Origin of the sequence: Chengkuizengella sp. SCS-71B (assembly GCF_040100845.1) — a bacterium.
Lineage (GTDB): Bacteria > Bacillota > Bacilli > Paenibacillales > KCTC-33759 > Chengkuizengella.
In genome coordinates, this window is record NZ_JAZHSH010000001.1 from 3,188,260 (window position 1) to 3,245,930 (window position 57,671).

At 33.3% G+C, this 57,671-nt stretch carries 16 protein-coding genes and 1 other annotated feature (2 of these 17 only partly in view); all 16 genes read right to left on the bottom strand.

Annotated features, from left to right (window positions below; all coding sequences use genetic code 11):
- Positions 1 to 21,750, bottom strand: the 5' portion of a protein-coding gene (locus tag VQL36_RS15705) for a non-ribosomal peptide synthase/polyketide synthase (RefSeq protein WP_349250227.1). The gene continues 717 nt to the left of window position 1, outside the view; 21,750 of the gene's 22,467 nt are visible here — the first part of the coding sequence; it begins with the start codon at positions 21,748 to 21,750; the stop codon falls past the left edge of the window.
- 20 nt (positions 21,751 to 21,770) lie between these two features.
- On the bottom strand, positions 21,771 to 26,600 hold the full coding sequence (locus VQL36_RS15710) for an amino acid adenylation domain-containing protein (protein WP_349250228.1): 4,830 nt from the start codon (positions 26,598 to 26,600) through the stop codon (positions 21,771 to 21,773).
- A gap of 23 nt (positions 26,601 to 26,623) precedes the next feature.
- Positions 26,624 to 31,771 carry an HAD-IIIC family phosphatase gene (locus VQL36_RS15715; protein WP_349250229.1) on the bottom strand — a complete coding sequence of 1,716 codons (5,148 nt, stop codon included), beginning with the start codon at positions 31,769 to 31,771 and terminating at the stop codon, positions 26,624 to 26,626.
- Positions 31,772 to 31,817: 46 nt separating this feature from the next.
- A complete protein-coding gene (locus tag VQL36_RS15720) occupies positions 31,818 to 32,666 on the bottom strand; it encodes a CPBP family intramembrane glutamic endopeptidase (RefSeq protein ID WP_349250230.1) in 849 nt (282 codons plus the stop codon).
- 40 nt (positions 32,667 to 32,706) lie between these two features.
- Complete coding sequence (gene fabD / locus VQL36_RS15725; protein WP_349250231.1) at positions 32,707 to 33,936, bottom strand: ACP S-malonyltransferase; 1,230 nt, start codon at positions 33,934 to 33,936, stop codon at positions 32,707 to 32,709.
- A complete protein-coding gene (locus VQL36_RS15730; protein WP_349250232.1) occupies positions 33,936 to 42,794 on the bottom strand; it encodes an amino acid adenylation domain-containing protein in 8,859 nt (2,952 codons plus the stop codon). Before VQL36_RS15730 ends, fabD begins: the two co-directional genes overlap by 1 nt.
- Before the next feature lie 460 nt (positions 42,795 to 43,254).
- Positions 43,255 to 44,169 carry a methylisocitrate lyase gene (gene prpB, locus VQL36_RS15735; RefSeq protein ID WP_349250233.1) on the bottom strand — a complete coding sequence of 305 codons (915 nt, stop codon included), beginning with the start codon at positions 44,167 to 44,169 and terminating at the stop codon, positions 43,255 to 43,257.
- Between the two features lie 154 nt (positions 44,170 to 44,323).
- Entirely contained in the window at positions 44,324 to 45,454 is a 1,131-nt protein-coding gene (locus tag VQL36_RS15740; protein ID WP_349247502.1) for an RNA-guided endonuclease TnpB family protein, read from the bottom strand.
- The gene (locus VQL36_RS15745) at positions 45,432 to 46,052 is read right to left on the bottom strand and encodes an IS607 family transposase (protein ID WP_349248843.1); all 621 of its coding nucleotides are present in this window, start codon (positions 46,050 to 46,052) and stop codon (positions 45,432 to 45,434) included. The genes VQL36_RS15740 and VQL36_RS15745 overlap by 23 nt, the downstream gene beginning before the upstream one ends.
- 253 nt (positions 46,053 to 46,305) lie before the next feature.
- Entirely contained in the window at positions 46,306 to 47,757 is a 1,452-nt protein-coding gene (locus VQL36_RS15750; protein ID WP_349250234.1) for a S41 family peptidase, read from the bottom strand.
- Between the two features lie 31 nt (positions 47,758 to 47,788).
- Positions 47,789 to 48,979 (bottom strand): copper amine oxidase N-terminal domain-containing protein, encoded by a 1,191-nt coding sequence (locus VQL36_RS15755; RefSeq protein WP_349250235.1) that lies wholly within the window; start codon positions 48,977 to 48,979, stop codon positions 47,789 to 47,791.
- A 202-nt stretch (positions 48,980 to 49,181) separates the two neighbouring features.
- Complete coding sequence (murC, locus tag VQL36_RS15760; protein WP_349250236.1) at positions 49,182 to 50,573, bottom strand: UDP-N-acetylmuramate--L-alanine ligase; 1,392 nt, start codon at positions 50,571 to 50,573, stop codon at positions 49,182 to 49,184.
- A gap of 7 nt (positions 50,574 to 50,580) precedes the next feature.
- Positions 50,581 to 51,924, bottom strand: a complete 1,344-nt coding sequence (locus tag VQL36_RS15765) for a folylpolyglutamate synthase/dihydrofolate synthase family protein (protein WP_349250237.1) — start codon at positions 51,922 to 51,924, stop codon at positions 50,581 to 50,583.
- 30 nt (positions 51,925 to 51,954) lie between these two features.
- The gene (locus VQL36_RS15770; RefSeq protein WP_349250238.1) at positions 51,955 to 54,615 is read right to left on the bottom strand and encodes a valine--tRNA ligase; all 2,661 of its coding nucleotides are present in this window, start codon (positions 54,613 to 54,615) and stop codon (positions 51,955 to 51,957) included.
- 56 nt (positions 54,616 to 54,671) lie between these two features.
- Positions 54,672 to 54,910 (bottom strand) — a binding site (T-box leader).
- Positions 54,911 to 55,156: 246 nt separating this feature from the next.
- Positions 55,157 to 56,812: a LysM peptidoglycan-binding domain-containing protein gene (locus VQL36_RS15775; RefSeq protein WP_349250239.1), complete on the bottom strand. Its 1,656-nt coding sequence runs from the start codon at positions 56,810 to 56,812 to the stop codon at positions 55,157 to 55,159.
- A gap of 170 nt (positions 56,813 to 56,982) precedes the next feature.
- On the bottom strand, positions 56,983 to 57,671 hold the end of the coding sequence (locus VQL36_RS15780) for a HAMP domain-containing sensor histidine kinase (protein WP_349250240.1). Its footprint extends 694 nt past the window's final position; the window shows 689 of its 1,383 coding nt (coding positions 695-1,383); its start codon lies beyond the right edge, outside the window — the gene reads right to left on this strand; its stop codon occupies positions 56,983 to 56,985.

The following is a 57,671-nucleotide window of genomic DNA, read 5'->3' on the forward strand; positions in this document are numbered from 1 at the left end:
TAGGTCTGTATAAATGGCTCTCTCCCCTACCCAGAATGATGGAGATAAAGCTCCCACCGTTGAAAATACATCAGGATATTCATAGGCCAACCACAACGCATGAACGGCACCTAGGGACGAACCGATAATCGCTCTGTGTTCTTTGGATGGAATGGTTCGATAATGCTTATCTATATAAGGGATGATGGTATTAACTAAAAATTCAGCATAAGTTTTCGCTTGTAAACCATCTGTATTTAAAGAACTTTCTTTGTATGGAATATATTCTTCAGCTCTATGCTCCTTGTCACTATAAATTCCAATTACGATCATCTCTTCTACTAATCCTTTATTTGTTAATTCTTTTAAGGTTTGATCTACTTTCCAACCAATAGATTCGGCAGTGTCGGCAAAAACACTTTGTCCATCATGCATATAAACGACAGGATATATTGTGTCAGTTGTATGGTACGATTCAGGTAAATAAATCTGCATTTTTCTTCCTTCTACTTCAATCGTGAATATTTCAGATTTTAATGGTTGAGAGGTAATCTGCTTGTTATCCACTAAGTTTTCCATTCGTTTTGCAAGTTGCTCAATGGTTGGATTTGTAAATAAATCTCTTAAGGTCAAATGCACTTCAAATTCTTTTTGTAAAATAGCCACGATGGACATGGCTTTTAAAGAATGACCACCCAATTCAAAGAAGTTATGCTGAATGCCGATCCCATTTATACCAAGCACATTATTCCACACAGCTTTAATCTGACTTTCTAATTCATTTCTTGGTGAAACATATTCTACACCTTTCAACATATTTTTGTCTGGCTGTGGTAAAGATTTGCGATCAATTTTTCCATTTGGTGTAAGCGGCATACTCTCTAGTTGTACAAAATGAGATGGAATCATATAATCTGGTAAAGATTGAAGTAAATATTTTCTTAATTTAGCACCAGTTACTTCTGTTCTACACACTATATAGGCACATAATGTATCGTCTCCTGTCCCACCTTTTAAAAGGGTAACTACAGTTTCCACCATTTCTGGATACTTGAGAATTTGCCTCTCAATCTCTTCCAATTCAATGCGGAATCCTCTAACTTTCACTTGATGGTCCATGCGTCCAATATATTCAATGGTTCCATCAGGTTTCCATTTAGCCACATCCCCGGTTAAGTACATTCGACTGTCTGGTTCAAACGGGTTTGAAACGAATTTCTCAGCCGTCAATGCTGGATGATTCAAATACCCTCTGGCTACACCCTCTCCACTGATGCAAAGTTGACCACTCACTCCCATTGGAACGATATTTTGATGTGAATCCATAATATACAATTTCGAATTTGCTATCGGCTTTCCAATAGATATGTTCGTTTCATTTCCTTTAACTAAATACGTTGTCGCATCTACAGTACATTCTGTTGGACCATAAACATTGGTGACCTTCGCATTAGTAAATGTATTTAAAATTTCATTTACCGACTTCAGATTTAGAATATCTCCCCCTATGATGAAATGTTTAAGTTTCCTATTTTCTCTATTTTGCAAAAAGTGACTTATCATATTGAGATGAATAGGTGTACCATCCGAAATATCGATTTGATTCGCGTCATAAAATTCTAGTAATTTCTCTCCACTCACTCTTACATCTTCTGGAACTACATATAATGTATGACCACTTGTTAAAGCTGCAAAAATTTGTTTGACTGATGCATCAAAATAAAATGGTGCAACCAACGCCACATTCAGCTCGTCGCTATACATGGAATAAATCCTTTGATCCAAAGCTATTACTAGATTGTTCACACTATGATGCTCAATCATCACCCCTTTCGGATTGCCTGTTGTCCCTGAAGTGTATAATACATAAGCTAAATCGTTTGAATGATTGATGCTTTTTACATGAGTTGAAGTTCCTTCAAAGATTTCCTTGTTCAATATATCTATGATCTCTCCATTAAACGATAAATCAACACAACATTCTTCTGTCGTTATTAATGCATGACTTTCACTATCCTTCAGCATAAACTCAATTCTCTGTTTTGGATAATCTGGATTAATCGGTACATAAGCACCTCCCGCTTTTAAGATGCCATAGATTCCGATCACCATCTCTAAAGAGCAATGCACCATTAAACCTACCAAGTCATTTGCCTGAATGCCTTTGTTTCTAAGGACTAACGCAAGCTGATTTGCTTTTTCATTCAGTTCTCTGTACGTCAATGACTGACCTTCAAATACTACAGCAACATGATTCGGTGTTTCTTTGACTTGTTCTTCAAACAGCTCATGAATGGTTTTATGTTTTGGATATGCAATATTAGTATTATTGAATTGTACTAATATCTGGTCTTTTTCTTGCTCACTCAGCAACTCTACATCTTTTAGTAATAGTTCAGGTTGGGTAACTACCTGTTCTACTAATATTTTTAAGTGATTAATCATCCTTTCTATCGTTGCTTGTTTAAATAGTTTCGTACAATATTTCACGTTCAATAAAAGTTCGTTATCATCTTCCATGACAGTTAATGTAAGGTCGAATTTGGAAATTTTATTATCCATAGAATACGGTTGGAAACTTAAATCGTTCAGCTTCATTTCCTGCAGTTCCATGTTTAACATATTAAACATGACGTTAAACAATGGATTTCGACTCATATCCCTTGGTAAGTGTAAGTTTTCAATCAAATCTTCTAAAGGATAACTTTCATTTTCTATAGCACGTACCGTGTTTTCTTTTACTTCTGCCAGGAAGGTTTCAAATGACTTACTCCCCACAGGTTTATTTCGTATGGCTAATGTATTGACAAACATGCCTATCGTTGATTCTAGATCTGCATGAGTTCTCCCAGCTACAGGCGCACCCACAATGATATCCTCTTGTCCAGTATATTTTGACAATAAAGTACTATACGTCGCCAGCATAATCATATATACGGTCGTATTCGTATCTTTAGCTAGTCGTTGAACTTTTGACGTGGTCGTTTTATCCAATCTAAAATCTAACTCATCTCCCTCAAAACTTTGCAACATTGGCCTTTCAAAATCGGTGGGTAGATTCAAAACCGGAATCTCATCCTCATACTGATCTAACCAATACTGCTTCTGCTGCTCCATCTCTTCCTTAGCAAACTGCTCACTTTGCCAAACTGCAAAATCTTTATATTGAATATGAAGTTCTGGAAGATTCTCATCTTCATAAAGTGCTATAAAGTCTTGAATCAAAATGTTCATTGAGGTTCCATCTGAAATAATATGATGCATATCTATGCAGAAAAGATATTCTTCTCTACCCATTTCTATAAGACTTACTCTAAACAATGGGGCTTGACTTAAATCAAAAGGTTGAATAAATTGTGAAATTAAAGGTTCTGCTTGCCCTCTTTCCACTTTTTGATAGTCTATCTTTACATCAAGATGTGGATGGATCAGCTGAACCGGCTCTCCTTCTTTCCATTCAAATGAAGTACGCAAACTTTCATGACGAAAAATCAATCCTTTAATTGCTTTTTCAAATTGAGTCTTGTTTAAATCTCCTCTTATCATCATTGCCAAAGGCATGTTATAACTGATATCAGCTCCTTCTAGCTGTTGCAACACATACATTCGTTTTTGTGCTGATGAAACAGGGTATACGTCTCGTGATTCAACCTGTGCAATGGATCCCAAGTCATATGAATCTAATTGTTGCAATCGCTCTGCGAACTGTAAAATGGTCGGATTTTGAAATAGATCCCTCAAACTTACAGATAATTCCATATTTTTATGAATCAATGCAATTAATTGCACGGCTTTTAATGAATGTCCTCCCAATTCAAAGAAGTTGTGTTGAATGCCGATCCGCTCTACCCCAAGAACCGTTTGCCATAATGAAAGGAGTTCATGTTCTAATTCATTCCTTGGTGTTACTACCTCTATCCCTGTGTGAATGTTTCCATCTGGCTCTGGCAAAGCTTTTCGATCCACTTTTCCATTTGTCATTAAAGGCATGTTCTCTAATGGAATGAAATAAGATGGAATCATATAATGTGGCAAGGATTGGGATACGTATTCTCTTATTCCCCCCACTTCCAATGTCTCACTACATACAATATATGCACACAAAGATTTGTCACCTGTTTGATCTTCTATTACAGTCACGATGGTATCTTCGATTTCTTCATGTTTTAAAATCTGACTTTCTATCTCCCCTAATTCAATTCGGAAACCTCTAATTTTAACTTGATGATCCACCCGACCTATATATTCGATCGTTCCATCAGGTAACCATCTAGCTAAATCTCCTGTTCGGTATAACCGTTCCCCATCTTGATAAGGATTGGAAACAAACTTTTCTTCGGTTAGTTGAGAACGATTTAAATATCCACGTGCTAATCCTGCTCCAGAAATACACAACTCACCTGCAACACCGATAGGTTGAAGTTGTTTATCCTCATCCAATATGAGGATGGATGTGTTTCCAATAGGATGACCAATCGTAATCATTTGGTCTTTATTCACTTTTCTTTTGAGTGTAGCCACCACACTGCTTTCCGTAGGTCCATATGCATTCACAATTTCTATATTTTCATTTAATTGATTACTCTTTCTTAACACAACCTCTGTCACTTTTTCTCCACCTAAAATAACCGTCTTTATGGATTGTGTTTCTTCCGCATTCATCACTTCAATCAACGTTGAGTACAAAATTGGAACACTAAACAAACGTGTTACTTTATGTCTATTTATCTTTTCTTTCATCGCAATAGGGTGCTTAGCCTCTTCACCATTTAACAATATGAGCTTAGATCCAGCGAGAATCGGAGCAAAACAGCTAATAACAAATCCGTCAAACGAAAATGAAAACTGCTGTAAATAAACATCAGACTCATTTAATTCAAATTCATCCTTCCACCATAATAACCTGTTTACAATTTGGTGATGCTCTATCATGACCCCTTTCGGGTTTCCTGTTGTACCTGATGTGTAGATCACATATGCCAAATCATCTGCAGCATGACTAACGTGGGAAGAATTCATTTCTCCTTCATACAATGAAGCATCCTTCAAATCTATGAGTTCACCTTTAAAGTCGATCCCGTTTATATATCGCTGCTCGGTTAGCAACCATTTCGTCCCACTATCTTCTAACATATATACAATTCTTTCTTCTGGATAAGTTGGATCTATAGGTACATATGCTGCTCCTGCCTTTAATGTACCTATGATTCCAATGATCATTTCCAAAGAATTGTCGATCATAATCGCCACTAACTCGTTAGTATGAATCCCTTTGTTTCTCAATAAACCTGCTAATTTATTCGCCTTATCATTCAGTTGTTGATACGTCATCTGCTGATCTTCAAACACCACTGCAACATGATTTGGTGTTTTTTGAACTTGCTCTTCAAACAGCTCATGAATCGTTTGATCTTTTGGATATTTCACTGCAGTATCATTAAAGGATACCAATAGCTGATGTTTCTCTTCTTTGGTTAATATGTCAATGTCCTGCAGCAATCGTTCAGGATCGGTAACCACCTGTTCAACTACTCTTTTTAAGTGGTAAACCATCCGCTTGATTGTTTCTTGCTTAAACAGTTTCGTACAATATTCCATGTTGATGAAAAGTCCATCAGCTTCTTCTATTACCGTTAACGTCACATCAAATTTTGAAATTTTGTTTTCCATCGGATATGGATGAAAGCTTATCTGATCTAGTTCCATTTCCTGCTGCTTCATATTCAACATATTAAACATGACGTTAAACAATGGATTTCGACTCGTATCCCTTGGTAAGTTTAAATTTTCAATCAACTCTTCTAAGGGATAGCTTTCATTCTCTAAGGCATGTAATGTATTTTCTTTCACTTCCGATAAGAATGTATGAAAAGGCTGATTTCGATTTGGTTTGTTCCTGATAGCTACTGAGTTGACAAACATTCCTACGATCGGTTCTAAATCTGCGTGATTTCTCCCCGCTACAGGTGAACCTACAATGATATCTTCTTGTCCTGTATATTTGGACAATAAAACCGTATACGCCGCTAGCATAATCATATAAACAGTTGTATTCTTTTCTCTGGCTAATCGGTGAACTTTCGATGTGATCGTTTGATCCAGTTTCATGTCAATATTCTCACCCTCAAAGCTTTGCAGCATCGGTCTTTCAAAATCGGTTGGCAGATTTAATATCGGAACCTCGCCTTCAAACTGTTTTAACCAATACTGCTTTTGCTGTTCCATCTCCTCTTCAGCAAACTGCTCACTTTGCCAAACTGCAACATCTTTATATTGAATATATAAATCTTCTAAATTTATCCCATCATAAAGCTGTGAAAAATCATGCATTAATATGTTCATAGACATCCCATCTGAAATGATATGATGCATATCAAAGACTAGTAAATGTTCTGTTTGATCTATTTGAATTAACTTTACACGAATCAACGGTGCTTGATTTAAATCAAAAGGTTGTATAAATGCGGCTACCAATGCATTTAATTCGTCATTATCTTCAGCTTTCTCATATTGAATCTCAAAGTCTACTTGTTCATGAATTCGTTGAGACAATTCACTTTCTACCATCTCAAAAGAGGTCCTTAAGCTCTCATGTCTGTTTAACAACTTCTTCATCGCACTTTCAAATTGGGTATAATCAAGTTTCCCTTTTATCATCGTTGCAGATGGCATGTTATAACTCGTAGTGCTATTTTCCAATTGTTGCAACACATACATTCTTTTCTGTGCTGACGATGCCGGATAGATTTCCTTTTGTTCAACTTGTGGAATAAAGTTAAATTTAAGATTATCCATCTCTTGTATTCTTTTCGAAAGCTGTTGAACGGTAGGAAATGAAAAAATATCTCTTAACGTTAAATGAATATTCAACTCTTTTTGAACCTTTGAGACAATTTGAACTGCTTTGATTGAATGACCACCTAATTCAAAAAAGTTATGTGTAATGCTGATAGAATCCATTTCCAATACATGTTCCCACAAAGACACAAGTTGACGTTCTAGTTCATTTCTTGGAGCTACATAATCCACACCTTTCCTTTCAATTGCTGTAGGTGCAGGAAGCGCTTTGCGATCCATCTTTCCATTTGGCGTTAATGGCATTTCCTCTAACTGAATAAAGTGGGATGGAACCATATAGTCCGGTAAAAATTTCATTGCATAATCTCTTAATTCAGAAATATTAAAATCTTGATGACTAACTAAATAAGCAACTAACGTTTTGTCATCGGACTCATTTGTATGAACTATGACTACTGCTTCTTGTATTTCAGGATGATTTAATAGCTGATTTTCTATCTCACCTAATTCAATTCTGTAACCTCTTATTTTTACTTGATCGTCTATGCGACCTAAATATTCAATATTTCCGTCAGGCAACCATTTTGCTAAATCTCCCGTACGATACATCCTTTCTCCATGATGATAAGGATGTTTTATAAATCTCTCTTCTGTTAGCTCCGGTTGATTTAAATATCCTCTTGTAACCCCAGCACCAAAAATACAAATCTCACCTGGTACACCAATAGGCTGCAACTGACCATTTTGATCTAAAATAAGAACACCATTGTTTGAATTAGGCTTTCCAATAGATATAAATCCCTCCTCATCAAACGTACACTTGTAATACGTTACACAAACCGTTCCTTCTGTTGGACCATACGTATTGTATACATCAGATTTTTTAAGGTTCGTTATATGATGAGCAACTAGTACGTCTCCACCTGAAATAAATAATCTAACTTGATGGTTTGATAAGGACAAATTAAGTTCGTTTAATAATAACGGCGAACATGAAACAATACTCGTTTGATGAGTCTCAATAAGGTTAGTTAAAATATGAACGTCCATTACATCTTCTTTTTTAACGATCGTTATTTTCCCACCTCTAACTAAGACAGGAAAGATTTCTTCAATCGATGTATCAAATGAAATTGATGCTTGCTGAAGCACATGGTCTTTTTCAGAAACATTAAATTCATTAATAAAAGTGTAGATATAGTTAAGCAAATTTTGATGTTCTACTAAAACCCCTTTAGGCTTCCCTGTTGTACCTGATGTGTAGATAACATAAGCCAAGTCATGAAGTCCATGCAGAGATTTCAAATTATTTTTATTACCTTGATATAATGAAATATCTTCAAGATTTATCACATCGCCATTGATTTGGCATACGTTTATATAATGACTTTGTGTTAACAACCACCTTGTCTTACTATCCATTAATATATGTTCAATTCGCTGCTTTGGATAGGTAGGATCTATTGGAACATACGCTCCTCCTGCTTTTAGAATTCCAATAAGCCCAACAATCATGTCTAGAGAACGATCTACCATGATAGAAACTAATTCATTTGGCTTCACGCCTCTATCTCTCAAAGTATTCGCTAATTGATTCGCCTTTTCATTCAGTTCTTGATACGTCATCTGCTGATCTTCAAACACCACTGCAACATGATTTGGTGTTTTTTGAACTTGCTCTTCAAACAGCTCATGAATCGTTTGATCTTTTGGATATTTCACTGCAGTATCATTAAAGGATACCAATAGCTGATGTTTCTCTTCCTTGGTTAATATGTCAATGTCCTGCAGCAATCGTTCAGGATCGGTAACAACCTGTTCAACTACTCTTTTTAAGTGGTAAACCATCCGCTTGATTGTTTCTTGCTTAAACAGTTTCGTACAATATTCCATGTTGATGAAAAGTCCATCAGCTTCTTCTATTACCGTTAACGTCACATCAAATTTTGAATTTTTATTTTCAAACGGATAAGGATGAAAGCTTATCTGATCTAGTTCCATTTCCTGCTGCTCCATATTCAACATACTAAACATGACGTTAAACAATGGATTTCGACTTGTATCCCTTGGTAAGTTTAAATTTTCAATCAACTCTTCTAAAGGATAGCTTTCATTCTCTAAGGCATGTAATGTATTTTCTTTCACTTCCGATAAGAATGTATGAAAAGACTGATTTCGATTTGGTTTGTTCCTGATAGCTACTGTATTGACAAACATTCCTACGATCGGTTCTAAATCTGCGTGATTTCTCCCCGCTACAGGTGAACCTACAATGATATCTTCTTGTCCTGTATATTTGGACAATAAAACCGTATACGCCGCTAGCATAATCATATAAACGGTTGTATTCGTTTCTCTGGCTAGTTGGTAAACTTTCGATGTGAACGTTTGATCCAGTTTCATATCAATATGCTCACCCTCAAAGCTTTGCAGTATCGGTCTTTCAAAATCGGTTGGCAGATTTAATATCGGAACCTCGCCTTCAAACTGTTTTAACCAATATTGTTTTTGCTGTTCCATCTCCTCTTCAGCAAACTGCTCACTTTGCCAAACCGCAATATCTTTATATTGAATATATAAATCTTCTAAATTTATCCCATCATAAAGCTGTGAAAAATCATGCATTAATATGTTCATAGACATTCCATCTGAAATGATATGATGCATATCAAAGACTAGTAAATGTTCTGTTTGATCTATTTGAATTAACTTTACACGAATCAACGGTGCTTGATTTAAATCAAAAGGTTGTATAAATGCGGCTACCAATGCATTTAATTCGTCATTATCTTCAGCTTTCTCATATTGAATCTCAAAGTCTACTTGTTCATGAATTCGTTGAGACAATTCACTTTCTACCATCTCAAAAGAAGTCCTTAAGCTCTCATGTCTGTTTAACAACTTCTTCATCGCACTTTCAAATTGGGTATAATCAAGTTTCCCTTTTATCATCGTTGCAGATGGCATGTTATAACTCGTAGTGTTATTTTCCAATTGTTGCAACACATACATTCTTTTCTGTGCTGACGATGCCGGATAGATTTCCTTTTGTTCAACTTGTGGAATAAAGTTAAATTTAAGATTATCCATCTCTTGTATTCTTTTCGAAAGCTGTTGAACGGTAGGAAATGAAAAAATATCTCTTAACGTTAAATGAATATTCAACTCTTTTTGAACCTTTGAGACAATTTGAACTGCTTTGATTGAATGACCACCTAATTCAAAAAAGTTATGCGTAATGCTGATAGAATCCATTTCCAATACATGTTCCCACAAAGACACAAGTTGACGTTCTAGTTCATTTCTTGGAGCTACATAATCCACACCTTTCCTTTCAATTGCTGTAGGTGCAGGAAGCGCTTTGCGATCCATCTTTCCATTTGGCGTTAATGGCATTTCCTCTAACTGAATAAAGTGGGGTGGAACCATATAGTCCGGTAAAAATTTCATTGCATAATCTCTTAATTCAGAAATATTAAAATCTTGATGACTAACTAAATAAGCAACTAACGTTTTGTCATCGGACTCATTTGTATGAACTATGACTACTGCTTCTTGTATTTCAGAATGATTTAATAGCTGATTTTCTATCTCACCTAATTCAATTCTGTAACCTCTTATTTTTACTTGATCGTCTATGCGACCTAAATATTCAATATTTCCGTCAGGCAACCATCTGACCAGATCGCCTGTTTTATACATTTTTTGACCTGGTAAAAATGGATTTATAACAAACTTTTCCTTCGTGATGTCAGGTTTATTTAAATAACCTTTTGCCAAACCATCTCCACTGATACATAATTCCCCTAGAACACCTATAGGCTGCAGTTGATTCATTTGATTCAATACATAAAACTGAACGTTTTTAAGTGGTTTTCCTATTGGAACTATATCCTCTGGTTCAGTCATATGACAGTCATAATACGATACAGCAACCGAAGCTTCAGTAGGACCATATGAATTATGCAAACGGATATGAGAATCATGCTCAAACAGACGATGGAATTGCTTCACTAGACTTGAGGTCAACTTTTCCCCTCCGGAAAAAAGTCTTTTCATGGTACGAACTTCAGTCTGTAAATTTTTATTTTCTAGATGGTCAAAAAACAACTGCAACATTGATGGGACAAAGTGTACTGTAGTTATTTTATAACGAGCAATAGCCCTAACAATTAAATTTGGATCTTTTTCATATTCAGGTGAGAGCAAGCAAACTTTTGCTCCAAATAGTAATCCCCAGAACATTTCTAATACTGAGACATCAAATCCAAAAGGAGCTTTTTGTAAAATAACATCTTCTTCATTTAATGAATAATGCATTTGCAATCCATATAGAAAATTGTTAACAGAATGATGTTTTATCATTACACCTTTTGGTCTGCCAGTTGAACCAGAAGTATAAATAACATAAGCTAAATCACTTGCTATACTCATAGAAATTAAATTAGAAGAATCACCAATATAAAAACTGCCTTCTTTTAAATTTATAATCTCACCTGCAAATTGTAGTCGATCCATTAACGAAGTCTCTGACAATAGCACTCGAATTTGACTATCCTCAAATAAATAATTTATTCTTTCTTCTGGATAAGTAGGATCAATCGGAACATATGCAGCTCCTGCTTTTAAAATACCAAATACTCCAATCATCATTTCTAAAGATCGATTAACCATAATACCAACTAAATCAGTCCTACTAACTCCTTTACTTCTTAGAACGTGGGCAAGCTGATTCGCCTTCTCGTTAAGCTCTCTAAAAGTCATTTGCTGATCTTCAAACATAACTGCAATTTGATCAGGCTTTTTCTCAACCTGCTCTTCAAACAGTTGGTGAATGGTTTTGTTATTTGGATATGTTCCTTTTGTTTCATTAAATTCTACTAACATCTGATGTTTCTCTTGTTGAGATACAATGTTAATCTCTCCGAGCGTGATTTCCGGTGTTGTTAAAATCTGTTCTACTAATAAAGTAAAGTGATCCATCATCCGTTCAATAGTCTCTCGTTTGAATAATTTTGTGCAATATTCCAAATTTAATATAAGCTGACCTGCATCTTCAACAATATCCAATGTCAAGTCAAATTTTGATATAGAATTCTTCAGCTTATAAGGTTGGAGGCTTAAACCGTCGAGATCCATCTCTGTTTGTTCCATATTCAACATGTTCATCATCACACTAAACAATGGATTTCGACTCATATCTCGCTGAATTTGCAAATATTCAATCAGTTCCTCTAACGGATAACTTTCATTTTCCAATGCTTTTAATGAGTTTTCCTTCACTTCAACTAGAAAGTTTTTAAATGTCTTATTAACCTCAGGTTTATTTCTCATCGGTAACGTATTTACAAACATTCCCACAATGGATTCAATATCTTTATGATTTCTTCCCGCTACAGGGGAACCCACAATAATATCTTCTTGCCCTGAATATTTGGATAACAATGTGGTAAATGCAGCTAATAAAACCATATAAACGGTAGAATTCGTCGATTGAGCGAGTTGATTTATTTTCCACGTAAACGTTTGATCCCAGCAGAGTTCAATTGCACTCCCTTCAAAGCTTTGAATAGAAGGTCTAGTATAATCTGTAGGCAGATCCAATACTGGAATCTCACCTTTAAATTGATTTAACCAATATTGTTTTTGCTCTTCCAATTGTTCGTTGTTAAACTGTTCTTTTTGCCAAATTGCAAAATCTTTGTATTGTACCTGTAAAGGACTCAGCTCTTCACCTTCATAAAGCTTTGCAAAATCTTGTAATAAAATATTTATGGAAATTGCATCTGAAATAATATGATGTATATCTATGAAAAAGAGATGTTCATCTTTATCTACTTGGATCAAACATACTCTAAACAAAGGTGCTTTCCTTAAGTCAAATGGTTGAATTAAAGATGAAATTTTTGCTTCTAATTGATGTTTTTCTACTTTTGTAAAGTTGACTTGAAAATCAATAGTTGAGCTATCTAAATGAATACACTGCACAGGTTCTCCGTCTACCAAATCAAATGAAGTACGCAAGCATTCATGCCGGTCAACTAAACCAATCATCGCACTTTCAAATTTAGCTCTATTTAATTGTCCCTTCATAGACATAACCAAAGGCATGTTATAGCTAATATCTGCACCTTCTAGTTGCTGTAACACATACAGACGTTTTTGTGCAGAGGATACTGGATATACTTCTCTTTCTTCAATATGAGGAATGGACCATTGGCTAGCATCTAACTTCTGAATCAATTTCACTAATTGTTCAATCGTAGGGTGCGTGAATATATCTGTTAACGTCAATGAAACCTGATGTTCTTTTTGAAGTTTAGAAATCAACTGCACTGCTTTTAGGGATTGCCCTCCTCGTTCAAAGAAATTGTCTCGAATACCTATATTTTTTACTCCTAATATTTCTTCCCATATTGTTGCAAAATTAATTTCCAATTCACTAGTAGGAGCAACATATTGTCCATTTGAGTTTTGATTTTCATTTGGCTCAGGTAATGATTTTCGATCAATCTTTCCATTTGATGTAAGTGGAATCATCTCAAGTTGTATAAAATGGGATGGAACCATGTACGCTGGCAAAGTAGTTAGAGCGTGCTCTCTTAATTCGGATGGATTAAAACGTTTAAGACCAACCACATAGGAACAAAGGAACTTTTCTCCCGTTGAATCTTCTTTAACTACTACAACAGATTGTTCAATTTCTGGATGTTTCAACAGTTGGCTCTCAATTTCTCCCAACTCTACACGATATCCTCTTACCTTCACCTGAAAATCAATCCGTCCTACATAGGTTATGTTTCCATCTGGCAACCATCTTGCTAGATCCCCTGTTCGATACATCCGTTCTCCTGGTACATAAGGATTAAGTCCAAATTTATCTGCAGTTAATTGTGGTTTATTGACATAACCCCGAGCTAACCCTGCTCCAGATATACATAATTCCCCTGGTACTCCAACAGGAACCAACTTGTCATTTTCATCCAATATATGAATATAAAGATTATCTAGAGGTTTTCCAATCGGCACATTTTGTCCAGTTGGTTCATGCATTTCATATTTGTAGAAATTAGAACATATCGTTGCTTCTGATGGACCATACCCATTAATAATCTGCATAGATGGATGAAGCTGCATGTATTTTTCCAACACTTCATCTTTAATCGGTTCTACACCTACTAGCATTTTATTCATACTAATTGGTTTAGACGCTTCTAATAAATAGCTTAATTCTAATAAAATAGTCGGTGGAATATAAGCAAAAGTAATCTTCTCTTCTATAATCGTCTCTTGCAATAAATGAATGTTTAGTGTTTTATGAAAATCAAATAATACTAAACTAGCACCAAATGATAGTGGCAAGAAAATTTCACCTACACTGACATCAAATGATATATTCGTTAAACTTAGACATTGATCTTCTGTACTTATTTGCTTGTTAAATTGATAATAAATCGAGTGTATAAAATTATTTAAGGCATTGTGTTCCACCATGACACCTTTTGGTTTTCCTGTAGATCCAGAAGTATAAATAACATAAGCTAGATCCGTAGACTTAATTTCTATTTCTAAATTACTACTCTCTCCTTCATAATGCTTTGGCTGTTGTATATTAAGGATTTCTCCATCAATAGCTATAAGATCTAAATAATGAGACTGTGTTAATACACATTGAATAGCGCTGTCATCCAGCATATATTGAATTCTTTCTACAGGGTGTGCGGGATCAATAGGAACATAAGCAGCTCCTGCTTTTAAAATGGACATGATACCTATAACTAGTTCCAAAGAGCGATCAGTCATGATACCTACTAAGTCACCCGATTGAACCCCTTTTTCTCTTAATATACGAGCTAATTGATTTGATTTTTCATTCAATTCTCTATAAGTTAACAACTCATCTTCAAATACTACTGCAATTTGATCTGGTGTTTTTTGAGCCTGCTTCTCAAATAACTCATGCATTGTTATATCCTTTGGATATTCCTTAGTCGTATCGTTAAACTCTACCAATAACTGCTGTCTTTCTTGTTCGGTTAAGATTTCTATATCTCCAAGTTTGATATCGGGTTGGGTTACTACCTGTTCAATTAATACTGTAAAGTGAGATATCATTCGTTCAATCGTATCTTTCTTAAACAATTTCGTGCAGTATTCCATATTTAATAAGAGCTCGCCTGCATCTCCAATTACGTTTAATGTCAGGTCAAATTTTGAAATCGTATGCTCCAAAGAATAAGGATGTAAAACTAAACCATCCAGTTCCATTTCATTTTGTTCCATATTCATCATGTTTAACATCACACTAAACAAAGGATTTCGACCTGTATCCCGCTGAATATCTAATTGATCAATCAGCTCTTCTAATGGATAACTCTCATTTTTCATCGCCTGTAGTGAATTTTCCTTCACTTCCGCTAGGAATTCCTTAAAAGGTTTGTTCGCTTTTGGTTTATTTCTCATCGCTAACGTATTCACAAACATACCCACAATAGGTTCAATATCCGAGTGATTTCTTCCAGCTACAGGTGAACCCACAATAATGTCTTCTTGACCAGAATATTTGGATAACAAGGTGTTGAACACCGCTAATAACACCATATAAATAGTAGAATTGGTGACTTGAGCAAGTTGATTGATTTTCGTTGTAAACTTCTGATCTAAGCGAAATTCAAGAGAATTCCCCTCAAAGCTCTGTATAGACGGTCTAGTATAATCTGTAGGCAGTTCCAATACTGGAATTTCACCCACAAATTGTTCTAACCAATATTGCTTTTGTTCTTCTATCTGCTCTGAAACAAACTGCTCGCTTTGCCATACTGCAAAATCTTTATACTGGACATGAAGTGAAGGCAGTTCAATTCCTGCATATAGTTGTGCAAAGTCTTCAACTAAAATATTCATTGAATTTCCATCTGAAATTATGTGATGCATATCGATGAAAAAGAGATATTCATCTTCATCTGTTTGGATCAGATTCACTCTAAACAATGGGGCTGTTTTTAAATCAAATGGTTGAATCAATGATGAGATAATTCCTTCTATTTCATGTTTCTCCACCTTTGTATAACTAATTTCAAAGTTTATATCTGCATGTATTCGTTGAACAGTTTTTTCGTCTATCATTTCAAAAGATGTACGTAAGCTTTCATGACGACTCACTAAACTCTTCATCGCCTCTTCAAATCTTTTGAGGTCTAACTCCCCTTTTATGGTCAGAACTAAAGGCATGTTATAACTTATATCTGCACCTTTAAGCTGCTGAAGTAAATACATCCTTTGTTGTGCTGAAGATAGAGGGTAAACTTCTCTTTCATCAACAGAAGGGATAGTCAAAAAGCTTGAATCTATTCTCTGAATTAGTTTTATTTGCTCCTCAATTGTTGGGTTTGAAAATATATCATTCAATGTTAATAATATTTGCAATTCTTTCTGCAATTTAGAATAAAGTTGAACTGCTTTTAAAGAATGTCCACCACGTTCAAAAAAATTGTCTTCAATTCCAATGTTTTCAACCCCTAATACGTCTTCCCATATGGTTACAAATTGACGTTCTAAATCATTCCTTGGTTCAACATATTCTACACCGATGTGATGGCCTCCATCTGGTTTAGGTAAAGCTTTTCGATCTACTTTTCCACTTAGAGATAAAGGTATTTCCTCTAATTGAACAAAGTAAGTAGGAATCATATAATCTACCAAATAGTTGGATAAAAATTGTTTGATCTCTGTGATGCTTAATTCACTTTTCCCAACTACATAAGCACATAATGATTTATCCCCGACCATGTCTTCTATCTCAATCACTAACGATTCTTGAATCTCTGGATGTTGAAGTAATTGATGTTCTATCTCACCTAACTCAATACGAAACCCTCTAATTTTAACTTGATAATCCAATCTCCCAATATATTCAATTCTTCCATCAGGCAACCAACGAGCTAAATCACCTGTTTTGTAGATCTTTCCTTCCTCTAAATATTCAACTTTTGCAAATTTTTCTTGATTTAATTCAGGGCGATTTAAGTAGCCTCTAGCTAAACCATCACCTGATATGCATAATTCTCCAACCACTCCGATTGGACATAACTTTAAATTCTTATCTAAAATAAAACACTTCACATTATTTAGTGGTCTACCTATCGAGATTTTACCATCTGATTGACTAGGAATATCATATTGAGTTGCATAAATTGTCGCTTCTGTCGGTCCATAAATATTTTTTAATTCTACTTGATCGGTAAGTTGGTAAAAATCATGTACCATTTTATTTGAGACAGCTTCTCCTGCTAAAAATACATATTTCAAAACATTAAATTTATTAATGTTCTCTTTGTTTAATATACTTAACACACTATTGAACATTGAAGGCACAAAATTAATATGGGTTACGTTATATTCTTCAATACTTTTTAATATTTCATATGGATTCTTCTCATCACCTTTTTGTAAAATGGCTAGCTTACCACCAGCCATATAATATCCAAACAACTCTGTGACTGATACATCAAAAGTGAATGCAGTTTTTAATAGATAAGTATCTGTATCTAATAAAGAATATGAATCCTGCATTGATAAAAGTGTATTAACAACACTTTTATGTTCAACTAAAACACCTTTTGGATTACCTGTTGAACCTGAAGTATAAATAACGTAAGCTAATTGATGATTTTTTATATCAATATCTAAATTAGATGTTTCTAGGCTGTATATGCTTTCATCTGCTAGATTTAACAATGCTACATCTTTAAATGAATGGGACATCCATTCTTCTTGCGTTAATATCGTATTTATACCACTATCTTGAATTATAAATTTCATTCTATCTATAGGATATGTGGGATCAATTGGTACGTAAGATCCACCGGCTTTTAAAACCCCATAAATTGCTATGATCATTTCTAAAGATCTATCTACCATAATTCCGACAATCGTTTCAGATTGTATACCTTTTTCCTTTAAAGCTCTTGCAAGTTGATTTGTCCTTTCATTTAGCTCTTTATAGGTTAACTGCCCACCTTCATACATCACAGCAATATTACTCGGTGTTTTAACGACTTGCTCTTCAAATAGTTTATGAATTGTTACATCCTTTGGATATTCCTTAGTCCTATCATTAAACTCTACCAATAACTGCTGTCTTTCTTGTTCGGTTAAGATTTCTATATCTCCAAGTTTGATATCGGGTTGGGTTACTACCTGTTCAATTAATACTGTAAAGTGAGATATCATTCGTTCAATCGTATCTTTCTTAAACAATTTCGTACAGTATTCCATATTTAATAAGAGATCATCTGCATCTTCAATCACGTGTAATGTCAGGTCAAATTTTGAAATCGTATGTTCCAAGGAATAAGGATGTAAAACTAAATCGTCGAGTTCCATTTCATTTTGTTCCATGTTCAGCATGTTTAACATTACATTAAACAAAGGATTTCGACCTGTAACCCGCTCAATTTCTAATTGATCAATCAGCTCCTCTAATGGATAACTCTCATTTTTCATCGCTTGTAGTGTATTTTCCTTCACTTCCGATAGGAATTCCTTAAAAGGTTTGTTCGCTTCTGGTTTATTTCTCATCGCTAACGTATTCACAAACATACCCACAATAGGTTCAAGATCTGAGTGATTTCTTCCAGCTACAGGTGAACCCACGATAATGTCTTCTTGACCAGTATATTTGGATAACAAGGTGGTGAACGCTGTTAATAACACCATATAAATAGTGGAATTCGTCGTTTGTGCAAGTTGATTGATTTTACTTGAAAAAGTTTGATCGAAGCGAAATTCAATTGCGCTTCCTTCAAAGCTCTGAATAGAGGGTCTAGTATAATCAGTAGGCAGTTCCAATACTGGAATCTCACCTGCAAATTGTTCTAGCCAATATTGTTTTTGTTCTTCCATCTGCTCTGAAACAAACTGCTTGCTTTGCCATACTGCAAAATCTTTATACTGGAAATGAAGTGACGGCAACTCTACCCCAGCATATAGTTGTGCAAAGTCTTCAACTAAAATATTCATTGAAATTCCATCTGAAATAATATGATGCATATCAATGAAAAAGAGATATTCATCTTCATCTGTTTGGATCAGGTTCACTCTAAACAAAGGGGCTGTTTTTAAGTCAAATGGCTGAATCAATGATGGGATGATTCCTTCTACTTCATGTTTCTCCACTTTTTTATAATCAATTTCAATATTTATATCTGCATGTATTTGTTGAATAACATCTCCATCGATGATTTCAAACGATGTACGCAAGCTTTCATGACGACTCACTAAACTCTTTATTACGTCATCAAATCTATTAAGGTTTAAGTCACCTTTTATGGTCAGTACTAAAGGCATGTTATAACTGATGTCTGCGCCTTTTAACTGTTGCATTACATACATTCTTTTTTGCGCTGAAGATACAGGGTAGACTTCACCTTCTTCTACTATTGGCATCGATATGAATGTATTACTTTTCAACTTTTGTACTTGTTGTACTAATTGTTCAATTGTTGGATGTGTAAAAATATCATTTATCGTTAGTGAAACTTGTAATTCTTTTTGTAGTTTTGACATAAACTGCACTGCTTTTAAAGAATGTCCACCACGTTCAAAGAAATTGTCTTGAATCCCAATGTTTTCAACACCCAATACTTCTTCCCATATAGTTACAAATTGACGTTCTATTTCATTCGTTGGTGCAATATATTGTCCACTGGCTTGTTGATTCTCATCAGGTTCAGGTAAAGCTTTTCGATCTATTTTTCCACTTGGAGCAAGAGGAAAACTTTCTAATTGTATAAAATGTGACGGGATCATATAGGATGGTAGAGACTTAGTAATAAATTCCCTCAATTCTGTAACTTTAAAATCTCTCAATCCTTCCACATATGCACATAATGTTTTTTCTCCAGCAATTTCTTTCACAAGAACAAGAGTTTGATGTATTTCTGGGTGCTTTGAAAGCTCATTTTCAATCTCACCTAACTCGATCCGAAATCCTCTTACCTTTACTTGAAAATCCATTCGTCCGATATATTCTATATTTCCATCAGGCAACCATCTTGCTAAATCACCTGTTTTATAAATTTTCTTTCCTGCTTCAAATGGATGTTGTATAAACCGTTCCTCTGTTAATGAATTACGATTCAAATACCCTTTAGCTAACCCGTCTCCACCTGTGTATAGCTCACCAACAACACCAATTGGCTGCAATTGACCTGCTTGATTCAAAATGTAAGTTGTTGTATTGCTAGTTGGTCGTCCAATAGGAATGCTGCTTCGTTCACTCACCTCATCAATTTCATGAGTGGTCGTAAACGTTGTGTTTTCGGTTGGTCCATACCCATTTATTATCTTCAGATCTGGATATTTATTGAGTACGTTTCCAACATGTTTCACTGACAATACATCTCCGCCTGTAATCAGTGTCTGCAAATTTTCAAACATCTCAATGTTTTGTTGAGATAGTTGATTAAACAATGGAGATGTTAACCACAATGTAGTAATAGTGTGTTGTGAGATTGCTTCTTTTAATAACTGTGGATTCGTAATCACTTCATCTTTGATCATTATTAATTCTAATCCGTTTAACAAAGCTCCCCATATTTCAAAAGTAGAAGCATCAAAAACAATAGCACCCGTTTGTAAAATGCGCTTTTCTGTTTCAAAATCTAAATAATTTACATTTTGCACTAAACTAACTACATTTTGATGAGTGATCATTACGCCTTTTGGTTTACCAGTAGATCCAGATGTATACATCACGTAAGCTAGATTTGAAGAGAGAGGAATACTCTTGATTTGCTCACTGCTTTCATCATTTAACTTAGGGTCTTCCAGATTGATAATTTCACCATCAAAAGATACATGATCCACATACGACTGCATCGTTAACAACCATCTTGTCCTAGCATCTTCAATCATAAATTTCTTTCTATCTTCTGGATAAGTTGGATCGATTGGCAAATAAGCCCCTCCAGCTTTAAGAATACCAAGCATGCCAACAACCATTTCAATGGAACGATCTACCATTATGCCTACAATATCTTCAGATTGAACCCCTTTCCTTTTCAAAACATTAGCTATTTGATTAGCTCGATCATTAAGCTCTTTATAAGTTAACTTCTTTTCTTCAAATATTATTGCATATTGATCTGGTATTTTTTGAACTAGTTCTTCAAACCGTTCATAAATCATCTTTTCTTTAGGGTAATCTGTTGCCGTATTGTTAAATTCGACTAACAACCGCTTCTTCTCTTGATCAGTTACAACATAAATATCACTCAATAATAGATTTGGATTTTCGATGACTTGAGTTAATACTTCTCTAATATGTCCTATGAACCTTTGCATGGTACCTTTCGAAATTTGATTGCAATTATACTGAACATGCAAACTTAAATCCGTATCACTTTTCTGTATTATCATTTGTGTGTTACTATCTTTTAGATTACTATCAGGTAAGTAATGTATATTTTCATGAAATAAAGTAATTTCAAATGTTTTATCATTTACTAATTTTAAATCTAAATCTTTCACAATCTCACTCAAAGGATAATTCGCATTTTGATAAGCTTCAATAATAGATTTTTGTATGTCTATTACTACATTTTTAAAACTTTTACTAGAATCAAGCTCACTACAAATGGCTGCTAAATGATCCCTATGTCTATCATCATTATTTTTAGTTTTGTCTAAGCCAGTTCCTACTGTAATAAAATCTAATTCGGAATATTTATGAATGCATGTTTTAACCACTGCCATCAAAAATATAAAGGTAAGTTGATCTGAATTTTTACAAACCTTCATAAATTGATTAAATATTTCTCCATCCAATTTCAATTGGACATGATCATATTCTTCATGTGATTGTATATTTGAATCAGAGTAATAAGGCAGATAACGTTCAGGCTTCCACTCAGATAATTTTGTTTTCCAATAATCACGTTCTTTTTTTAACTTTTCACCAAAAATTAACATGGCTCTACCCCTCATCATAATTAAAATTCAAACTGTTCATTATATTCATTCGCATTAATGTTGTGGTCGCTTGAAGATAAGTTTGTGCCAAGATCATCTATTTTTATATTTAAATCTTGAGTAACTAAATTTAATAAATCAATATAGAACTCTACAATTTGTTCCATCTTCTCTTGTGAATAAAGCTGAGTAGCATATTCTACATTTAAGTGTAGATCTCCATCCATTTCTGTTACTTCAAACATGAAATCAAACTTTGAAAATTGACTTTTTAATTCGTAAAGCTCAATTTGCATACGATCTAGGGTTAATTGTTGCTGTTCAAAATTTTGTAATACAAACATGGTGTCAAACAAAGGGTTACGATGAACTTCACGTTTTATATTCATTTTTTCCACTATTTCTTCAAAAGGATAGTTTTGATTGGAAAATGCTTGCAATGTACTTTCTTTCACTTCAAATAGGAACTGTTTAAATGATTTACCCCCTGTTGGATAATTACGCATAACTAAAGTATTTACAAACATACCCACAACTTCATCAAGATTCACGAATGATCTTCCAGACACTGGAGTACCTACAGTAATATCTTCATTACCCGTAATTTTATGTAACATCACATTGTATACGGCAAACAACAACATATACATCGTTGTTTCTGACTGTTGCTGTACTTTTTTTAACTTTTCAGTCAATTCATTGTTTAAAGTAAACTTTATTTGATTTCCTCTAAGACTATCCATCTCAGATCTTTTATAATCTGTAGGTAAATTTAATGGTTGTAGAGGTTCTGAAAGTTTACTCAACCAATACCCCTCTTGATTGTTCATCTCCTCCGTATTCATTTGCTCTTTTTGCCAAACCGCAAAATCCTTATACTGAATATGAAGATCTGGAAGATTCTTTCCTTCATAAAGTTGGATAAAGTCTTGCACCAAAATATTCGTTGAAATTCCATCTGATATAATATGGTGCATATCTATTAATAGTAAATGTTCTTCATTATCTACTTGAATTAAGTGCACCCTGAATAGAGGGGCTTGATTAAGAGTAAAGGACTGAATTGATTTTCTTATAAGTGTATCTGCTTCATGTTTATTTGTTTTCACGTATTGAACTTTGAAGTCTAACTCAACATGGATACGTTGAACTGGTTCTCCCTCCATCAATTCAAATGAAGTTCGAAGGCTTTCATGCCGTGCAACAAGCTCTTTTACAACATACTCAAAGTGTGTTTTATTCAATTCCCCTTTTAAACTCAATACAAATGGAATATTGTAACTGATACTATTTGCTTCAAATTGCTGTAATAAAAACATCTGCTTTTGTGAAGAAGATACAGGATAAAATTCTTTAGAATTAACCGGAATTATGGGAACAAATCCATTTTTATCTACCGATTGAACTCTCCTAGCTAATTGCTCAATCGTGGGATGCATAAAAATATCTTTCAAAGTTATCATTACTTCCATTTCCTTATGAAGTTTTGATACTATTTGCACTGCTTTTAAGGAATGACCTCCTAATTCAAAGAAATGATCTTTGATTCCAATCTTCTCTATCCCTAATACCTCTTGCCATGTTTTTAAAATTTGGTTTTCTATCTCATTTGTTGGGGGAATATATTCTACTTCACTAGAAAATTCAACAGCTAGATTCAATAATTGTGCTCGATTTACTTTTCCGTTTGTCGTTAGCGGCATTTCATCTAACTCTATAAAATATTGTGGAACCATATAATTAGGCATTTTTCTATGAAGCATTTTTTTCATCTCATCTACTGAAATGGTCGGTTTTTTTATAATATAAGCACATAAGAAATCAATGCCTGTTTCATCTTTTTTATTCAGCACTGCAACTTCTTCTACACCTTCTAACTCTCCAATCATTGATTCTATTTCACCGAGTTCAATTCGGTATCCTCTTATTTTTACTTGGTGGTCTTTCCTACCCACAAATTCAATATTGCCATCTGGCAACCACTTTGCGAAATCACCTGTTTTGTACATTCTGTTTGTCTTATTAAACGGATTAATCGCAAATCGATCTTTCGTAAGGTCTGATCGGTTTAAATAACCTCTGGCTACACCTTCACCACTAATATACAATTCCCCAATTACACCAATTGGTAATAAATTCATATTTTTATCCAATATGTAAGCTTGATAGTTTCTAAGTGGTTTTCCAATAGGTACAATAGGATAGTTATCATCATTTTTGCATTGATAGGTTAGGGCATTAATTGTCGTTTCCGTTGGACCATACATATTATAAATTTTATCCGCTCTAGCCATCTTTCTTATTTTTTTATAAAGTGATGAGTGAAAGGATTCACCCCCTAAAACAAAACGTCGATTTGATGGCTGCTGCTGTACTAAACCTTTAATAACAGCTTCCATTTGCGCAGGTACCATATCTATGAAATCAATGTTATTTTGTTGTATATATTGATTGAGCCATTCGTAATTGCCTTCCATCACTTCCGTCATGAGGTGTAAAGTTGCTCCACTGCATAAGGCTGTAAAAATTTGTTGAATGGATACATCAAATACGGCTTTACTATATAACATGTGGTTTTTCAACTTATTGTATCCGGCATCTTCTGTAAGTGCTAAAATTTGATTTAACAAACTGCTATGCTCAATCATAACCCCTTTAGGCTGACCCGTACTTCCAGATGTATATATAATGTAAGCCAAATGATCAGGTGTTATTTCATTTCTTGTAGAAATGGTTGCTTCTTCATTTAATCCATCCTCTATGTTAGAGAAATCTATGATTGTACCCGTAAACTGTAAGTTCTTGGCTTTCACAAATTCAATATTCGTGATTAAAAACTTACTGCAACTATCTTCAAAAACATATTCGATTCTTTCTTTAGGGTAACTACAATCAATAGGTAGATAAGCTCCACCTGCTTTTTGTATAGCTAGAATAGCAGCGATCATTTCTATCGATCTTTCTGCCAATAAACAAACAATAGTTTCTTTTCCTACACCAGCATTCATTAAATAGTTGGTAAACGTATTCACTTTATGACTTAATTCTTCGTATGTTACGTTTTTATCATCGTAGATTATAGCCTTATGAGTTGGATTTATACTGACTTGTTCTTCAAACAGATTGATCACTGTTTTATGATTTGGATAGTCCACAGCTGTATCATTAAACTCTACTAAAATCTGTTGTTTTTCTGGTTTAGATAGCATGTCAATATCCTGAAGTTTTATATCTGGTTGATCAATAATTTGTTGAACTATAAGTTTCAAGTGTAAAATCATTCGTTCTATCGTTTCTGTCTTAAATAATTTTGTGCAATACTCTATACTTAACAGGATTTCTTCGTTCTCTTCAAAGACATTGAATGTCAAATCAAATTGGGAAACTTTTTTTTCAAAATGATATGGGACAAAACTCAAACCTTCTAGCTCAATTCCCTTTAATTCCATATTTAACATATTAAACATTACATTAAATAATGGGTTTCTACTTGTATCTCTTTGTAAATCCAATTGTTGGACTAACTCTTCTAATGGATAATTCTCATTTTCTATCGCTTTTGTAGTCGTTTCTTTCACTTCTGATAAAAATGTTCTAAATGTTTTATTATTTTCCGGGAAATTTCTTATAGCTAACGTGTTTACAAACATGCCCACAATAGGCTCTAAATCTGGATGATTCCTACCTGCAACAGGTGAACCTACAACAATATCTTCCTGTCCTGAATATTTTGACAACAAGCAAGTATACGCTGCCATTAATACCATATATAACGTTGTTTTAGTTTCCCTAGCTAATTCTTTTAATTGTCCAGCTAACTTTTTATCCCATTTAAAATCAATCTGTTTCCCTTCGAAGCTCTGTATATTTGGTCGTACAAAATCTGTAGGTAGATTTAAAATTGGTACTTCATCTGAAAACTGATTTAACCAATACTTCTTTTTTTGTTTCATGACCTCAGTTTCGTTTTGCTCTTTTCGCCAAACTGCTACATCTTTATACTGAATTCGAAGATCAGAAAGGGGTGTCCCTTCATAAAAATGCATAAAATCTTGAACCAAAATATTCATAGAGAAACCATCTGATATAATATGGTGCATATCCAACAAGAAAAGATATTTTTCCTTATTTAATTGGAATAAGCTGACGCGGAATAACGGCGCTAAGCTTAAGTCAAACGGTTGAATAAAATCTGAAATGACATTATCTATTTCTTGATTTTCAGCATTTTGATAAATAATTTCAAAATCAACTTCTGTATGAATGTATTGAATAGGTTCCCCTTCAACAAGTTCAAACGAAGTTCTTAAACTCTCGTGCCTTTTAATCAGTTTTTTAATAGCTTCTTCAAATTTTAAAACATTCAAATCCCCTTTTATTACAAAAGCCAGTGGGATATTGTAGCTTAAATTATGTTTACCTTCAAACTGTTGCAATACATAAATTCGTTTTTGTGCAGATGATACGGGATAACCATCACTTTGTTTTGTTACAGGAATTGAAATATGTTGTAAAGAATCGGCTTGTTGAATGACATCTGCTAGATGATATATCGTTGGATTATTAATAATATTTGAAAATGATATGTCAACATTAAACTCTTTTAAAATTCTAGACTCTAGTTTTATGGCTAAAAGTGAATTGCCTCCAAGTTCAAAAAAATCGTCATGAGTTCCAATCGCTTGATTTGGAAGAAATTGCTCCCACATCTCTATTAATTTACGTTCTATTTCATTTTGTGGAGCTCCATTTTTTTGATTACTACTATCACTTTTTTTTTGTTTTTCCTTAGCCATCTGCTCCACAATGTTTTTTGCACTAAAAAAGCCTTTTGTTCTCATGGATGACATTTCTATATCTACCTCCCATTTAATTATTGTAGTACCAACTTAATATATTCAATTGAATCTGGCAGGTTAGAAACTTTCAAACTAAATTGATGCGATTGACCTTTTTCATTCATAATTTGCCAATCTGATTGTTGAAGATATTCTAATATTGGTTTATTTTTCAATGTTGGTTTATAAGCAGCTTCTAATGTTTTGATATTATTTTCATAACAAAATGGTTTTAAAGCAGACATCACGGCATGTTCAATTCCTCTTCCAAGTACTCGACAACTTAGGAGAAATGTTTCAATAAGCAAAGTAGATCCCTTAATATGAGTCACTAAAAATCCTACGGTGCCATAGTCCCCGAATCGATCACTTACTTCAACTACCCAACAATTCACTCCATCGGTTTTTGCCATTTCTGTAATCTCTTCCTCCGACCTGCGAATCGTAGTTAAATTAAATTGATTCGTTCTTTTGGTTAATTGAGAAGCTCTTTCCAAATCCGTTTTCTGTATTTCCCGTAGATTCATCTTCAACTGTAAACTATCAAGAAAATCTTCTTCTGATAAAATCGTTTGCTGCAGGTTTTTTCTTTCCTTTTCGTTCAAATACATTTCTGTTCTCTTTTTGTCCTCTTGGGTAATTTGAAAAGTATCAAATGTCCAAGTATGGTAAAGAAGGAATGGGATCTCTTTTGTAATTTCTGGTAATTGCAAGCTGTAAACCTCAGGACATCTAGTGCTTACTTCTTCTATTTCAAATGGACTATCGTCTACAAAAATAAAACTATCCAATCCTAAATTTAAATCCTTTGCTATTTGTTTAATATTCTCTGATTTTGAATTCCAATTTATCTTCCAATGCACAAAGTGTTCCTTTTTCAAAATCATTGCAGGATTTTTATCAAAAACTTCCCACACATCTTCTTCGTTATTTTTACTACTTATGGCAAGAAGAAATCCTTCTTCCTTTTTTGACAACATAAATTTTTGAAGTTCTTGGAATGGTTCGTTTATTCGAATGCCATGTACGCCATCCTCACCACAAACTCCATGCCATAATGTGTTATCACAGTCTAGGACAATCACTTTATATTTATTGCTTTTTGCTAGCATTTTTCTAGTGATTTGAGTTCCGACTGCTGCAAAATATTCTTCTGTAAAAGGAAGATGTCCTTTTTTATCCGTAACAGGATCAAAAATTTGATCCACTCCGTAATGTACATCCATATTCTTAAAGTCTATTAAATGAACCTGGGACATTTTGTTTAGCTCAGTCTCCCATTTTTCATTTAGTTTTTGAATGTGATTGGTCAACTTATGACTTAGATTTAAATGAGTTGAAACTGGAAAAATGCCAACTAAATAAGGAACCTCTTTTAATTTGTTTCTCAAAGTTGAACTAAATTGTTCATACAATTGATCTAGTTTATGACATCGTTTTTCATCATCATCATGATCATCTCTAAGCCAGTCCTCAAATCGAACTAATAAAACATTGAATCCTCGGTTTTTTGAAATTAAGCTATCTTCATTTAACATTTGTTGAAACGCCTGATTATACGGTGCAAAATTAACTTCTATTTTTTGATCTTTTTGTTTTGCCCAATAAGTAATATAGTCTTCAATCGGTTCAGACGTAAATGTTGCAGTCACAGCAACTTCTAATGTCTTTATCTTTTCTTCAACAATTGTTCTCTTGTACTCAATCTGAGTTTCTTCTTCATCTGTAAATAAATGAATATCTGAAATTTTTTGATTTGGATTTGCTAAATATATATCAATAAGTTGTAAGAAATGTTTAATAAAAAGATCTATGGTCTCTCTTTTGAATAAATTTGAATTATATTCTAAATACCCATCATAGTGATCCTTTCCTTTAAAAATATCCAACTTCAAATCCAAAGTTGAAGTCTGCAAATCTAAATCATATCTCGTAGCCTTCATCTCTTTTGTTTCAAACAAAATGTTAGGATCAATATGGTTGTGAAAAACGAGCATTGTATCATATAAAACATTTCTAGATCGCTCTGTTTGTTTTTTTAATTTGGATACTAATTCTTCAAAAGGATAATTTTGATGTTTATAGTCTTCTAACATATTCTCCTTCTGTATATTTATAAATTGTAAGATGGATGAATTCTTTTGAACTTCCGTATGAATTGGAATAAAATTAATAAAATTTCCTATTACGGATTCTAAATCAGGATGATTTCGCCCTAAAACTAAAGAACCAATGATCATCTCTTCTTGAGTTGTATATTTGTTTAACAAAATTGAATACAAGGTGAATAACAATATATTTAAAGTAACGTGATGGTCTTTTGTAAATTGAGTAAGATTTAATATTCTATCCTTAGATATTTCAAAGTGAACCGATTCTCCATCAAAAGTACGTTGATCTGGGCGATCAAAATCTAATGGCATTTGAAGTGTAGGCAACTCACCTGAAAGCTTATTCATCCAATAATTTTCCATGATTTGAAATTGTTCTGAATTCAACCATTCATTTTGCCAAACTGCATAATCTCTATATTGCAATTTCAAATTGTGTAATGATGCTCCTTCATAAAGCAAGATAAAATCCTTAACTAAAATATTCATGGAAGCACCATCAGAAATGATATGGTGCATATCAAGAATAAATAAATGTTCTTCATCATTGATATGAAATACTCCTGCTCTAAATAACGGAGCACTGCTTATATCAAAAGGCTGAACAAATGCTTTTATTGTGGAAGGTATATCTTCTTTATTTATTTTGTTAAATAAGATTTTAAAATTCACATCATCATGAATTTTTTGAATTAATTGTTCATCTTTCTTTCCAAACGAAGTTCGAAGACTTTCATGACGTTGTATTAGAAGCTGAAAACAATCCTCAAATCGTTGTTCATCTAGCTTTCCTTTGATAAACATCGCTAAAGGCATATTGTAGCTCAATGAAGCTCCTTCAATCTGATGTAAAATATACATACGTTGTTGAGCAGAAGATAACGGGTAACTTTCCCTTAATTCAGTCTGAGTTATTTCTGTCATATCATTGTTTGCATCCGATTGACTTTGAGATAAATGATGAATAAATTCAGCTAACTGCTCTATTGTTTCATTTTGAAGCAGGTCAGTTACGTTTATAGCCATTTGACTTCTTTCACTAATTTGATTTACTATTTTTAAAGCTAAAATTGAATCCCCACCCAATTCATAAAAAGGGGCTTGGATTTGGAGCTCTTTAAAACCTAAAATTTCTCCCCAGATTTGTGCTACCATCTGTTCAATTTCAGAGTAATTACCTGATTTTCTTCCTAATAATTTAACTTCATTTGAAAGAGTCTGATTTGCTAAAGAAAGATCTAACCAACACCTCGTGTTGTCAAAACAATAAGTTGGTAAACTAATTTTTTTATGATGATCACCGTATAAGTGATTCCAATTTATATCTGATCCTTGTGTATAATCTAGACATATCTTGGTTAATTCTTTTTCAGAAGGTTTAGTAGAATACATATGTTCATGATTCTCTAAGTCACATTCATTTGAAATAAATTCACTATAATAAATTTGATTCATTTCAAATTTATCTTCATTTAATTGTTCCAATATATTTAATTTTATTTTTAGATCTTCAACATCTTTAACTAACATCGCGATTCTATAATCATAATGACCACGACCCGTATTCACCGTATAACACAAATCATTTACGTTCACATGTTTTTGTTTGTTAAAAAATTTCTTATATTGATCAATTAACCTCTCTAAAGAAGTTTTACTTTTGGCTGAAATCGTAAATATATTTAAATCACTAAAATCTGTTTGCTCATCCATTACATTGTCTTTTGAATGAAGTTGTGCCTCCTCTAAAATAACGTGGCAGTTCGTTCCACTCATCCCAAAAGAACTGACACCAGCTCTTCGGGGGTATTCCATTTTATCCCATTTCCTTGGAGCTTTATTTATAAATACAGGTGAGGATATAAAATCTATTTGTGAGTTGGATTCTTGAAAATGCAACAAAGGTGGAATTAGAGCATGTTGAAGAGTAAGCACAGTTTTAAGTAAGCCCGCGATCCCAGCCGCATTATCTAAATGACCAATATTCGTTTTCACTGCACCAATCGCACAAAACTGTTTTTTATTTGTATACCTTTGATATGCTTTTGTGATCCCTTCTATTTCGATAGGGTCTCCTAATTTAGTTCCAGTACCATGAGCTTCAATGTACCCGATCGTTTCAGGATGAATATCAGCATCCTGCAATGCTTTTACAATCACTTCTTCTTGAGCAGATACATTGGGTGCAGTAATTCCAATAGAACTACCATCTTGATTGATAGAACTGCCTTTAATTACTGCATAAATATGATCTCTATCGTGTTGTGCCCTACTTAATGGTTTTAACAATATTGCAATTGAACCTTCACCTGAACCTGTACCATCAGATTGTTGATCAAATGTTCTAGCTCTCCCATCAGAAGACTCTATTCCAATTTTAATATTTTTATCAAATGGAAGAATATTTACATTTACACTACCAACTAGAGCTTGATCACAATCCCCGTTTTGAATTGCTTTACAAGCAATATGAACAGCAACTAATGAAGATGAACATGCAGTATCTATACATAGTGCCGGTCCCTTAAAATCTAATAAATATGAAATTCTACTTGCTATAATGGAGGTTAAATTGCCTGGTATCGCCATCGAAAGTGAGTCAGGTTCTGATTTTGCAATTAATTTTTTGTAGTCTGTGAAAGCATCTGCATTGTAACCTACATATACACCAGTTTTACTTCCTTTTAACTTATCTCCACCATACCCAGCATCTTCAATCGTTTTCCACGCTGTTTGCAAAAACAACCTTTGATTTGGATTCATCAGACTCGCTTCTTTTGGAGAAATCCCAAAAAACTTATAATCAAACTTATCTATTTCATCTAAATATGCACCTGGATAAAATTCAATATCATTACTATCAATAAGAGGAAGTACATCCTCCAACCTATTTGTAGGAAAGTTTCTTACACAATCCACTCCACTTATTAAATGTTCCCAAAACTTATCTTGATCTGGTGAAAGTGGAAGATTTGCTGAAACCCCAATAATCGCAATATCTTTTAAAGACACTTCTTCAATACCTTTATCATGCTGCACTTCACTAGATTCTAGTAAATTTAAATCTAGCATGTAAGTTCCCTCCTGATTAAAAAAGATTATGGTTGATGTTCAATCTTTATGATTGTATGGACTGTGTTATATCTGCATGATTTTCTCTAGCTAGAGCCGATTGTCTTTGTTTATACAGAATAACCATTGTAGCAATGAATGCAACTGAACTAACTAAAAGTAAAATGTTTGAAAGCAACCCATACCCATAACTCATTTCTCTTAATATGAAATAAGTCATAAACAAACTAAATTCAACAGAAATTGTTGCCCATATTGATTCATACCAGATATAAACCAAGTTAAAGATAATAGCGCCTAACATTCCATAGATCGTCAACATGATATCCCATTGAAAAAATAAATAACCATAAATTAACCCCGTAATTAAAAATGCCAAAGGCAACCAAAGGGCATTGCGTAATTGATTAAAAATCATTCCTCTAAAAAATATTTCTTTGTAAACAGAGTGTAATGCTATAAATAAAACAACAAACACAAAATTACCTGTAAGTAAAAAACTAAACAATCCTTCAAACTGTGTATATGAATCTCTGATAACAGGTATTTGGATAATAGACATTATCCATGCCCCCATGCAAACACCTAATAATAAACTTAATGCAACTGTTCTCTTTTGAATTTTGACAAATTGGCTTAATTTAAATAAGCTTTTTTTATGTATAAGATAAAGAACTAAAAAATAAACAGGCAATGCTATAAGATCATGAAGGGTTAAAAAAGAAGGACCCAGATTGTCTACAAAAAATGGATGTACATTTTGAAAATCAACAATATCTAAAAATAAAACTTCAGTGCTAAAAATAACGATAAAATATGTTGCTAGATATACAGATACCAAGACAATCATTTTTAAAATTTTTTTTACATCTATTCCGTTTTTTCCTTTAATCATATTTTAATCATCCTTTCAAATGTGCGTCTTTAGTAGCTTTCTATACTATGATTTCTTCTCTCTTTAATTTATTTATAATATGATCTTGTTCTTCTTTACTCACTCTTTTTGTTTCTAATATTTGTTTCAATAAATTAAATGCTCGTGTCAATTGCTCTTCATCCAAACCACCCTTCTGATCTTTCCACTGTTGTTGCAGCTTTTGGAGTTTTCTATACGGCTGAATCACACCTTTCTCATAATCGTTTGAATCCCAATTATGATTTGGTGTAGTGATAGCAGCAGTCAAACACTGAGTAATAAGATTCATATCCGTCTGCTGTTGATTTGTTGATGAATATATCATCTTTAATTCCTCTCTATCATTTGCCACATCGAAGGAAAAAGATTTCATCATAGGCTCAATCCGTTTAATAAGATTTTTCAAAACAGATCTTGGACCTAATTCTATCGTTGTTGTGACCCCTTCGTCATACATATATTTCATAGATTCAAACCATCTCACTGGTTTAATCATCTGAGACACCAAGCTTAACTTTACTTCATCTAAGTCCTCAACATGAGGTAGTCCAGTTACATTAGATACAACAGGTATTTTAAATTTTTGAAAAGAATATTTATTTAAATGATCTTGGAATTGTTCTGAAGCTTTGGTCATTAACTGATGATGAAAAGGGCCACTTACTTTTAAAGAGGTGACATTCCCTCCTTCTTGAGCACATTTCTCTGCTACACGTTTTACTTCATAGGAATGTCCTGTTAAAACTAATTCTTTTTCTGCATTGTAACAAGCAATAGATACTGTACCATTACCATCTGTCATTTGCTCAATACATTGCTCTACTGTTTGTGCCGATAGTTTTGATACTGCTGTCATCGCACCTATACTTTGTTCCGTTTCTTGCTGCATTAATTCTCCTCTCGTCTTGACCAGCTTTAACGCGTCTGAAAACGTAAGTATTCCAGAGCAAGTCAAAGCTGAAAATTCTCCTAAGCTATGACCTGCTAACATGTATGGAGTGAGACCCAACTCAAATTCAATCACTTTAAAATAAGCAATACTTGCAGTTAACAAAGCAAGTTGTGCATTTTTTGTTTTTGTTAATTCTTCTAAAGGACCTTCATAACATAAAGATTGAAGATCCATCTTTAAAACATCATTCGCTTCTTCAAAAACCTCCTTTGCTATCGAATAATGATTCACTATTTCCTTTGACATTCCAACATATTGAGAACCTTGACCAGGAAAAAGAAAAGCGATTCTTTCCATTACTCTTCCTCCTCTTTTGTTGCAGATACTTGATATTCTGAAGCATATTGATCCACTATTATAGTTGACAACTGTTTAAAACCTTGAAGAAATTCCTTCATCTTATTGTTTGAAATCTTTCTACCATTAAATTCAGAAATAAGCATAAGTTCTGAACCTATTTCTAAAAATCCTAATGAAATATGAAACAGATTTACAATTTCCGTATCTAATGAAGTCTTTCTGTTATGAATAAACAAAGGTAATATATTATATTTTTGATGATTTATTTGTGCTTGTTTTAAATCATTCAATGTGTAGGACTGATTTGAATTTGTTTCCTGTATCTTTGCTTTTAGATAAGGTGGAATTTCTATGAAGTGTGTAAATTGTTCTAAATTTAGTTCTAATGCCATATACATATCATCGCTAATTAAAACCTGAATTGGAATTTGTTTGTTTTTAGTAATTTGAGCAAATAAATATCCATATAAGGCGAGTAAAATATAACTTAATTCCACATTTAGTTGCTGACTCATATCTTTAAAAATTTGAAGTTGCTCTTCCTCTAACTTAAATGAGTAGGATCGAACGGCCTGTTGTGATGTGCTTTCAAAATAAGTTTCTGGTAAACGTACAAATTGAATCGGCAACTCATTTTTGTTTATACTTTTACTTTGAATAAATTCCGACAATTTATAAATAGTAGGATGCGAGAATAAATCTGTCACTTTTATAAGCTGCGGCCAATGTTCTTCCAATTTAGAATGCACTCTTATCAGAAGTAATGAATTCCCTCCTACTTCAAAGAAATTATCGTAAAGCCCAATCATGTCATGACCAATCGTTTCACTCCAAATATGAAGTAATTTTTTCTGTATTTCATTTGTTGGCGGAACTGTATTTAAATTTTCCCTATCTGTGATGATTGGCTCAGGAAGTGCTTTTCGATCCACTTTACCATTAGAAGTTAAAGGTATTTTATCTAACTTCATGAAATAAGCTGGAATCATATAATCTGGTAATGTTTTTAACAAAAGTTCTCTTATGTCACTCACTGAAAACTTTTGTTCAGAAACGTAATAAGCACACAAATATAGATCTCCCGCTGTACTTTTTCTATCTACTACTACCGCCTGTTGAATATCAACAATGTCTAATAACTGGGTTTCAATTTCGCCAAGTTCAATGCGGTATCCCCTTATTTTCACCTGTTGATCCATTCTGCCTAAATATTCAATTTGTCCGTCCTCATTCCATTTTGCTAAGTCACCTGTTTTATACATCCACTGACCCACTGCAAATGGGTCTGGAACAAATTTATCCGCTGTTAACTCTTCTTGATTTAAATAACCTGTTGCCAAACCTTCACCACTTATACATAACTCTCCGCTTACACCAATCGGTTGCAATTGTAGTGATTCATTCACAACATATAACTTCGTATTATCAATTGGTTTTCCAATTGGTACACTCTGTTCTCCATGAAAAGGAGTACATTCATAGTAAGAAACATCCACTGTAGCTTCTGTAGGACCGTATAAATTAATTAAATTTGTATTGTTTGTTTTGAACAAAGTATCGTTAAACTGTTCAACCTGTTTCAACTGTAAAGCTTCGCCACTTGTAAATACTTGTTTTAAACTTTTTAATTTAGATTCAATAGATTTACCTGATACATACTCAAAAAATACTTGTAACATCGATGGAACAAAGTGCATGGTTGTAATTTTATGCTTTTCAATGGCATCAATCATCATTTGTGGATTCTTCTCTCCTTCAGGTTCAAGCAGGTGAACCTGAGCTCCTGTCCAACTCCACCAAAACAACTCCCATACAGATACATCAAATGTATAAGGTGTTTTTTGCATAATGACATCAGATACGTGTAAAGGATAATTATTCTGCATCCAAGTAATTCGATTTACAACGGAGTGATGTTTGATCATTACACCTTTTGGCTTCCCTGTTGAACCCGATGTATAAATAATATAAGCCAAATCTTCAGAACTGCTAATATCTTCTATACTATTCGTTTCAGTGATGTAATTTTTAGAATCATTTAAAACGATGATTTCTCCTTCAAATGAAATATTTCCTTTGAACTCATTTTGTGTTAAAACAAGTTTACATTCACTATCCTTTAACATGAATGTTATCCGTTCTTGTGGAAACTGGGGTGATATTGGCAAATATGCCCCACCGGCTTTTAATATCGCTAAAATTCCTATGATCATTTCAGGAGAACGCTCTACCATAATAGAGACAATTGTATTATTCGTTACTCCCTTTTCCCTCAGTTGTATAGCTAACTGATTGACCTTATTGTTTAATGTCTGATAAGTCATCTTTTCATCTTTATATGTCAAAGCAACATGATTTGGCGTTCTAGCAACTTGTTCTTCAAATAATTTATGGATGGTTTTATGTTTTGGATACTCACGTTCTGTATTATTAAATTGATATAGTATCTTTTTCTTTTCTTCATTTGACATAAAATCCATATCACGAATTTGAATATTTGATTGTTCTGTAACTATATAAATCAACTGTTTAAAATGATGGGCAAGTCTTTCAATTTTGGATTTATGAAATAAATCCACATTAAATTCAAAGTTTAAAGTCATCCCTTGCTCTTCTTCAATAGCTTCAAGCGTCAAATCAAATTTAGAATGCTGATGATTTATTGGAAGTTGTTCACATAATAAATCATCAAACTTAACCGAAGGAGTACCCATATTTTGTAGAACAAACATGACATCAAATATTGGGTTCCGACTTAAATCACGTTTCACATTTAATTTTTCTACTAAAGCCTCAAATGGAACATCTTGATTTTCGAAAGCTTGAAGTGCATTGCGATTCACTTTTTGTAAAAATTGTTTAAATGTATAGCTTTCTTTCGGTTCATTTCTCATCGCTAATGTATTAACAAACATACCGATTAAATCTTTTAAGTCTGAATGTGTCCTACCTGTAATTGGACTTCCTACAATAATATCTTCCTGTTTTGTGTACTTTGCTAACAAAATATTGAAAACAGCTAACATTACAACATAAACTGTTGTCTCATGTTCCAAAGCTAAATTTTTAATTGATGATAACAATTGGCTGTCTAATTTAGCCTCGTACTTATCCCCCTTGCCGCTGCGAACAGGAGGTCTTATAAAGTCAGTTGGCAATTGCAATACAGGAAGTTCTCCAGATAAACTATTGTTCCAAAACTTCTCTTGTTTTTCATATTTATCAGTTGTGAGAAACTCCGTTTGCCATTCCACATAATCCTTATATTGAATTTTCAAAGGTGATAAATCAAACCCCTGATAAATTTGCATAAATTCTTTCGTTAAATTCACCATGGATAATCCATCAGAGACAATATGATGCATGTCAAATACTAGTATATTTTTTTCTTTTCCTTGTTTTACTAACCCTACTCTTAATAAAGGTGCTGAACTTAAATCAAAAGGTTTCATAAAATCGACCATCATCTGGTTGATGTTATCGTATGTCTGATCTAACTTTTCTAATTGAAAAGTCACTTTAGGGTGAATAAACTGTACTGCTTCTCCGTCTAGTAATTTAAAAGATGTACGTAATACCTCATGTCGATTTAATATCTTTTGAAAAGTATCTTGAACTAATTTTTCATTTAGTTTACCCGTGATTTCCATTGCAGCTGGCAGATGATAGGTTAAATTATCCCCTTCAATTTGCTGAAGAATAAACAACCTTTTTTGAGCTGATGACAAAGAGTAATGTTCACTATTCACAGAGTTTTTAATTGTGACATGCTTGCTAATCTTAGCTGTTTCAATATACTTGGCTATATCCCTTATCTTTGGTGATGAGAAAATTTCACTTAAAGGAATCTCAACATTAAATTGTTCATGAATTTGTGTAGCTAACATCGTAGCTTTAAAAGAGTGCCCTCCAAGTTCAAAGAAATCATCTTCAACACCTATGCGATTTATATTTAATACTTCCTGCCACAAACCTACTAGTTTTTCTTCAATCTCATTGGTTGGAGCAACATAGTTATCTGAATACACTTCCACAATTTTGTCCCGACTCTGTAGTTCAATTCGATTTATTTTCCCATTTGATGTTAACGGCATTTCTTCCAAAGCCGCAAAACGAGCTGGAATCATATAATCAGGAAGGCTACGTTTTAAAAATGCTCTTATTTGAGCAACATCAAATGAATCTTGACTTACAATATAAGCCACTAAAAATGAATCACCTTGTAGATCTTCTTTCACTAGAACAACAGCTTCATCTATATCCTGATGTTCTAATAAACATGCCTCAATTTCACCAAGTTCAATTCGATAACCTCTTATTTTCACTTGATGATCTAATCTACCTAAATACTCAATATTTCCATCAGGCAACCATCTTGCTAAATCACCCGTTTTATACATACGCTGTCCGAATTTGAATGGATTTGGAACAAACTTTTCCTTCGTCTGTTCTTCTTTATTGATATAACCTCTAGCTAAACCGTCTCCAGAGATACACAATTCTCCAGCAATTCCAATAGGTTGTAACTGATGATGTTTATTAACAATCCATAGCTGTGTATTATCAATTGGCTTACCTATTGGGATCACATTTCTATTTTCAAGTGGTGTACAAGAAAAGTAGGATACATCCACTGTAGCTTCTGTTGGACCGTATAAATTAATAAGTTCCGCATTGTTTTTTGGAGTAATAAAATCATTAAACTTCGTCACATGATGAAGATGCAGTGCTTCGCCGCTTGTAAATACTTTTTTCAAAGGTTGAAGGCTATCCCATTGATTTGTTTGAGTCAAATGATCTAGAAAAGTTTGCAGCATTGAAGGAACAAAATGCATCGTAGTAATATTCTGCTTGTCTATTACCTCAACGATATGAGCAGGGTCTTTTTCTCCTCCAGGTTCTAACAAAACTAATTTCGCTCCTACAAAACTCCACCAAAAAAGCTCCCATACAGATACGTCAAATGAAATCGGTGTTTTTTGCAAAATAATATCTTGTTCATTTAATGAATACGTCTTTTGCATCCACATGATCCTGTTGACAACGGAATAATGTTCTACCATAACCCCTTTAGGTTTGCCAGTAGATCCAGAGGTATAAATGACATAAGCTAGATTGTTATACTCACTTGTTTTATGCAACGCAGAAACATCACCTGCGTAATATTGACTATCCTCTACATCCATTATTTTTCCGTGAAAACTAATGGAATTGATCCATTTTTGTTGAGTTAATATCATTTGGACCTGACTGTCTTCCAACATATATCGAATTCGTTCTCTTGGTAAGTCAGGGGCAATAGGCAGATATGCTCCTCCTGCTTTTAAAATAGCAAACATACTAATAATCATTTCCAACGAACGTTCTGCCATTACTGCAATCACATGATCTGACTGTACTCCATAACTCAATAAAGTTTTTGCTAGCTGATTCGATTTTTCATCCAATTCACGATATGTTAATTTCCTATTTTTATATTGTATAGCGATATTGTCAGGGGTCTTATTTGCTTGTTCAACAAATAAATCTACCACTGTTTTATTATTTTCGTAAGGTGACGATGTTTGGTTAAAAACATCAATTATTTTTAAATTTTCCTCTTTTGAGAGTATATTTATTTCTTTAATTTTTAGTTTTGGTTCGTTTATTAAAGACTTTATTATGTTTTGGTAATGCTCAGTAAATCTGACCATCGTTTCTCTTATAAAGAGATTGCAATTATATTCCAAAACACATTTTAATCTTCCATCCTCTTCTGGAAAAATATCCAACTTAAAATCCAACTTTGATGTATTTGTATGTAATTCGTATTGTGTAAATTTCAAATCGTCTGTCTCTAGGGTATAGTTAGTTTCCAGTTGATTATGAAAAATAAGCATTGTATCAAAAAATGGATTTCGTGACCGATCTGTATCTTTCAATAATTTTAATATCATATCATCATAAGGATACTCTTGATGTTCATAAATATTGCCAAGCAGCTCCTGCATTTCACTCAACATTTCATTAAATGATAGTTCATCATTAATCTGATAACGAACAGGTAAAAAATTTGCAAACATTCCTAACATACGATGAGTATCTGGATGTATTCTTGCTGCAGCTAAAGAACCTACAACAAACTCATCTTGCCCAGTATATTTACTTAATAAAATATAATACAAGGATAATAAATACGCATTTAAAGTAATATGATTTTTATGGCATGTTTCATTAATCTGTTGCGTGATATGTTTTGATACATAAAAATAAACGGTTTCTCCTTCAAACGTTCTTTTTTCTTCCCTACGAAAGTCTGTTTGTAGCTGAAGTTGAGGGATAACTCCAGAGAGCTGACTTTTCCAAAATGATTCTTGTAATTGATATGAATCCGTTGTCTTCCAGTGTTCATGTCTCACAGCAAAATCTTTATATTGTATTGAGATAGGAGGTAATGAACGTTGGTGATATAAATCTAAAAATTCTTCCATTAATATATTGATAGAGATACCATCCATTACAATATGATGCATATCGAGAATAAGTATCTTCTCATCATTTTCCTTAAGTACCCATCCCGCTCGTATCAATGGAGGCTCTTTGAGATTAAAAGGTACAATCAAATCTTCTGGTCTTTCTAAATCTTTTAATTCGATCGTTAGAGAAGGCATTATTTTAGAAAATATATTTCCATTTATCCATTGAAATGAAGTTCTTAAGACTTCATGACGATCAATTAATTGATTTAATATTTTCTCCAGCCTCAATTTATCGGGTGTTCCTTTTATATTAAAAGCAACAGGCATATTATAGGATATACCAGTACCTTCGAGCTGCTCCTGAATGTATAATCTTTTTTGAGCGCTTGATACTGGATAAAATTCTTGTTCTGCAATTTTATTAATTGGAACATATGACTTTTTATTTGCCTGCATGATGTATTTTGCTTGTTTTTCTATCGTAGCAAGTTGATAAAACTCAATGATTGGAAGTTCCACTTCAAATATTTTTTCTACTTCTGAAGCTAAAGTAGCTGCTTTTAAAGAGTTACCCCCGATTTCTAAAAAATGGCTTTTTCTATCAATTTGCTGTATTCCTAAAACTTCAGACCATAATTTTGTTAATTTGTCTTCCGTTTCATTCATCGGTCTTTCTATGATCAGATCTTGTGTTTGTTCTTCAAGATATCGTTGTATTTCTTCTGCAATTGAGGAGTATTCCCCATCTTCATACTGCGAAGCAAGTTTATATCTTTGCAATTTTCCACTGGTCGTTTTTGGAATACTTCTCACTGGGATTACATGTTTAATTTCCAATCCAGTTTGCAAATGAATAAATCTTTTAAGTTCCTGAACCAACGGGATAAATGCATCCGTTTTTTTACGAAAAACAACAAATGTTATGATGTCATCAGACTGGTTTTCTTCATTGAAAACTCCACATACTGCTATTTTACCTGCTTCAACACCTCGAACTTTTTCTGCAATTCCTTCAATATCATGAGGGTACACATTCTGCCCATTAATAAAGATGATGTCTTTTTTTCTTCCTGTTACAAATAACCGATCATGTTTCAGAAAGCCTAAATCTCCTGTAACAAGCCACCCATCTTCAGTAATGAGTTCTGTTGTTGCATCTGGATTGTTGTAATATCCTGAAGTTACATTTTTACCTCGTATTTCAATATTTCCTATTACACATTCTGGTAGTAGAAGATGATTATCATTTGTAATCCGAATTTGACATCCTTCAACAGCATAACCTAAGTCAACAAAATGAATTTCATTTGAGGATGATTGATGAATAATTTCAACTTGATTTCCGAAACGAACAGAATCCCTTTTTACAGCTATAGATTGTAATGTTTCTTCAACTGGCGGGAAGGAAACAGCTAAACTTGCTTCTGCCATTCCATAAACTGGAAACATTGCATTTGGTGGCAAACCATAAGGTTCTAGAACAGAAAGAAAGCGATTTGCTAATTGATCTGATATTGGTTCAGCTCCATTAAAAATTAATCTTATATGAGATAAATCCCAATGAGCTGCTTTCTCAGGTTTAAATGTTTTTAGAAAATGTTTATATCCAAAGTTAGGAGAAGCCAGTGAAGTGATTTTGTATTCACTCGCTTTTTCCAGCCACAACATGGGTTGCATCACAAACAAAGTCGTTGGCATAATAAATTGTGAGATATTAGCATACATAGGTGATAAATGATAGCCGATGAGTCCCATATCATGAGTAAGGGGCATCCAGCTTAATGTTGAATCCTGACTGCTCGTTTTCGAGTTTAATACGATTCCATTCATGTTTGCCAACAAATTATCATGCGTGAGCATCACACCTTTAGGTTTCCCTGTGGAACCTGATGAGAACTGTATAAAAGCAATTTCACTACTTTGCACTTTCGCTATATTTCCAAATTGATTCAAATCATTAATTTCACTTATCTCAATCGTTTTCCCCACAACTTCTGCATAAGGGATAGAGGATTCCATTTGGTTAAACGTTTCTTTTAGAGCAGGGAGAATGTCATAATCTGTGACTATATTAGGGTGATCTAAAATTTGATAAATTTCCAGTACTTTTTTACGGTGTTCATCGGTTGTTCCTATAGTCACTGGTACAGGGATCATTCCTCCTAATACACATGCCCAAAATAATAATATAAAGTTCTCATTTTCTTGAATTTGGAATATAATTTCCTGTCCTTTTTTAATACCTTGCCTCTGTAATCCATGAAGTATTCTTAATGATCTATCGTATAAATCAGAATAACTTAAGGTTTGTTCTTCCTTTTTTTTAATAAAAGTAATACTTTGATTATCATTTTTACAATTTTCTATCACGTCGATTAAACTTTTAATTTTATTCATTTCAACACCTCAATTGGCTATTTTTAAATCAAACGGTTTATCTTCTAAATAACTAATTAATAATGCCAGTCTTTTCCTTTGACCAGATGATAGTTTAATCGTACTATTTATAAAGAAAATTTAAGAAATTAAAAATCTTCTCTACATCAATAAATTAATACACATATATAAAATTATAGAGTTCAAATGTTAATAAATAAAAACGCTATTTTTGTCATATTTAATCAAAATAATGAAAATTATTCTAATATTCTTCCTAATTCTCTATATTTCATAAAACAATATACATATATGTATATTGTTTTATTTTATAGCTAAATGAAAGTAATTCTTAAACGATAAAAAAGCGTGACTTTTATGTCACACCTTAGACTTGCTTTATATGTTGTATTCATAGGATATAGCCAAAGTTATAAAAAAAGTGTGATGCTGAATCACACTTTTGAATAGATCTATTTACTTAATTCTCTCCGATATTAGGTAGTTGAGTTTTTGCAATGTTTTGATCTAATTGCTCATATTCATAGTATCCGATAGTTTCATACAATTCTTTCCTCGTTTGCATCTTCTCAAGAGATTGTACTTGTGTTCCAGTATTAAATATTTCTGTAAATACATTTTCATAAGCTTTTGCTGCTACTCTTAAAGATGTTACAGGATAAATGACCATATTATAGCCCATTTCTCTAAATTGATCCGCTGAGTAGTAAGGCGTTTTTCCAAACTCTGTCATATTCGCTAGTAATGGAGCTTCTATCAATCCAGCCATTTTTCTAAATTCACTTTCTGAACTTAATGCTTCTGGAAAAATAGCATCAGCCCCTGCTTGAACATAAGCATTTGCTCTTTTAACTGCACTGTCAAAACCTTCTACTGATTTTGCATCCGTCCTAGCCACAACAAGGAGACTCGGTGCTGCTGTTTTTATCATTTTTATTTTCTGTATCATATCTTCAGTACTTATTAGTTTTTTTCCGTTTAAATGACCACATTTCTTAGGTAAAATCTGATCTTCAATTTGTACTGCTGCCACTCTAGCCTCAACCATTTCCTTTGCAGTACGAGCTACGTTAATGACCTCTCCAAAACCAGTATCGATATCTACTAGTACAGGTAAATTTGTTGTTCGAACTAGCTCACGTGCCCGATCTGCAACCTCAGTAGATGTAACAATACCTATATCAGGTAAACCACGACTTGCAGTATAAGCTGCACCAGATAAATAAAGTGCTTTAAATCCTATTTTTTTTGCAATTAGTGCTGCCATAGCATCATGTGTACCTGGTAATTTTAATATTTCATTATCCGCAATCAAACCCTTCAACTGTATAGCTAGATCCGTTTGACTCACTTCTTCTTCAATTAACCAACTCATATGTATCCGTTGCCAAAACCTTATAAAACTCTATAAAGTCATGTTTATTTCCCTGTTCATCGTGTCCGATTTTGCCATGGCTACTCTCGTTTGATATAACACATCCAAGGGCGTAAATTCCCATACAACGAATGGTACACATCAACGATATCTTTTAAAGTGATATTACGCTGATTTGTTGATAGTTTGATAGATTCAGACTTGCATTATAGTCTCGATCTATCACCAAACCACATGAATTACATTGGTATGTACGATCTGATAGTTTAAGGTCTTTTTTTACTTCTCCACAACAACTACATGTCTTAGAAGATGGATACCATTTATCAGCGAGTATTAATTCAATTCCATAAAACTTACATTTGTACTCCATTTGTTTTTTAAACTCATGTAAACATTGTTTTGCAATCGCTTTGGATAAATGTTTGTTTTTCATCATGCCTTTAATATTCAAATCTTCCATAACAACTTTAGATGGCTTGGTTTTCACGATCTCATTCGTTGTTTGATGCAAATAATTGTTTCTTATATTTGCTAATTTACGGTGTACTAACTTTATTTTCTTTTCGAGTTTTATAATGTTGCATGTTTTGACGAAACGGTTTCCCTCCTTATTCATTTCATATTTTTTTGATAGGGTGCGTTGCAACCTACGCAACTTCTTTTCCATCTTTTTGATTCTTTTTGTTTTGTTTATATTTTTAAACGTCATTCCATTACTACATACAGCTAAATCTTTAATACCTACATCAACACCGATAACTTCATCTGTTAATTCAATTTTCGATTGTTCTTCTTCCACTCCAACGGATAAATACCAGTACTTTCCGTCAAAACTTACTCTAGGGTTCATGTATTTCACTTCCATCGGAATTTGTTCAGTTGTGTTAACCCATCCTACCTTTTCGATCAACACTTTCATTGGCTTTACTTTCAACTTTTCCGTGTCATTGTAAAACGATGGTTTACTTTTACGTCTGCTCTTAAACTTTGGTTTGTCAGCCAGACCTTTAAAGAAACGTTTATAAGCATTACAAGCATCTTTAACAGCTTGTTTAGCCACGTTATTTGACACTTCATTTAGCCATTGCAACTCAGTTTTCTTTAATTGGGTTAGTTCTTTCCTCAACGTACCATCTAAGATAAACTTCCCACCGTTGTTGTAGTTTTCTTCTTGTCTTGCCAATGTCCAGTTGTAGATGAATCTTGCTGTACCAACGGATTGCCAAAGCTTCTGCTCTTGCTCTTCATTCGGCTTGATTCTAATTTTCTTGGCTAGGATCATCTTCAACTAACTCCTTAATCATTTTCTTAGCTTTGTTGGCTCTTTTACCTTGAAGTCTGCAACTAAACACAATTTGAATTAAATCCTCAACTAATTCTTGTTCTTCGGTTTTTTCCGTGTGATCTATAATTTCAATTGTTGTTCCATATTTGTCACATAGATTTTCTATTAATTCAAAACCAAATCGAATTAAACGATCTTTATAAAGGATGACTACTTTCTCTACTTCTGAATTCGTAATCTTATCTATGAGTTGATTTAATCCCTTTTTATTGTAGTTAATCCCACTGCCAATATCAGAAATGATTTCAAATTGATAACCTTTTGCTAACATATAGGTTCTTACGTTTTCTATCTGTCTTTCAAGATCATCTTTTTGCTTATGGGAGGACACTCTACAATAACCTATGACTTTTTTGTTTAATTGCTTTTCTCCTTTAATACCTAAGAAGTGATTAAGTTGTTCTTGAGAATAATATCGATAACCACTAACTGACACGTGATCAGGCTTAAATTTTCCTTGTTTATCCCAATTTCGCAATGTATCCTTTGTTTTTCCAATTAACTTTGCAAATTGGCCTATTGAGTAGTATTTCAAATCTATCAACTCCTTATCCTAATTATACCAACTATAGTATAAAAAAGATAAAGAGTTTTATAGACTTTCATAATTGTTATTTAACTGTTATTACCCCTCCTCTATAATCTATCCTTATATAAATATGAATAATTCATTAAATACTCTTTCCTTCCATACTAACTGGATTTATCTATGAGATCAAGAAGTACACATATAAAAAACCTTTCCAGTTTAAATATATATAGATATCAACTGGAAAGGTTTTTTGTAATTAATTTGTTATAGTCAGTTCACCACTCTCTAATTGCCAATCAATTTGAGTGAAGTACTCTTTAAAATGATTAATATTTACATATGTGGTGCCTTCTTGAAAAACAACATTTTTGTCTGCTGTTGGGAGCAATAGTTCTTGTTCATCAGTTTTAATTTCAATTGCTTTCTCTGTTGGATTCCAATTAATTTCTCCATTTACTAAAGCTGTTAAAATGCGTGATGGAACAAATATTTCATTTTCTTTTTGTATATAATCAAAATAATCATAAAATGCAATGTCGTTAACAAAGATAGAATAATCATTTTTAACTAATTCTATCTTCTCTATTCCAGCCATCTGTAAAGCGGAAATGATCTGTGGAATCTCTTCCTTCACTTCAATATCAGGTATCACACCAACACCTTCAATAGTGTTTTTACTAGGATCAAAATACTCATGAGATGTTATAGATATTACCCCTCCATTAGAAAGTGGTATTACATTTTGAATATGTCCCTTACCATAGGATTGCTGTCCTATAACAGTAGCTAAATCATGTTCTTGCAAAGCTGCAGATAAAGCCTCTGATGCACTAGCTGTATTCTCATTCACCAATATAATGATCTCATAATCAATCGTTTCCCCATCTAAAATAACAATTGGATCCATATCATTCACATTATCTCTAGTAAACATTAATATCTTTTTATTCATGAATTGCTTAGCTATATTTTCTAGTATATATATTAATCCACCCGGATTATCTCTTAAATCTAAAATCAACGTTTCTAAACCATCTTCTTTTAATTCAATAAGCTGCTCATTAAATGGAATGTCCACTTCCTCAGCAAACTCAAAAAGACGAATATATCCAACTCCTTCTGAAATGACTTCACTTATGATTAGAGGATGTGTCACAATTCCCCTCGTCAATTCCACATTCACTTTTCTACTATCTCTTATAATGGTCAACTCTATAGAGCTACCTTCCTTACCTTCAAATAATTTATGTATCTCATCTTTTGTTAACCCTTTAATTGGGGTACCGTCAATGGCTACGATTGAATCCCCTATTTCAAGGTCATTCCTAGAAGCTGGAGAATCAGGATAAATTCTATCAATAATCAAAGATTTGTCTTTAACTACTGTTTCCACTCCAATTCCAATATACTCGTAATCAAATAAACCTTCTTCTTCTAACTCACTAGGTGAAATATATCGTGAATAAGGATCATTTAAATTGTTAATCATTCCTTCAATCGCCTGGTCTATTAATTCTTCTTGGGTCGGTGAATCTAAATGTAAATATTCAATATAATCTATTGCTTCATTTACTGCGTCTACAGAATATAATTCATAATCAAGTTCACTATCTTCAGCTAGAACCTTATTTGTTGGGAATATAATTGAACATGATACTATAAATGCAAGTCCAAGTTTAATCATTGCTAGTTTATTTTTAGTAATCAAAATGAGCACTCCTTGTGATATTTATTGAGATTTAATATATTGATTCTATCTGTAATATTTTCCATTGTCCGTTCTTTGATTTCTTAAATTTAATAAAACTCTCATACATTTCAACTTCTACTTCTCCAATATTTTTATTCGTTAAAATAGTATTAAATTTTATAAAGAGTGTAACTTCATCCTCATAGATATGTACAACTGATGATTCTTCTATTTGAACAAAAGTATAATCATAATTATTAAAAAGAAACCCGTCATAATATTCTTCAAACCATTCAAGACCCAACAAATCTATGTATTCTACATGTAAAGTAGATTTTAATTTATCTAAATTTTCTTCTTTGATTGAATCTAAATATTTTTGAAAAGTTGCTAATATTTCTTTCTCATCTTTTACTGGAAAATCAACATTTGAATTTTTTAGTTCTTCTAAATTGTAATAATCAAATGATACAACTTCAATATCATTAATAAACCATCTATCATTTTTAGATTTTACTAATGAATATATTTGTTCATACATTTCATCTAAATAAAAAGATCCATCAATTCGTTCATATATTTCCACAACATAAACATATACTTCATTATCTTCAATACTTAATATCTCTAAGTCTCTCATTTCAAGATGGTCATTATAATTTTCAAAATCCCATTCAAATTCTGACTCAATACCCCAATCTTCTAAAAACTGCTCTTCAAATAAACTTACAATTTGCAAATTTTCTTCATTGTAAAATTCCTCATATTGATTGAAAAATTCTTTAATCAACTCTTCATCATTCACCTTAGGTTCAGGGCTAGTAATAGATATCGTTTTCGTTACACTATCCCATTGTACATTTGCTCCTGTAGATTCCCCTACAAAACGTAAAGGAACAAAGGTATGATTATTTACTAATTGTGGCATTACTAGCATTTCATTAACTTCGCCATTTACTTTTGCTAGATTGCTATTCAATGTCAATTCTACCTTTAAAGTTTCATTTTCACCTGTTACTGTTTTCGTTTCTTGATCCCACTTTACATCTAATCCTAATTCGCTAAACAGTACTCTAAATGGTACAAGTGTTGTACCACTTTCAATAAATGGCTCTTCTTCAAATTGTAATTGTTTTTCGTCAATCCATACTTCTATCTCTGTTTCTTCTGCAGCAAACGCATTGAAAGAAAATATAAAAGACAAAATAAATATTCCTGAAAATATGATTCCCCTTCTCAATTCTAATTCCCCCTGATATTCTGTTATATATGTATAGTTGAAGAACAATAACAATACATTATCATATATATTTTTAAAAGAACATACTTAATGTTAATAATGTATGACTTTTCTTTGTTTCAGAAAATTATAATAAAAAAACGCTCTAAATGATCACTTCAAAAAGATCAGTAGAACGTCTTTATTATTCTTAAATAAAAATTTAAGCATCTACATCAAATTTCTCTTTTAACAATTCAACTATTTCTTCTGCTGCCTTCCAAATATCTCCCGCTCCCATTGTTATGACAAGATCATCCCTTACAACCGATTGACTCAGATAGGTCGTCACTTCCTCCTTCGTAGCTATATGTTTTACGTTTGTATTGCTATTTTGACGAATGAGTTCAACCAATTTCTCTGAATTAATGCCTTCGATTTGCTCTTCTCCAGCAGGTGAATAAATATCTGTAATAATGACTTCATCCGCTTCATGAAATGCCCTGCTAAACTGTTCAAAAAGAAAATAGGTTCGAGTGTACCTCTGTGGTTGAAATACTGCAATAATTCGTTTTCCAGTAGCTTTGGCAGCAGAAATCGTCGCTTGAATTTCCGTTGGGTGATGTGCGTAATCATCAATTACCAATATATCATTTACTTCACCAAGAACTTGAAAACGACGTTTAGCCCCTCGAAACTGCTTTATTTCTTTTGCAATTTGTTCTGGTGTTAAACCCGCAATAGTACAAACAATAAAAGTAGCTAGAGCATTATATACATTGTGTTTTCCAGGGACAGGAAGTTCGACTTGTATTAATGTTTCACCTCTATGCTCAACATCAAATTTGATTTTTCGATCCCCTAACCGAACGTTTGCTGCTTTATAATCTGCATCCGTTTTAATACCATAGGTGATAATATCTCCTTGCAAGTCTTTTCTCATCTCTTGCAAATATGGATCATCCAAACAAACAATCGATTTTCCTCCGTCTTTTACTTGACTCAAAAATCGAGCATATGCTTGTTTCAATTTCATAAAATCCCCATCGTAATTTTCCAAGTGATCTGCTTCTATGTTTGTGACAATAGCGATTGATGGGTGATATTGTAAAAATGATCCATCACTTTCATCTGCTTCTGCAACAACATATTCACCAGTACCAGCTTTCGCATTTCTGTCTACATTTACAATTTCTCCACCAATAATATAAGTGGGATCTAGGTTGTTTTTTTCCATAACAAGAGCAACCATAGAGGATGTTGTCGTTTTACCATGCGCACCTGCGATGGCAATTCCTTGTTTCTCATTCATTAATTTTGCCAGCATTTGCGCTCTGTGTAAAACAGGAATTTTCAACTTTTCAGCTTCAACCATTTCTACATTATCTTTAGACAAAGCAGTTGAATAAACAACCATGTCTGCTCCTTGGACATTATTAGGTTCATGTCCTATAAAGACCCTTGCCCCTTTTGCAATTAATTTATTTGTTAAATCCTTGCTAGTGACATCCGATCCTGTTACTCGATATCCCATTTCAAGCATGACCCGTGCGATTGCACTCATGCCGTAACCGCCAATCCCAATAAAATGGACATGTTCAGAAGAGTTATTCAATGTATTTTCACCAACCTTTTTCAGAGTCAGAGTATTGTAATAATTTAGAACGAACATCAGAAATTAAATATAAGGTTCCTGTAACAACTGCTAGATCATCTTTATTCGTCTTCTCAGTTAAATTTTTAAGTGCTAACTTCCAGTCAGGTTCAACTATAATCTCAAGGTCAACATTTTTATTTTTTGATAATTCTTTTGCAATTTCAAATAATTTTTGAGCATCACATTTATTTCTAAAATCAGGTTCGGTTATCACCAATGTATTAACTACTGGTAGTATATGTTCTAAGTACCCACGATGATTCTTTGAATCAAGCATTCCTAGCATAAAATGGACTTTTGTACCTATGTATAAATCCTTGATTGTTTTTGCTAAATATTCAGCACCTTCTTCGTTATGTGCACCATCTAATAAAATACGCGGATTAGAACCGACAAATTCAAGTCTCCCAGGCCATTTCATCTTTTTAAATCCTAACCTAAGATCATCTTCTTCAACAATAAGTGCTTGATATTGTCTCAACACTTCTATTACCATCAAGGCAACGGATGCATTCTTAAATTGATGTTCTCCTATATTAGTAATCTTTAAAGAATCAATAGAACGAAAGGGACTCTGAAAATGAAAGCTTTGTTCTTCTTTATTCATACTTATGATGTCGTATTGAAACTGCTGGTTTAAAAGGTACAATGTACTTTTATTTTCTACGGCAGTTTGTCTTATTACTTCAATCGCTTCTTTTTGTTCTACAGCACTAATTACTGGAATCCCTGGCTTAATAATGCCTGCTTTCTGCTTTGAGATTTGTGAAATCGAATCACCAAGTATATCCATATGATCATGACCGATATTTGTAATCACAGATGCAATAGGGGTAACTATATTGGTTGAATCGTACAATCCACCCAATCCCGTTTCTAAAATAACATAATCAGGATAACTAACCTTTGAAAAATACAGTATTGCCAGGGTTGTAGTGATTTCAAACATTGTGGGTGAACCTAGTTCACTTTTTGCCATTTCATCTACAATAGGCTTTATTTCATTTGATAATGATAATACATCTTCTTCAGGAATATCTTGACCATTCATTTGTATGCGATCCGTAAACCTTTGAATATAAGGGGATGTAAACATCCCCACATCATATCCAGCTTCTTGCAGTACTTGATTAAGAAATGAGCAGGTAGACCCTTTACCATTTGTACCTGCTACATGTATAAATTTTAACCTTCGATGAGGATTGCCTAACCTTTCCATGAATACTTTCATTCTCTCCAACCCTGGTTTGATGCCAAATGGAATACTGCTGTTAATCCAATCCCTTGCTTCAATATAACTATTAAACATCATGACCATCCTTTCAGGTAAAGCGACAAACTATCCTTGTAATTCTTTAATCCGCTCTAATACTTTTTCTCGCTTTTCAGAATAGTCGGCTTGTTTTGCTCTTTCTTCTTCAATAACTTTAGCAGGTGCTTTTGCAATAAAACCTTGATTTGAAAGTTTCTTATCCACTCGTTCCACTTCTTTGTTTAACGTTTCTATTTCTTTTTCTAATCGTTTTATTTCCTGTTCAATATTAATCAATCCTGCAAGTGGTAAATATAACTCTGCACCTGTTACAACAGCTGACATTGCTTTTTCAGGTGTTTCCATTTCAATGTTTAATTCTAACTTGGATGGATTACAAAATCTTGAAATATAGGTTTTGTTTTTTTCTAAAATAGATAATACTTGTTCATCTTTTGGTTTAATGCATAATTCAATTTCTTTGCTCATCGGTACGTTAACATCAGCTCGAATGTTTCTAACAGCACGTATGATGTCCATCATTAAGTTCATTTGTTGTACAGATTCAGGATTTATTTTATCTTTATCAAATTTAGGCCACTCTGCTAATACAATTGAATCACCTTGATGAGGTAGATGCTGCCAAATTTCCTCACTAATAAACGGCATAAAAGGATGAATTAAACGCATCGTTTGATCTAATACGTAACTTAAAACGGATTGGGTTTGTTTCTTTGCAGACTCGTCCTCCCCATATAAATTTAATTTTGCAATCTCAATGTACCAATCACATAAATCATCCCATATGAAATTATATAAAAGACGTCCAGTTTCACCAAAATCATAACTATTCATAAGGCGTGTAACACCTTGAATCGTTTCATTTAAACGATGTAAAATCCACTGATCTGCTGTATCTAAATTTCCTGTTAGATCTATATCTTCATAAGTAAAACCTTCTAGATTCATTAATGCAAATCGTGATGCATTCCAAATTTTATTAGCAAAATTACGAGCTTGTTCTACTTTTTCCAAATGGAAACGGAGATCTTGACCTGGTGTGCTGCCTGTTGAAATCATAAATCTCATTGCATCAGCACCATACTTCTCTATTATTTCTAGTGGGTCTACTCCATTCCCTAAAGATTTGGACATTTTTCGTCCTTCTGAATCTCTAACTAATCCATGAATTAATACATCATTAAATGGATTTTGATCAGTGAATTCCAATCCACTAAAAATCATCCTTGCTACCCAAAAGTAGATGATGTCATATCCAGTTACAAGAACGTCAGTAGGGTAATAACGTTTTAAGTCTTCAGTTTCCATAGGCCATCCTAACGTAGAAAATGGCCATAATGCAGAACTAAACCAAGTATCTAAAACATCTTCATCTTGTTTAAGGTTGCTACTAGTACATTTAGAGCAGGATGTAGCATCTTCTCGTGATACAGTGATTTCACCACAGTCCTCACAATACCAAGCTGGAATACGATGTCCCCACCATAATTGTCTTGAGATGCACCAATCACGAACATTTTCGATCCAACCTAAATAAATTTTTTCAAATCGATCAGGTACAAACTTTACTCCCTGATTAGACTTCTGTTCTTTAATTGCTTCTGCTGCTAATGGTTCCATTTTTACAAACCATTGTGTAGATAAGTAAGGCTCTACCACAGCTCCGCTTCGTTCACTGTGTCCTACCTGATGAACATGATCTTCAATATGAACAAGCACTCCCTGTGCTTCAAGATCTTTTACAATTTGTTTACGGCATTCAAAACGATCCAAACCTTGATATTTTCCAGCATTTTCATTCATTTTCCCTGATTCATCCATCACCAAAACTTGTGGTAATTCATGACGTTGACCGATCTCAAAATCATTGGGATCATGAGCAGGTGTAATTTTTACTGCACCACTACCAAACTCTTTATCAACATACTGGTCGGCTATGACAGGAATTTCTCTATCTATAATCGGTAATCGTATTTTTTTACCAATCATATCTGCATACCTTTCATCACTAGGATAAACGGCAACAGCGGTATCCCCTAACATCGTTTCAGGGCGTGTTGTAGCAACTGTAATCGTTCCACTTCCATCAGCAAGTGGATATTGTAAGTGATATAATTTCCCTTGTACTTCCTTGTATTCAACTTCTATATCTGAAAGTGCTGTTGCTGCAGTTGGATCCCAGTTAATAATATATTTTCCTCGATAAATATAACCTTTTTCATATAGTTTCACAAACACTTCGCGTACAGCTTCAGAAAGACCTTCATCTAAAGTAAATCTTTCTCGAGAATAATCTAATGACAAACCTATCTTACTCCATTGATCACGAATAGTACCTGCATATTTCTCTTTCCATTCCCAGGTTTTTTCTATAAATTTCTCACGACCTAACACATGGCCTGAAGTACCTTCTTCTCGGAGTTTTTGCTCTACCTTAGCTTGGGTTGCAATACCTGCATGGTCAGTACCTGGAAGCCATAAAGTATCATAACCCTGCATTCTTTTCATTCGAATTAATATATCTTGTAAAGTAAAGGTCAAAGCATGACCGATATGCAACATTCCCGTTACATTAGGGGGTGGAATCACGATAGTATAGGTTTCTGCATCTTTTCGTTTTCCCGCTTCAAAATATTTATTTTTCAACCAATAATCATACCATTTCTGTTCTGCGTCTTTCGGATTATAAGTTGTAGGCATTTCAATACCTGATTTTAATTCTGCCATGCTATTTCCCTCCTATATTTTATAAACCAAATGTAAATATAAAAAAACCCTCATCCTCAAAGGACGAAAGGTTTTGCTTCCGTGGTACCACCTTAATTTCGATTCATCATAAAATGAACGACACTCAAACAGATAACGGCTGTAGCCGGCATGATTGTTCATCAAAAAAACTTTGAGAAACAATTTATTTGCAACTCCAGGGCGACTTCAGCAGTTACATCCTACGAAACCTCACAGCCAAGGGTTCCGTTCTCTGAAGGTTTAGCTACTTACTACTCCCTTTCTTCGTTTTTAATTTTATAACTCATATCATACCTGTGTTCTTTCACGCAGTCAATATTTTCTACATTTTTTGTTATATTATCATCATAACCAACTATACTGCATTCATAAACATAAAATACACCCTAAAAAATAAGCTGTTGTTAATGAATTTAAACAACTTCAAGCTTGATCAAAAAGATACCCACAAAAAATCGCCCTTTATGATCTCTTAAAGATCATCAATAGGGCGATTTTTTTCACTCATGTTCTTAATTTTTTATTTCTGAGGAATATAAATAACCTGACCTGCGAATACATCTTCTTGGTCACTAAACCGGTTGTATAACAGTATTTCTCTTGGATTTAATTCATATTTATTTGCTATCGATTCTAAGGTTTCTTCCTTCTGCACAATACACATTCTTACCTTTTTAAATTTATGTGATTCTTCTTCATCTGTTAAAAACAATTTCTTCCATTCTAATCCTTCGTTTCTAACCTCTGTTGCTTCTGTATTTTCATTATTTTCAAAATCAGCTAAATCATCCGTATTTCTATTCTCATTCGCATCTTCGTCATGATCTTTTTTATGTAATAAAGATTTTAATTTATTAGAAAATTTATTTTCTGTTGACTCTTCGTTTGATGATTTCTTACTTAAAAATGCAATTTTGAACTTAGAGGATTTACTTTCTTTTTGCTCATTCTCATTTTCTTCAAGGGCTTCTACATTTGAATTATCATCTAACTCTGTTTCCTCAACATCTGATATATTCTCTACATTTTCTTTTTTTGATTTTTTAGCTTCAGATTTGACTTGTTTCTTATCAATTTCTTCTTTAGTTTCCTCTTTTACTTCCTTCTTGATTTCTTTTTTCATTTCAATTTTCATTTCAACTTTTTTATGGGCAGCAGGTTTTTCCTTTTTTTCTTCTTTTACTTCTTCAATGATTTCTTTCTTTTCTATTTTTGGTTTAACTGCTAGTTGTTCTACTTCTGCAACTGGCTCTTTTCTACTTTTATCAGATTTCCCTAGTTTTTCTAGAATTGGTTTAATTGGATTGGGTAACTTACTTTTTTCTTTACCAGCCACATCACTTTTCTCTTCTTTCACAGGTAATTCTTTTGTTTCTTTCACTACTTCTTCTTTTGTTTCTTTTATTGCTTCTTCTTTTGTTTCTTTTATTGCTTCTTCTTTTGTTTCTTTCACTACTTCTTTTTTCGGTTCTTTTACTGTTTCTTTTTTTAATTGAATTTTCATTTCAACTTTTTTTTCGATGACTGGCTCCTTTTCAGCTTTTTCCTCTACTTCTTCTTTTACTTCCTCCATTTTTTCAACTGGAGCTTCTTCTTCCACTTCTTTTTCTAAAGCCTCAACAACCGGTTCTTTACGAGTACTGTCAAACCTAGGAATATCTCCTCTTGCCTCCATAGGATTGAAATTTTGTGCCGTCGTTTCTTCAAGAAATGGTGCTTCTGTTTCTCCGTTCCATTCTGGTTTGTTTTCATTTGCATGATGGACAAAAATTGTCTCTTCAATATTATTCCATTGATCATCTTGATCCGATTGTACCTCTATTCCAACTAGAGAAAGAACACCTGATACATTTAAATTCCTCGTGGAAAGTAAATCTATATCAAAATTTTCAATTTCAACTCCAATTTCCTCTAAGCTGTGAATTCGATTTAATGGTAGTGTTATGTCAACTGGAATAAAGTGCTCTAGTATTCTTTTATTATGTTTATTTTGGATACCTACATATTGTCCAGAAAGTATTAATTTGCCTACTAAATTTGCTTGATCTCCTCTTGTTTCTAAATGTATATCCGGGATTAATTCAATATCATCTAAATCTTGAATTCCCTCAATATCTTCAGGTAAATGCACTCTCTCAAAAATATCAAACCGTAGTCCTTTTGGCTGATCATTCACATAAAATCCTCCTCTCAATAAAATGAACCTTTCTTATTCCTCGTTAAAGGAATAAATCATCTCTCTATAAATTTATATGGATAAAGAAGGATAACCATGACTACTTTTTATTCTTTCAATCACATCAGTCTGTTGTTACTATTTGTAAAGGACATAGAGTTAAAATATCACTATTTAGGAAGTGAAACCGTGACAGTAGTGCCTTCGTTTTTACTGCTTTCAATGTTAAGGTGGCCTTGATGAAGTGAAATAATTTTCTGACAAATTGCCAGACCAAGACCTGTACCACTTTGATTAGCATCTACTTGATAGAACATTTTTGTAACAGAATTGAGTTGAGTTTTATCTATTCCAACACCTTCATCACTAATATGAAACTTTACATTTTTTTCGTTTTCTTCAATTTTTAAAGTGATTGTTGTTTCTATAGGAGAATATTTTATCGCATTATCCAATAAGTTGATTAATACTTGTTTAAGACGATTTTTATCTCCTACGATATGCAGTTCTTGATCAACATGAAATACAGTGTTCATATTCTTTTCCTTTAATTTAGTTTTCATCTGGAAAATGACTTCGTTCATTAGTTTAGTAAGGTTAAGAGGCTTCTTATTTAATGTAAGAGAATTCGTTTGATATCTTGAAAAATCTAATAACTCTTCTACCAAACCAATCAATCTCTCTGTTTCGTCCTGGATAGTATGCAGACCTTCAATTGTTTCTTGTTTATCTGATAAATTTCCGGATACAATCGTTTCACTCCAACCTTTAATACTAGTTAATGGAGTTCTAATTTCATGTGAAATGGATGAAATAAATTCATTTTTCATTTTTTCATTTTTTGTAAGTTCATCTGCCA

Coding starts and splice junctions, on each gene's coding strand:
- VQL36_RS15770 (WP_349250238.1), bottom strand. CDS start 54,615: ATGGCAGAATTAAAATCAGGTATTGAAATGCCTACAACTTATAATCCG.
- VQL36_RS15765 (WP_349250237.1), bottom strand. CDS start 51,924: ATGTTTAATAGTTATATTGAAGCAAGGGATTGGATTAACAGCAGTATT.
- VQL36_RS15730 (WP_349250232.1), bottom strand. CDS start 42,794: ATGAATAAAATTAAAAGTTTAATCGACGTGATAGAAAATTGTAAAAAT.
- VQL36_RS15740 (WP_349247502.1), bottom strand. CDS start 45,454: ATGATCCTAGCCAAGAAAATTAGAATCAAGCCGAATGAAGAGCAAGAG.
- prpB (WP_349250233.1), bottom strand. CDS start 44,169: ATGAGTTGGTTAATTGAAGAAGAAGTGAGTCAAACGGATCTAGCTATA.
- VQL36_RS15720 (WP_349250230.1), bottom strand. CDS start 32,666: ATGATTAAAGGAAAAAACGGAATAGATGTAAAAAAAATTTTAAAAATG.
- fabD (WP_349250231.1), bottom strand. CDS start 33,936: ATGGAAAGAATCGCTTTTCTTTTTCCTGGTCAAGGTTCTCAATATGTT.
- VQL36_RS15710 (WP_349250228.1), bottom strand. CDS start 26,600: ATGTCATCCATGAGAACAAAAGGCTTTTTTAGTGCAAAAAACATTGTG.
- VQL36_RS15715 (WP_349250229.1), bottom strand. CDS start 31,771: ATGCTAGATTTAAATTTACTAGAATCTAGTGAAGTGCAGCATGATAAA.